The organism is Streptomyces sp. RG80, from assembly GCF_040446465.1.
Taxonomy (GTDB): Bacteria; Actinomycetota; Actinomycetes; order Streptomycetales; family Streptomycetaceae; genus Streptomyces.
Genome location: NZ_JBEAAJ010000006.1, coordinates 625,191 through 674,591, shown reverse-complemented (window position 1 = coordinate 674,591; position 49,401 = coordinate 625,191). Strand labels below are relative to the sequence as shown.

The window sequence follows — 49,401 nt, the reverse complement described above, 5'->3', positions numbered from 1 at the left end:
CATCGAGGCCCTGCGCGCCTTCGACCTGGTCTTCGTCTTCAACAAGGGCGCCGAGGGCACCGAGTTGCTGTCCATCCTGGTGACCAACAACATCATCGGTGAGTCCAGCCGTATCGGATACGGCTCCGCGATCGCGGTCGTCCTCCTGCTGATCTCGCTCGTCGTGATCATTCCTTACCTGGTGTCCACCTTCCGGAAGGAGCGACGAGCATGAGCACCACCGTCATGACCAAGGTCCGTACGCCCGTGCGCCCCGCCCGGGTCCTGCTGCACCTCTTCCTCACGGGCGCGGCGCTGGCCTGGCTCGCCCCGCTGCTGTGGGCGCTGTACTCGGCGATGCGGCCGTACGCGGAGACCAGCGAGAAGGGCTACGTGTCCTGGCCCGACAAACTGAGCTTCGACAACTTCACCAACGCGTTCACGCATTCGGACATGGGGCACTACTTCGTCAACACGATGATCATCGCTGTGCCGGCGGTACTGGTGACGCTGTTCCTGTCGTCGATGGTGGCGTTCTACGTCAGCCGCTTCGACTTCCGCCTCAACCTCGCCCTGCTGCTGGTCTTCACGGCCGGCAACCTGCTCCCCCAGCAGGTCATCATCACCCCGCTGTACCGCCTCTACCTGCTCGTCGACCTGCCCGGCATCACCATGTCCGGCAAGCTGTACGACTCCGCGCTCGGCCTGGTCCTCATCCATGTGGCGTTCCAGTCCGGCTTCTGCGCCTTCGTACTCGCCAACTACATGCGCTCGCTGCCGCACGAACTGACCGAAGCCGCCCTGGTCGACGGCGCCTCGGTATGGCGCATGTACTGGCAGATCGTGCTGCCGCTGTGCCGTCCGGCGATGGCGGCCCTGGGCACGTTGCTGTCCATCTGGATCTACAACGACTTCTTCTGGGCCCTGGTCCTCATCTCCACCGGCGAGAACATGCCGATCACCTCCGCGCTGAACAACCTGACCGGGGCGTACTTCACCGACCCCAACCTGGTCGCCGCCGGCGCCCTGCTCACCGCGATCCCCACCCTGATCGTCTACTTCGTGCTGCAACGGCAGTTCGTCGGCGGCCTCACGCTGGGCGCCAACAAGGGCTGACACGTCCCCACTTGCCCCTCCCCTACACCCCTCCCGGAGCACCACCAGTGAGTACCGCACGCCGTCTTCGCATTCCCGGCATCGCCTACGGAGGTGACTACAACCCCGAGCAGTGGCCCGAAGAGGTCTGGGCCGAGGACATGCGCCTGATGCGTGAGGCCGGGGTGACCATGGTCAGCGTCGGTATCTTCTCCTGGGCGCTGCTGGAGCCGGCCGAGGGCGTCTACGACTTCGCCCGCATGGACAAGATCCTCGACCTGCTCCACGCCAACGGCATCGCCGCCGATCTGGCGACACCGACGGCGGCACCGCCGGCCTGGTTCTTCCGCAAGCACCCGGAGGCGCTGCCGGTCGACAAGGACGGCCGCACCCTGTCGTACGGCAGCCGCCAGACCTTCTGCCCGTCCAGCCCCGCCTACCGCCGAGCGGCACTACGCATCACCGAAGCCCTCGCCGAGCGCTACGCCACCCACCCGGCCGTCGCCATGTGGCACATCCACAACGAGTACGGCTGCCACAACGACGCCTGCTACTGCGACATGAGCGCCGCCGCCTTCCGCACCTGGCTGCGCGCCCGCTACGGCGACGACCTGGACGCCCTCAACCACGCCTGGGGCACCACCTTCTGGAGTCAGTGGTACTACTCGTGGGACCAGATCCAGCCGCCCCGAACCACCGCGGCGCCCCCGAACCCCACCCACCGGCTCGACTGGCGCCGCTTCTGCTCCGACGAGCTGCTCTCCCTGTGCACCGCCGAACGCGAGGTACTGCGCCGGGCCGCTCCGGACACCCCCGCCACCACCAACTTCCTGATCCTGCGCACCATCGACGCTCTCGACTACTGGCGTTGGGCACCCGAACTGGACATCCTCTCCAACGACCACTATCTGCTGTCCGACGACCCGGAGTCCGAGGTCGACATCGCCCTCCACGGCGACCTGATGCGGTCACTCGCGGGCGGCCCGTGGTTCCTCATGGAGCACTCGACCGGCGCCGTCAACTGGCAGCCCGTCAACCGCGCCAAGCTCCCCGGGGAAATGCGCCGCAACGCGCTCGCGCACGTGGCCCACGGCGCTGACGGCATCGCGTTCTTCCAGTGGCGGGCGGCGAAAGCCGGCGCCGAGCAGTGGCACTCGGCGATGCTCCCGCACGCCGGCACCGACAGCCAGATCTGGCGCGACGTCGTCCAACTCGGCGCCGACCTCAAGGCGTTGGCCGAAGTGCGGGACTCCGCGGTCACGGCCGAGGTGGCCATCGTGTGGGACTGGGACGCCCGTTGGGCACTGGAACTGCCCTCCCAGCCCAGCGGCGAGCTGCGCTACCAGGACCTGGTGCGGGACTGGTACACCCCGCTGTGGCGGGCCGGAGTGTCCGTCGACTTCGTACGAGCCGACGACCCCCGACTCGACCGCTACAAACTCGTTCTGGCGCCGTCGCTGTACCTGGTGACCGAGACGGCCGCGGCGAACCTCACCCGGTTCGCCGAGCGCGGGGGCACCCTGGCCGTCGGTTTCCACAGCGGCATGGTCGACGAGAACGCCCATGTGTACCTGGGCGGTTACCCCGGCGCGTTCCGCGATGTGCTCGGCGTGATCACCGACGAGCTCTTCCCCCTGCTGCCGGGGACGACGACCGGCCTGGCCGGCGACGTCCCTGCCGGGGCGATGGCCGATCTGTGGTCGGAACGCGTTCGGCTCACGGGCGCGCAGTCCGTGGTCACGTACGCCGACGGCCCTTTGGCGGGCCACCCTGCCGTCACTCGCCACCGGCACGGCGACGGCATCGCCTGGTATGTGGCCACCCGGCCCGACCAGGACACGCTCGCCGCCCTGCTCGACCGTATCCGTCAGGACGCCGGCGTCACACCGGAGCAGGACATACCCGTCGGGGTCGAGGTCGTCCGGCGCCGGGGTGCGGAGGCCGACTATCTGTTCCTCATCGACCACACCGGAAAGGGCGCCGAAGTGCTCGCCGAAGGCGTCGAACTCCTTACCGGCAAGCCGGTCTCCGGCACCGTCAGCGTCCCACCGGGAGGCGTTGCCGTCGTCCGTGAGCCACGCTGACCGGGCGCGGGTGTGTCGCGCGGGTGACCTGCTCAGCCGACGAGGTGCGCGACGGCTTTGGGTGAAGGGCCGTACTGGTTGGCGCCCGGGGCACCGTCCCGCGTCATGCCCACGAGGTAGATGATCGGACCGGCGGCCGGGATCAGGGCGATGAGCATCCTCCGGCCGGACTTTCCGGTGTCGTGCAGCCGTCGGACCGAGACGGTCAGCATGGGCGCGACGAAGGGAAGCAGGAGGATGTTCAGCAGCGGGACCTCGATCGCGAGGCTGGTTCCGGCGATCACAAGGGTGGCGATCACGTACACCACCGAGAACCACCAGTACTCCGCGCGCCGGGCGCGACCCGAGAAGGTGGCGTACTTGGTGAGGCACGTGCGTACCGCATCGGTGAACGACATGCTGGTCACGGCGGATCCTTTCGCAGAAATTGGATAGCACTATCCACTTCACGATCCGGATAGGTCACTCCGGTTCGACGGGGCGAGCGTAGCACCAGAAATGGATAAGGCAATCCGATTGCTAGACTCGCCGCCATGAACACTGGCGCCCACCACTCCGACGGTCACGCCGCTCAGCAGCCGCCTCTGCGCAGTGACGCCGAGCGCAACCGGGAGCGGATCATCGCCGCCGCGCGCACGGTGTTCGCGAGGGACGGACTGAACGCCTCCATGGCCTCCGTGGCCCGCGAGGCGGGGGTCGGCATCGCCACCATGTTCCGCCGCTTCCCCACCAAGGAAGAACTGGTCGACGCCGTCTTCTCCGACCGCATGGGGGCCTACGCCGACGCGGTCGCCGTCGCCCTGGACGACCCCGACCCCTGGAACGGCTTCGTCGGCTACATCGAGGCCGCCTGCGCCATGCAGGCCGCCGACAACGGCTTCGCCGACGTCCTGACCATGACCTTCCCCACCGCCAAGGTCCTGGAGCAACGCCGAAGCGAGGCCTACGAGGCCATGCTGAGCCTCATCGAGCGCGCCAAGGCCACCGGGCGTCTGCGTGAGGACTTCGACCCCTCGGACCTGGTACTGATCCACATGGCCAACGCCGGCATCGTCAACGCCACCGGCGACTCCGCCCCCGACGCCTGGCGACGCGTCGTCGCCCTGCTCATCCAGTCCCTGGAGACCCCGGCGCGCGGCCCCCTGCCCGCCTCACCCGGGCACGAACCCCTCTACAAGGCCATGCTCCGCGCCGGCCAGGCCACCTCCACGCCACCGCCGGGCAAGAGCAACTGACCTCGAGGGCCGGGCCGAGACACGCCCCGCTCCCCACATAGCCGTCGAGTGACGCACATCACATCTCCTACGAGAAATAAATGGACCGACCGGCCCACTTAATTCGATCAACGGCAGACACAGTCGGCACGCCCCAGACGACGCGCCGCTGACCGATCAGGAGGCCCCCATGCCCCAATCCGTGTCGCCTCGGACCGGCCCATCCCTGACGCCCCACAGGACAAAGCAGAAGACAGCGCGCGTCATGCCGCTGTGGGAAGCGGCCAAGACGCAGCGTCTGAGCAGCTTGGCGCACGATGCCGGGGCGATCGGGTGAGTTGCCTGGCCGCGTGTTCCGGCCTCCTCCTCGTGTCCGTCCGTAAGGAGACCTACGTCGAGACCGGCTGGACACCCCCCGCGTTGTTCGCGGTGGCTACCGGGGCGTCGACCGGGGGCCGCCTGTGGCTCGCGGCGCTGCCATCCATCGCCGTACCCCTTCTGGCGTGGTACGCCGCAGGACACCTTCCGTACGAGAAGGCGAAGCAGCCACGCGGGCCCGCGAACGCCTTGCACGCCGGGGATTCGCGGGGACGGGTGTTGCCGTTCCGGCCGCGCGCCCAGGCGCCTGAACCGACGCGCACCCCGGAACCCGCCCCGCTGCGAGAGGCGGGCTGACAGCCATGGACATCGGGTCCTGGATCGAGGCCGCCGGATGGTGGTCGTACCTCGTCGTGTTCGTCCTCACGGCCGGCGAGACCAGCGCCTTCATCGGTGTACTGCTGCCCGGCGAGACCGTCATCCTCCTCGCGTCCGCGATCGCGGGCCGAGGCGACCTCAACCCCGTGCTCCTCGCCGTCCTTGTCGTGGCCGGTGGTATGACCGGCGACAGTCTCGGCTACGCCCTGGGGCACTGGTACGGGCGACGGCCGAACGCCCGGCTGATGCACCGGGCACGGCCCGGCAGCCGGATCGGACAGGCCCATGACTTCCTGATGCGGCACGGCGGGGCGGCGGTCGTCGGGGGCCGGTTCATCGGGTTCGTACGTACTTTCCTGCCGTTCGCCGCCGGGGCGTCCGGCATGCCGTATCACCGCTTCTTCCTCTTCAGCACCGTCGCCTCGCTGATCTGGGGAATCGGAAATGTGCTCCTGGGCTACTTCGCCGGCGCCGCCGCCACCGACCTCCTGCACGCGGCCAGACCGATCGGCGCGGCCGTGTTCGCCGCCGTGGCTGTGGCGCTGTTCGGTCTCGTGTGGTTGCTCAGGCGTCGCCGCGGCGGCGCGCAGGTGTCGGCCGTCGTGGTGGCCTCCGGCGCGGCCGTTCGGCGCGCTGAACAGGAACCGAGCCACCTCATCACCTCTTCGAAGGAGTAGTGGCCCATGGGATTCAAGGGTGCGGAACTGGCGGTCGTACCGCTGGACGCGGAACGTGCCAAGGACGCGACCGTCACCGGCGCCAGGGCCTCGAACCTGGCCCGTGCCGCCTTGGCGGGGCTGCCCGTGCTGCCGGGGTTCGTGCTGGTGCCCACCGATCAGGCACCGGGGGCGGCCACCGGGGAGGACGCGGTGCGCTCCGCGTGGCGGGCACTGGCCGGCCCCGAGGAGCGGGCGTTGGTCGTGCGTTCGTCCTCCGCCCACGAGGACACCGAGGACTCCTCCATGGCGGGGCGGTTCGAGTCGGTGCTGGATGTGCGGGGCTGGGAGGAGTTCACCATCGCGGTGCAGATCGTCCTCGACTCGGCCGGACGAGTCAGGCCGCTGCGCCCACCGGCGGAGGACCCGGACGGGGACGGAATGGCGGTGCTGGTGCAGCCGATGCTCCGGTCCACCGTCGGCGGCGTGATGTTCGGCGCCGACCCGGTCGAGGGCCGCACCGACCGGATCCTCGTCAGCGCGGTGCCCGGCGGGCCGCACCAACTCGTCGACGGCAGCACCCAGGGCGTGCGCTATCAACTGACCCGCCTCGCCCGGCTTGTGCGCACCGACCCGGCCGAGGCACGCGGTCACCGGCTCCTGTCCCACCGGCGGCGAGTGGGGCTGGTGGACCTGGCCAAGAGGACCGAGCGGGCGTTCGGCGGACCCCAGGACATGGAGTTCGGCTTCGACGCCGACGGAAAGCTGTGGCTGTTCCAGGCCCGGCCCATCACCGCGATGGCGGCCCGACCGCTGCGCGGAGCACGTCTGTTGGGCCCCGGTCCGGTCGCCGAGACCCTGCCCGGGGTGCTCCAGCCACTCGAGGAGGACCTGTGGGTGGCCCCGATGTCCCACGGCCTCACCCTCGCCCTCGACATCGCCGGCGCCGCGCCCCGGCGACAACTGCGCAGGCTGCCGGTGGTGACCAGCGTGGAGGGACGGGCCGCCGCCGATCTGCGACTGCTGGGCGCCGTCCCGTCCGCCCGTCCCGTCCTGGACTTCATCAACCCGGCGCCGGGGGCCCGCCGGGCGGGCGCGGCCTGGCGGATCGGGCGGCTGCGGTCGGCGCTGCCGCTGCTGGCCGTCGACCTGACAGCGGACGTGGACCGGCAGCTGTCCGACTTCCCCCCGCCCCGGGAAATGCTCAGCGGCCAGCTGCTGGACGCCGTCGCCTGGGGCCGGCACGTCCTGTCGTCCCTGCACGCCCAGGAGTCCCTGGCAGGCGCGCTCCTCGGCGCGGGCAGCGGCGCCACCGCGGCAGGCGAAGCCCTCGCGGAACTGACAGAAGGCCGCAGGCGGGGCCTGAGCGACGAGCAGCTCCTGGAACGCCACCCCGTTCTGCTGGCCCTGCTCCCACCGACCCTCGGCGACCGCCCACCGCTGCCCGAACAGACCGGATGGACCACGGCACCGCGCGGTGTGGGCGCCCTGCCCGTACGGGAGGCGCTGAGGCTACGCATCCGTTGGGTGCAGGAAATGCAGGCGCAGATGGTGCGGGAACTCGCGCAGCGCGTGGACGTCGGTGAGTGCGGGTTCGGGTCCTCCCGTCTGGTGCTGCTGCGCTGGGAGGAACTGGTCGAGGCGGCGGACGGCAAGGGGTTGCCGGCCGATCTCGCCGAGCGACTGCCCCGCGAGGACACCGGTCCGCTGCCGGCAGCCTTCCGTCTGGCCGACGGCCACCCCGTGGCCCAACTCCCGCCCGGACACCGGACCTCGGGCGAGGGCCAGGGGGCCGGCGGCGGCTTCGGCACCGGAACGGCCTGGGACGGCCACGGCCACCGCCCCGAGCACCCCGTGCTCGTGGTCCGCTCCCTCGACCCCGCCCTGGCCCCACTGCTGCCGGGCCTGACCGGGCTCGTCGCGGAGACCGGCAGCGCCCTGTCCCACCTCGCGGTGCTGGCCCGCGAATACCGGGTGCCCACCGCGGTCGGCGTCCCGGCGGCCGTCGACCGCTTCCCCGCCGGAACACCACTGACCGTCGACGGCGGGACAGGAGAAGTGACCGTGGGCGACACCGCCGGTGCGGCACCGGAATCTGCTTCGACACGTGAGGAGTCCGCGGCATGAAGGCCATCAGACTGGTCGGCTACACCTTCGGCGGCCTGTCCGCCGCCTACGCCGGCTACTACACCGTCCTGTACCTGACCCGTTGGGAATGGCAGCGGGCCCTGATCTCCGCCGCCCTGCTCATCATCGTCGAGGTCTTCCTCGCCACCGTCCTGCTCCTCACTCGCCTGAGCCGCCTGGAAGGACGGCTGGAGCAGTCCGACGCCCGCGTCGAGGAGGTCCGCAAGCGTCTCGAACAGACCCGTGACCCGGTGCCGAACCGCTTCAACTGGCTGGCCTCCGTGGACCGGACGGAGCTGAACGGCACGCATCGCACGTTCGTCTTCGTCCCCGTCCTCATGGTGGCCGGCGCGGCCCTGTCCGGGATCGCCATGGTCATCCAGAAGGTGGCCGGAGCCACCGCTCGGCCAGGCGCCGAGCGCCGCCTGGCCGGACGCCTGGCGGCGCTGACCGCCCCGCCGCTCACCGCGACCGCACCTCTGGAGAGCCGCCCGGCGGTACCGCCGACCCGCACCGGCCGCAAGCTGCTCACCCTCACGGCGGCCGTGGGTGGCCTGCTCCTGGTGCCCGTTCTGTGGTCCGCCCTGGCGGACGCGACCCAGACCCGGGCCGAGGAGGCCCCCGCCTCGGCGAGCACCACGATGGTCTTCCGCGTCGAGACGTACGGCGACCGCAGCGAGAGGGCCGTCCAACTGGCCGCGCAGGACCTGTGGGAGACCTGCCGCCGGTCCACCGCGGCCGCGAACGACAGCGCCACGCTGAACCGTATGAACGACGGCGTCTACACCGGCGTCATCCGCCCCGCCCTGCCACCGCACGACGTGATGCGCCTGCGCGGCTGCCTCCAGGACGCCAACACCAATCGCACCACCGCCGTCGTCCTGGGCGAAGGACAGGCGGAACACCGGAGCTGAAGGTCTACCAAGAAGCACGGGAGAGGTCGATGGGCAACCGGTACGCCCTATCCATTTCATGGTGTACGGTGGCAACAGTGAACCGGAAAGGCCTATCCGGTTGCGATACGGATAGACCTTTCCGAATGCATCTTCCTTCGACTGAGCTTGGGAAAGGATCATTGTGACCAGCATCGCCATCATCGGAGCCGGACCCCAGCTGGGCCTGGCCATCGCCCGCACCTTCGGCTCCCAGGGCTACGACGTCGCCCTGATCTCCCGCAATCCCGAGAAGCTCGACGGTCTCGTCGGCACGCTCACCGCCGAGGGCATCACCGCCGCCGCCTTCCCCGCGGACGTACTCGACCGCGACGCACTCACCCAGGCCCTCAAGGACGCCGCCGCCCGGTTCGGTCGCATCGACGTCCTGGAGTACTCCCCGGTCGCGGCCCTGACCACGACGCTGGTCACCCCCACCGAGGCGGAACCGGCCCACGTTCAGCACGAGATCGAGTTCCAGCTCTACGGTGCCATCACCGCCACCAAGGCGGTGTTGCCAGCGATGCGGGAGGCCGGCGCGGGCACTCTGCTCTACACCACCGGCGCCGGCTCGATCGACCCGGTCCCACAGGTCGGCAACGTCAACGCCGCCGCAGCGGCACTGCGCAACTGGGTGATCAACCTGCACAAGGAGCTGGACGGCACCGGCGTCCAGGCCGCCCACGTCGGCATCGACGTGTCGATCGGCACCCCGGCCGTCCCGGGCTTCCCGACGGCCCAACCCGAGGAGATCTCCCCCGTCTACTGGGACCTGCACACCACCAAGCGCGACCAGGCCGAACTCGTCTTCAGCCTCTGAGACGGCACCCCGGCCCGCCCCCCAACCGACTTGACGTATTCCTATATGGGAATACGATGGCTTGCATGGCACGAGCAGCGACGACGTCGGACGCGTTCAACGCGATCGCCGAGCCGCAGCGCCGGGAGATTCTGGTGCTGCTGCGGGCTGGAGAGCGGCCGGTGGGCGATGTGGCCCGGGAGCTGGGGATGAGCCAGCCGGGCGCGTCCAAGCATCTGCGGGTGCTCCGGGAAGTGGGGCTGGTGCGGGTCCGCGGGGAAGGCAAGCAGCGGCTCTACGGCCTGGACGCCCGAGGGCTGCGGCCGGTCCACGAGTGGGTCGGCGGATTCGAGCAGTTCTGGAACGAGAGCTTCGGCCGGCTCGACACCTACGTTCAGGAGCTCAAGCAGACACGTCAGGAGGGTTGACCGATGGCAGAGGCGAGGCGAGACACGCGGGCGGAGTCGACGACGGCCGATCGGGAGATCGTGATCTCTCGGGTCATCGACGCCCCACGGGAGCTGGTGTTCGAGGCGTTCACCGAGGTGCGGCACCTGTCACGGTGGTGGGGGCCGGAGGGGTTCACCACCACCACGCGGTCCTTCGAGTTCCGCGAAGGCGGGGAGTGGGTCTTCGTGCTGCACGGGCCGGACGGGACCGACTACTCCGAGTGGATCCGCTGGCTGCGGATCGTCCCCGCGGAGCGGATCGAGCTGCTGCATGGAGAGTTCCGCGACGACCCGAACGCCTTCGAGTCGGTCCTGGCCTTCACGCCCGACGGCGCGGCGACCCGGATCGTGATGCGCACTGTGTTCCTCACGAGGGAACTGCGCGACGAGGCGGTCGAGAAGTACCGCGCGGTCGAGGGCGGTCGGCAGACGCTGAGCAACCTGGCGGCCTACGTCACCGAGATCGTTCGGAAGGGGGCGGAGGGCTGATGGCCGGGAAGGTGTTCTTCAGCGTGTCGATGTCGCTGGACGGGTTCATCGCGCCCGCGTCCCTCGGGGACTTGATGGGGCGGCAGTGGATGGAACTGCAGCAATGGGTCTTTCCGCTGCGGTTCTTCCGGGAGAACCTGCAGCTGGGCGAGGGCGGCGAGGAGGGCCGCGACAACGACATCGCGCGGGAGACGTTCGAGCGCACAGGTGCGAGCGTGATGGGCAAGCGCATGTTCGACGCCGGCGAGAAGATGTGGCCGGACAAGGCGCCGTTCCACACGCCGGTCTTCGTCGTGACGCACGAGAAGCGTGACCCTTGGGAGCGGCCGGGCGGAACCACCTTCCACTTCGTCAACGACGGCATCGAGACAGCGCTCGGCCAGGCCCGCGAGGCCGCCGGCGACCGCGACGTCCGCATCGCCGGCGGCGGCGCGACGATCCTGGAGTACGTGAACGCGGGCCTGATCGACGAGTTCTCGATCGCGCTGTCACCCGTGCTGTTCGGCTCCGGAATCCGCCTGTTCGAGGGCGTGGACGCGTCCAAGGTCGCGCTGGAGCCGGTCCGTTCGGAGCCGTCGTCGCGAGTGACGCACCTGACCTACACCGTGCACCCACGGTAGCCGCGCCACCACTCCACCTCAGCGACCCGAGCACCGACGTCGCACACGCTTGGATCAGCAGGCCACTACGGCCACCGTGAACAGCTGCGTAACTGGCAGCCCCCCAGCGGTAGTTCAGTCTGGTACGCCGCTGCCGGCAGTCCTGCCTGGTCCTGCCGGACCCAGGTAACAGCGGGCCTTCCTCGTGGCCCGTCGGTGGACGAACGTCGGATCCGCGCCGTCCACACGGGAGGCGCGGAGAGGAAGAGGAGTTCTCCATGGCACTTCAGGATCAGTCGGTCCCCGTGATCGAGCGGGATCTGTTCATCGGCAACGAGTGGCGCCCGAGCACGGACGGCCGCTCGCAGTCGTTGATCAATCCGGCGACGGAAGAGCCGTTCGGCAGGGTCGCACTGGCATCGAGTACCAACGTGGATGCCGCGGTGCAGGCCGCACGGACCGCGTTCGACGAGGGACCCTGGCCCCAGCTGTCCGTGAAGGAACGAGCCGGCTACCTGCTCGCGCTCGCCGACGAGATCGAGCAGCACGCGGACGCCGTCGCCGAGGTGGTGACGGCCGAGACCGGGCTGGTCCTCGGTGCCGCCCGCGGCAACCCGCTGGCCTTCGCCGGTATGTTGCGCTACTACGCGAGCCTCGCCGATGCGACCGACCTCCACGAGGTCCGTACCGGACTGAGCGGCGTCACCGCGCGTATCGAGAAGCGGCCCGTCGGCGTCGTAGCTGCGATCGTGCCGTGGAACGCTCCGCTCGGTCTTGCCGCCTTCAAGCTTCCCCCGGCGCTCCTGGCCGGCTGCACGATCATCATGAAGCCGTCCGACTTCTCGCCGCTGAGCGCCGGATACGTCGCGGACGCCGCACTCAAGGTCGGCCTGCCGGCGGGTGTGATCAACGTCCTCACCGCCGGTCCCGAGCAGAGCCAGGAACTCGTCAGCCACCCGGGCGTGGACAAGGTGACGTTCACCGGATCGACGGGCGTGGGGCGCGCGATCGCCGCGGCCGCGGCGCCCACGCTCAAGCAGGTCACGCTCGAACTCGGCGGGAAGTCCCCGGCGTTGATCCTGCCGGACGCGGATCTCGAGCGGATCGTCTACACGCTGACGATCAATGTCTGCAACAACAACGGGGCGGTGTGCACGAATCCGAGCCGGCTGATCGTTCCGGAGAGCCGCAAGGACGAGATCGTCGGGGCGCTGGCCGAGGCGTTCGCACAGGTCAAGGTCGGCGATCCGACCGACCCGGAAGCGACGGTCGGCCCGATGATCAACAAGGCGCACTACGACAAGGTCCTCGGCTTCTTCGAGACGGCCCGCCAGGAAGGCGCGTCGTTCGCCGTCGGCGGCGGCCGCGCGCCGGGGTTCGACAAGGGCTACTACGTCCAGCCGACCATCATCACCGACGTGACGCCCGATTCCCGTGTCGCACAGGAGGAGATCTTCGGCCCCGTGACCGCGGTGCTGACCTACCGCGACGAGGACGAGGCCGAGGCGATCCGGCTGGCCAACGACACCGAGTTCGGCCTCAACGCCGCCGTCTTCGGCAGGGACGAGCAGCATGCCCTCGAGGTCGCACGCAAGATCCGCAGCGGCACGGTCTCGATCAACAACGGCATCACCATCGATCTCGGGGTGCCGTTCGGTGGCGTCAAGCAATCGGGTTACGGGCGCGAACTCGGCCCCGAGGGGCTCGACGCTTTCTACAACACGCACGCGATCTTCCTCGACGGCGAGCCGCTCGTGACGCTCTAGCCGCCGCGTGGACGACCCGGGCCCACGGACTCGTCGTGCCGAGGCGAGGGATTCACGGAGCTGCACGCCTGCGGACGCGTGATGGTCACCCGCCCGCGGCGGAGCAGGTCGACCAACGCGCCGCCACGGCCGTCAGGGCGCGGTGGCGTCGTGAGCCCGGTGTTCGCGGATCTGGTCCTGATGGTCCGCGACCCAGCTGATCAGGGACGTGACGACGTGGTGGAGGCTGCGGCCGAGAGGGGTGAGGGCGTACTCCACGCGCGGCGGCACCTCCGCGTAGGCGGTTCGGGTCACGAGGCCGTCCTGCTGGAGCTGGCGCACGGTGACGGTGAGCATCCGCTGGGAGATGCCGGGAATTTCGCGCTGCAGGTCGGTGTAGCGCAGCGGGCCGGCCTCCAGGACGGCGATCACCAGCATGCTCCACTTGTCGCCGACCCGGTCCAGCACCTGCCGGACGAAGACCATCTGCTCGGCCGGGATGCCTGCGCACGGCCCCCGACCCGCGGCGAGTTCAGGACGGTCTGCGGTGCCCATGGCGCACATTCCCCTCCGGCACAGACATCGATGTGCCTTTTGTACGGCCTTCCATACTGGTCCATCATGACGCTACGCACAAAGAGTAGGAATTGGAGGTGCGTCATGAGAGTCGAGATCTGGTCCGAGATCACCTGCCCCTGGTGCGGCCTGGGAAGCCATCGCCTGGACCGCGCCGTGGAGCGGTTCGAGCACGGCGACGAGGTGGAGGTGATCCACCGCTCGTTCCCGATCAGCGACAGCTTCGCCGTCGGCAGCACGATCAGCGTGCGCGAGGCCACATCCCGCAAGTACGGCCTGGCCGGCGCCCACCTGGAGACGACGACCCGCCAGATCGAAGCGATGGCCGAGCAGGAGGGCCTGAGCCCCTACCGGGTGCTGGACAACCAGGTCGGCAACACGCGGCTCGCCCACGAGTTCCTCGCCCACGCCTCGACCGAGGGCAAGAACCGCGTCGCGTGGGACGTCGTCTTCCGGTCCTACTTCGGTCAGGCACAGCCCGTCTTCGGCCTCGACGACCTGCTCGACCTGGCCGACGAGATCGACCTGGAGCGCGAGAAAACCCGCCGTGTGCTCACTGAGGGCCGGTACCGGCAGCAGGTGCAGGACGACCTGGAACAGGCACAGCGACTGGGGGCCACCGGCGCACCGTTCATCGTGGTCGACGGCCGGTACGGCATCCCCGGGGCGCAGGACACCGACGCCCTGCTCGGGATCATGCGTCAGGCCTGGGGCGAGACCCACCCGACCGTGCTCGTCGCCGGGAGTGACGCGGCGGTCTGCGGCCCGGACGGTTGCGCGGTTCCGGCGGACCACGCCGCGCACGGCTGATCCACCCAGGCCAACAGGCTTCCTTCTCCGCCTCCCTTTTCACCACCAGGCTGATCAGCCACGCTCACACGGACGTCTTGATCGCCTTCTCGCCGCGCTCACCGACGGCAGGACCACCGCCTCTCGAGCACAGGCAGCGGCCTGCCAGCGCGCCTTGGCACCGGCCCTCTCCCCCGCCTGCCCATAGGCACCACCGCCCTCATCTGCGCGGGCGCAGCCGGCCGAAGGCTCCACTTCCCCGGGTCCACCACGAGCACATCCATACCCTGCTGCGATCCGGGACCTCACCCCACTGAAAGGCAGCCCCCATGTCCTACCTGCTCCACATCGACTCCTCCTCCCTGGGCTCCGGCTCGGTCTCCCGCCAGGTCGCCGAATCCCTCCGCGCAGCGTGGGACGGCCCGGTCGTGCACCGTGACCTCGCGATCTCGCCCGCACCCCACCTGACCGCAGCAGGCATCACCGCCCGCATCACCGACCCCGCCCAGCACACCCCGGAACAGACCAAGGCCTCCTCGATCCAGGACGAGCTCATCGAGGAGTTCCTCGGTGCCGACGCCTATCTGTTCACCGTGCCGATGTACAACTTCTCGATGCCCTCCGTGTTCAAGGCATGGCTGGACCAGATCATGGTCGCGGACCGCACCCTGGACTTCGTCAACGGCTCCCCCGTCGCCGGCCGTCCGGCCGTCGTGATCTCCGCGCGCGGCGGCGGCTACGGCCCCGGCGCCCCCAACCACGGCCTGGACCACGTCGTGCCCGCCCTAGAGGTGATCCTGGGCCACTCACACACACTCGGACTCGACCTGACCACAGTGACCCCAGAGCTCACCCTGGCTCCCCACACCCCGGCGATGACCCCCCTCATCCCACTGCACGAAGCATCCCTGGCCGACGCCCACGACCAGGCCCGACGCTGGGCCCGAACAGTCGGCGAACCCACAGCGGCCTGACCGGAGACGACCACCGTGCGCCCCTCGAATCACCTCATCGCGACCAGGCTCCTGTCACCCATGGTCCGGGACCAGGACGATCCGGCCTCGCAGCCCGCCCGAGGCGAGGGCCTTGTGGGCTTCCGCGATCTGCTCCAGCGGATAGGTCTTCGCCACCCGCAGGCTGATCAGGCCGGCGCCCGCATAGGCCGCCAGCTTGGCCAGTCGCTCGGCGTCGGTGTGCCAGGCCATGTCGGTCATCCGTACTTCGCGGCGCGACTGGGGCGCGGAGTTGAGCAGCGACACGAACGCACCGCCGTGCCGTACGGCGTCCGCCGCCCCGGCGGCCAGGTTGGCCGCGTCGACCGCGCCGTCCACACCGCCGGGCACCAGCCGGCGCACCGTGGGCACCAGGTCGTCGTCGCGTGAGACGAAAAGCCGCGCACCGGCCTCCAGGACGAGCTTCTCGTCGCCCGGTCCCGCCTGGGCGACGACGTTCAGCCCCCGCAGTCGCGCAAGCTCGACCGTGAAGAGCCCGACCCCGCCGGCGGCGCCCGACACCAGCAGCCACTGCCCGGGCTCCAGGGCCAGCTCGTCCAGCGCCTGGTCGGCGGTGGTCGCGTTCAGCCCGACCGTGGCCAGGCCCACCAGGTCTGTTCCACTCGGCACGGGTGCGAGTTCCCAGTCTTCGAGTACGACGTACTCGGCCTGCGTGCCCAACGGCCGGTCCAGTCGCTCCTGGGTGCCGAGGACGGCGTCACCCACGGCGAATTTGGTGACGCCCTGGCCCAGCGCGGCGACCGTGCCCGCCACATCCGTGCCGAGGCCGAACTGCGGGCGTGCCGCGGTCGCGCCGTACTGGACGGTGAGCCCCGTGCGCACCATGACGTCGGCGAAGTTGACCGTGGCGCCGGCCACCTTGACCAGTACCTCTCCGGGCCCCGGCACGGGCGTCGCCACCTCGACGACCTCGATCGCCTCGGGGCCGCCGAACTCCCTCACTACTGCTGCACGCATCTGTCCTGACTTCCTCTCCGCGCGTCCCGTGTGGAAGGCGCGGGTCCGACGTTCGTCCACGGGTGACCTGCGAGGAAGGTCCACTTCTACCTGGGTCCAGCAGGGCCAGGCAGGGCTGCCGCCTGCGGCGTACCGTCGATGGGGTGGAGACGACCATCGGTGAGTTCCTGCGCACCCGACGCGAGCGCATCACGCCCGAACAGGCCGGGCTGCCCCCCAGCCTCACGCGGCGGCGGGTGCCGGGGCTGCGGCGCGAGGAGGTCGCCCTGCTCGCCGGTGTCAGCCCGGACTACTACCAACGCCTGGAGCAGGGGCGTACCCCCCAGGTCTCCGACCAGGTGCTGGACGCCGTGGCGCAGGCGCTCTCCCTCTCGGACGTGGAGACCGAGCACCTCCGCAACCTGGCTCGCCCGCGTCGAGCCGACGCCCAGGTGAGGGCCACGCCACGCGCATCGAGAGTGGTGCCCGACGAGCCGCTGGTCCGGCTGCTGGAAGCCATGGGGGACGCGCCCGCGTTGCTCCTCGACGCCCGCCTCGACATCGTCGCGGCCAACGCGGCGGCCGAGGCCGTGTTCGACGTGAGCGGCATGCCGCAGCCCCGCAACGCGGCACGCCAGCTGTTCCTGCACCCGGAGGCCCGAGCCCGGTACGCGAACTGGGAGGCGATGGCCGCGGAGTCGGTCGCCCAGCTGCGTCTGCTCACCGGGCGCCGACCCGACGACGCCGAGCTGGCAGCGCTGGTCGGTGAGTTGGCCATCCGCAGCGAGCCGTTTCGGCGGCTGTGGGCGACCGGCGACGTACGGGAGAAGCGGCTGGGCGTGACCCGTATCGTGCACCCGGTCGTCGGCACGCTCGAGTTCGACTACCACATGCTGACGGTGCCCGCACGCCCCGATCGCTCGCTGCTCACCTATCTGCCGCGGCCCGGCTCACCGACGGCTGAGGCCCTCGAGATGCTGCTGAGCTGGGTTGCCGACCGGCCCGACGCGGTCGTTCAGGAGGTCTCCGCCGCGGCACAGGAGTCCGACGGAGACGCGAGTCCGTCGACCCCCTGAGCGTCCTTGCAACGGACGCCGTCGTGACGGATGCGCACACCAGAGGTGAAATTGCCGCCACCTTGTCCGAGCGGGTGGCGGGGGCTTCGGCGTTCTATCCGCCTGTCTGAAGGCGGTTGCCCGCTGTCAGAGGCATTCGATCCACATGGTGGCGGTCCACCTGGTACCGCCCTGGTTCCCGACGAGGCTGCCCTGGCTGTCGTAGACGTAACTGACGCGACGGGTATGAGGGAGTCGGCCGTATGGCGCAGGGCGCAAGGCGTTGGCAGGTGCCGTCGCGGCGGAGACGGCTCCGGATCACGGGTTTGCCAGCTCGGCGCGGATCTGTGGGAGCACCTTCGTGCCGAGCAGTTCGATGGCGCGCAGGAAGTCGCGCTGGGGCATGCCGCCGACGTCCATCTGAAGGATCTGGCGGGTGTGACCGAGCAGTCCGTGCAGGTGGAGAATGCGGTCGGCGATCTCGTCGGGGCTGCCGACGAAGACCATGCCGCCGGGTTCGAGGGCCGCTGCGCGGTCGGCGCGAGAGGGGGCGGGGCGGCCCAGTTCGGCCATGCCCTCGGCCATCATGCGGTGCTCGTACTCCAGATACGTCGACCGGGCCTGGGCGCCGGACTCGGCGACGAATCCGTGCACGGCGACTGCGATGTCGGCGCGCTCGGCGGGATGGCCGGCCTGGGCCCACGCGGCGCGGTAGGCGCGCCCGTACCGCGCCCAGTGTTCGGGGGTGCCGCCGAGGATGCCGAGGAACATCGGCAGGCCCAACTCCACTGCTCGGCCCACCGAGTTGGGGCTGCCGCCGGTGCCCAGCCAGATCTTCAGCGGCTCGTCGGGGCGGGGGAAGACGGTGACGTCCTGCAGCGGGCGCCTGCGGTGGGGGCCGTGCCAGGTGACGTTCTCGGCGGCGTTGACCGCTATCAGCAGGTCGAGTTTTGACGCGTAGAGCATGTCGTAGTCGTGCTCATCGTGGTCGAACAGCGGGAACGTGATCGTCGACGAGCCGCGTCCGGCGACCAGTTCGACGCGTCCGGGAGCGAGGGACGCGGCGGTGGCGAGCTGCTGGAAGACCCGGATCGGGTCGTCGGTCGACAGGACGGTGACCGCGGTGCCGAGCCTGATCCGGTGCGTGACGGCCGCGGCGGCGTTGACCACGGAGGTGGGCGAGGACAGCGGCATCGCCCGCATGTGGTGCTCGCCGACTCCGAAGAAGTCCAGGCCCACGTCGTCGGCGAGCTTGATGGCCTCCAGTACGTCGCGGAGCGCCTGGGCGGTGGGGCCGTGGCTGCCGTCGGGCAGGCGCGGGGTGTTGCCGAAGGAGTAGACGCCGAGTTCGAAGGTCATGGCGGGCCGGTCCTGAGTCAGTTACTGATGGCGGGCATGGCCCGCCGGTAGCGGGCGTCGGTGAGCTGCGAGACGAGGAACGCGGCGATGTCCGCGCGGCTCATGGCTGAACCGACCTTGTCGTGGCCGAGGAACCCGGAGCGGACATGGCCGGTGGCGGGCTTGTTGGTGGGGTTGGTGATGCGGGCGATGGTGTAGTCGAGGCCGGAGCCGGTGACGGCCTCGGTCATGCCCTTCAGCTCGGCCAGCGCGTTGGGGAACAGCAGCCCGGCCGCGACGGGCAGCACCTTGTGCTTCCAGTGCGGCTTGTCCTGCGGATCGGCCAAGGACGGGGTGGCCAGGGCGATGATGCGGGCCACCCTCTGCGCCTCCATGGCCTGCACGATGGTACGGGTCCCGTCGGTGACCGCGGTGCCGGTCGTGGACCGCTTCAGGGACGGGCCGAGCGCGCTGATCACCGCGTCCGCGCCGCTGACGGCCTTCTCGATGGCCTCACGGTCGGACAACTGGCCGGTGACGACCGTGAGGTGGGAGTGGGCGAGGTCGAGCTTGGCCGGGGTGCGGACCAGGGCGGTGACCTGGTGGTCGGCGTCCAGGAGCTGCTGGACGACGAGCCGGCCGATGGCGCCGGTCGCGCCGAAGACAGTGACACGCATCAGGATGGTCCTCGCGGTGGCAGTCAGGGGCGGCGGGCTCAGAAGCTGTACGGGCCGAAGCGGCCCCAGGCCAGCAGGGCTGCCAGGATCAGCAGGACGGCGTTGAAGGCGATCGCGCCGGGTTCCTTGCGGCGGGCGTGGGTGGTCGCGGCCAGCGCCATCAGCACGGCCAGTCCGGTCGCGGCGAGCGGGGTCAGCACGGGAGCGATGTCAGTCGCCGCGGGCAGGATCAGACCGAGGGCAGCGGCGAACTCCACGATGCCGATGAGGCGGACGGTGCCCTGGGAGAAGTCGGCCGTCCAGGGCAGCTGGCCGACCAGCTTGTCCTTGGGCTGAGTGGACTTCATGACACCGGCCATGGCGAACATGGCGGCCAGCACGGCCTGGACTATCCACAAGAAGACGTTCACGTACGGGTTCCTTGAGAATGGGGGGACGGGGCGGGAGGGAGCGGATGCCCCCTCCCTGGAGCGGGGTGGTGGCCGGTCAGGCGTTGAAGACGGCCTCGGAGCGGTCGCGCTTTTCGTGAAGTTCCCAGTACAGCGGGGCGATTTCGTCGGACTCGGCCGTCGGGAAGCCCTCCGGGCCTCCCCCACCGATCCAGACGTTGATCGCCACATGTGCGGCGTGCACACCGGTGCCTGCCAGCTCCTTGTTCAGGTTGATGACCCAGTTGCGCAGCGCCGCACCGGCCGCGTTGACGTTGCCGAGCATCGGCACCGGGTCGACGGAACCGCCGCCGGAGGTGAACAGCAGGGTCCCGGCGCCGGCCTCCCGCATCGCGGGCAGGACCGCCTGAGCGGCCGTGACGGCGCCGTAGAGGACGTACTCGATCTGCGGCTGGAGGTTGTCCACCGTGACCTCGGAGGGAGCGGCCAGGACATGGCCGGGCACCGGGGAGTGCGGGGCGGGTGAGTACTCCAGTACGTCGATGCCGCCGAAGCGGGCCTTCACCGCGTCCAGGGCTGCGGTCAGGGAGGGCCGGTCCACGACATCGGCGGTGAACGCCTCCGCGGTGATGCCTTCCTGGCCGAGTTGGCCGACCAAGGTCTGGAGTTTCTCCTTGGTACGGGCGATCAGGGCGACGTCGAAGCCACGGCTGCCGAAGGTACGGGCGATGGCCAGCCCCATGCCGGGGCCGGCGCCGATGACGGCGATGGTGGGCATGCTGAACTCTCTTCGTAAGTGGGGGATCTCAGGAGCAGGAGACGGCGATCTTGCCCGGCGTACCGGAGGTGAAAGCGGCGAATGCCTCCGTGGCCCGTTCCAGTGGGTACGTGGCGGTGACGGGCACACGCAGCGCGCCGGAGGCTGCCTGTTCGGCCAGCGAGGTCAGGATCTGGGCGGTGGGGTTGGCCATGATCGTGTGGACGGTGACGTCATGCCCCTTGACGTCGTCCTGGGCCAGACCGGTGGCGGAGGCGAGCTGTCCGCCCGGCCGCAGCAGAGCGGCCAGCTGGGCGCCGTCGCCCGCCAGGTGCAGCACCGCGTCCACACCGACCGGGGCGATCGCGCGGACCTGTCCTTCCAGGTCACCGGTGAAGTCGACCACGTGGACGGTGGCGTCGGTCAGGCCGGTGACGAAGTCGGTCTGCGCGCCGGGACGGGCGGTCGCGATCACCTTCGCGCCACGGGCGGCGGCGAGCTGCACCGCCAGCCCACCCACCCCGCCGGCCGCCCCGGAGATCAGCAGCGTCTGGCCTTCGGCCAGGGCCACCGCGTCCAGGCTCCCCAGGGCGGTGGCCCCGGCCACGCCCAGCGCGCCCGCGTCCCCCGCCTCCAGGCCCGCGGGGATGCGGACGACTCCGTGGCCGGCGGGCACGGTGACGTACTGGGCCAGCGACCCGGCGCCCAGGTACGGCTTCATCACGACACCGAAGACCGCGTCGCCGACCGCGAATCCGTCCACGCCCACACCGAGCGCCTCGACGGTGCCCGCGAAGTCCCCGCCGAGAACCAGCGGGTAGCGGTGCTCCATGAACGCCTGCGTGTAGCCGGCGGCGGTGGCGATGTCGATGCCGTTCAACGAGGCGGCGGCCACCTTGATCAGCAGTTCCCCGGCCTGAGGACGAGGAGTGTCCACCTTGGTCACAGCAGGGGCCGAGGGAACGGATTCGAGCGTGAAAGCACGCATGACAGCACCACCCTTTCAAGTAAGTGGGCCGGTCGTCCCACTTTCATGGTCACTCACCGTACAGCAGAAACGGTCCACCCGTTCCACTTGGGTAGAGTGGGGGCATGACCACGTCCTCTTCCGGCCAGACGCCGTGCCAGGAGCCCGGCAAGGGACTGCGCGCCGACGCCGAACGCAACCGCTGCCTCATCCTGGCCGCCGCCCGCCGCCTCTACGCCACCAAGGGCCTCGGCGTCTCCATGGCCTCCGTCGCCCGCGAGGCAGGTGTCGGCAAAGCCACGCTCGGCCGTCGCTTCGCCACCCGGGAGGAACTCGTCAACGCGGTCTTCGCCGACCGCATGGACGCCTACGCCGACGCCGTCGCCGAGGCACTGGCCGACCCCGACCCCTGGCACGGCTTCATCGGATACCTCCACGCCGTGTGCGCCATGCAGGCCGCCGACCGCGGCTTCGCCGACGTCCTGGCCATGACCTTCCCCTCCGCCAAGGCGCTCGAGGCCCGCCGCGCCGAGGCCTACGACCGGCTGCTCGAACTCATCACCCGCGCCAAGGACACCGGGCACCTGCGCGATGACTTCACCCACCAGGACGTCGTCATCCTGCTCATCGCCAACGCCGGAGTCGTCACCGCGACCGGCGAGGCAGCCCCCGACACCTGGCGCCGCCTCGTCGGCCACATGATCCGCTCCTACGCCGCCCCCGGCGCCCCGATCCCCCCACTGCCCGAAGCCCCAGCGCCCACCGCCCTCTACCGCGCCATGGTCCGCCTCTCACAAACAGGACCGGGCACCGCCTAGGGAGCAGCCTCTTGGACCTGCGGAGGACGGGGCGGTACGCGGTACTTGGTGGCTGTGCGCACTCAATGCAACGTCGGAAGCAGGTCGGCATTTCGGCCGATCAAAGACGGCCGACGGCTGTAGGTGAGCCGCGAGTGCGACGCCGTACGGTTCGGCGAACATCGCAGCCTGGCCCGGAGGACGCCGGTCCGGTGCGCTTGCAGGGCCACTGGTCCATGCCGGAGCCCGCAGGGCCGGCGCCTCAGGACGATGAGTTTGCCGGTTGTCTGAAGTCTCCCCTGTGACATTCCCGCCCCGTCGGCGGATCAGTAAACGCCGGAGCCCGGTGTCATGGAGGAGAGAGGGAGGCACGGATGAACCATCCGATCCGGCTGTACATGTCGATGTCGCTCGACGGCTATATCGCCGGCCCGGACGATCGGCCAGGGCAGGAGCTCGGACGCAACGGTGGACGGCTCTTCAACTGGCTCGACGACCGGGAGTCCGACGGCCCCAGCGGCCAGGTCTACCGCGAAGCGACGGCAACCGGTGCGGTGATCTCCGGCCGCCGGACCTTCGAACTCGCCGGACGCTGGCAGGGCGACCACCACGACGGCGTACCGATCTTCGTCCTCACCCACCAGGTGGACGACGGGGACGTACCACCCGGCCAAGCGCGTTTCGTCACCGATGTCGAGGAATGCGCCCGTCAGGCTCGGGCAGCCGCAGCCGCAGCGGACCGGCCGGTCATGGTCCACGGGGCGGGAGCGGCCCAGGCACTTCTGCGAGCCGGGCAGCTGGACGAGATGGAGATCCACCTGGTTCCGGTCCTCCTCGGGGACGGCCGACGGCTGTTCGACCACCTGGGTGGCGAGCACATCGAACTCGACCTAGTCCGGCGGCTCGAGGATCGGGACGTCACACATCTGCGCTACCGGGTACGTCACCCCGAGGAGGCCGTGTGAAGACGCTCTTCGTCTCCTACCGCGTCACCGACCTGGACCGCTCGCTCGATTTCTACACCACCCTGGGCTACGCCGAACTGGGCAGGGTCGAGGCCGGCGACGGGGCGCACCTCGTGATCCTCAAATTCCCCGACGAACCGGCAGCCTCGCTCGAACTGGTCCACCGCCCCGGTGACCCACCGGTCGACGTGGGCAGCGGTTTCGACCACCTCGCGATCCAAGTGGACGGGCTCGCCACCACTTTGAAGACTCTGACCGAAGCCGGCCTGAGGCCCGAACCCGTCCAGTACCCGGGCGGCCCACACGGCCCGAAGACATCCTGGCTCACGGATCCGGACGGTTACCGGATCGAGTTGGTGGAGTGGCCGTCCGGACATCCCGCCGGCATCACCGCAGCGGACTTCGCCTGAGACAGCCATGCTCTGGGAAGTGACCCGCTTTCAGCCTTACCTGGAGGCTGCGGGCGTACCCGAATCGCAGCTCTCAGCTGCGGCGACGTTGGCCGCCGGCGGTGAGTGTGGCGTGGCTGGCCGCGCGGGTCAGTTCGGGTCGGCTGAGGACGTCGGTGCTGTCGACGAACTGGTCGACGGCACCGATCGTCGGCAGGGCGCGGATGGCCGGGTCGGTGATCCGGCTGGTCAGAGCGGTGGTGAGGCGTTCGGCACGCAGGACTTGGTACGGGCGGCTGTGGTAGGGGCGTGTGGCCGGGTCGACCGGGTCGGTGAGGGCGAGCTGGTTGTGCCAGGTGGCGATGCTCTCGTAGGCGTGGGCGAGGTGTTGTTCGCGCAAGTGCCAGTCGGGGGCGGCCAGGGCAGCGGTGAAGAGGGAGGTCAGGGCGGTGGCTTGAGGGGTGAGGGCGAAGGCGGATCCGAGCCACTTGCTGTAGGGCGGGTAACGACGGTCCATCAGCAGGCACAGCCGCATCAGATCGCGCACCAGCCGAGCAGCGACGACGGCGGAGCCCAGTTCGTCGCCCACCTCGCCGCACCGGCCCACGAAGGCTTCTTCCTGGGCGATGCGCTGCCACTGGCAGGCCAGTACGTACAGCCACAGATCGTCGGGATACCAGGCCAGGCGGGCCCGGGCCGGGGCGAGTTGTCCGAGCCCGTCGTGGAAGACGGCGCCGCCGGTGACCTCGGCGAGGCGCTGCGTGGGAGTGGCCAGCCAGTTGGCCAAGGTGACGTCGCGACGCGGGTCGAAGCCCAAGTGCGCGGTGAACCAGGCGCCCGTGGACGTGACTTCGACGCGGTGCTGGACTGGCCCGTCAGTCACCCGCATGACTCCGATACCCGCCTCACCGGTGGCGGCGAAGTGCGTCGGGTAACCGCAGAAGAACTTCGGCAGCCGGTCGGCGAGCGCTTCAGTGATCCGTGTGCCGTGGCGGGCGGTGTCCTCACGGCTCAGGAAGATCTGCAGGCGCGGGCCCCACTCGTGGTCGGCAGAGCGGGCGGTGTCGAATCCGAGGACTTCCGAGCCGCTGCCCAGACGCGCTGCGGAGTGCACGATCCCGGGGACCGCTTGGTCCAGCACGGGGCGTACGGCTTCGAGGTAGAAACGGCGCGACAGTTCCAGACCGGGGATGAAAGCGGGCGTGGTCATGTCGCGGAGCGTGCCTGACAGACATGTGCTTGGTCGAAGGGTTTTCCTTGCGCCGCGCGCGCCCGCTCGGTCTGAACCGCCGCAACCACCCCGATGCGCCGGAAGGATCCCGGCCGACGCACCGGATGGAGACATGCGCGAGGCAATTGCGTATCAGGTCATCAGAGGAAGCGAGAGCTGGACACGGGACCCGCGGACGACAGACCTGCCCGGTCGCCCCGCAGCCAGGTGTCGCGGACAGCGGACACGAAGTCGGTGAGCTTCTCGATCGGATCGGCGGGCGTCGCGCCGTCCCCCTCGTCGGGTGTGGCGTCGGCGGTCAGGATGTCCGCGGCGATGTCCTCCTCCGGCCTGTCGTCGGGCGCGCCGCGTTCCGCGATGCCGTCCTCTCCGGCGCTCAGTTGCCCTTCCCAGGGCGCCGTCGCCGACTGGTGCAGCAGGGTGATGCTGTCGGCACTGACCACCGGTGGGTCGGTCCAGTTGCTCGCGTGTTCGTGCAGGATCTGGCCGGGCGTCCGTTCGAAGAGCTGACCGAGGATCTCGGGGCCCTGCTCGGCGCCGGCCACCTCGTTCAGGTCGTAGGCGATGACGACCGTGTCCTCGCGGTCGGACGCGAAGGGCTTCGCCGGCAGTTCCAGCAGTTGGGCCGCCGCGAGGCCGAGAATGCGGCTGCTCCGGTCGGGCAGCAGGGATACCGATGTGGGACGCGCCCCGGCGGCGCCGAGGATCGCCTTCAGCCGCAGCAGTCCGCTCAGGCACTGACCGTGGGTGTCCTGAAGCCACGCGAACCGACCGGTCATCCCCGCGTCGAACCCGTAAGGGGACAGGGCGGTGAGCACGGTGCCGCCGATGACGTACTGCCAGCCCCGCAGATCGGTGGCGTCCAATGGGCTCACCGCCTCGGCCCCGGCGGCCCTCTCCAGCATCGCGCGCTGACGGGCCTGCGCGGGCAGCCACATCTCGTCCTGCGGATCGGGCAGTCGTGCGTGATGACGGCGGGCCAGGGCGAGGTCACCGGCCATGACGGCGTTGAAGACCAGCAGATAGCGGTCCGGCCAGTCGACGAGAATGCTTTCGTGCGCGGTCAGAGTGTCGACGGCCTCGCGGTGCCGGCCCTCGCGCTCGCAGGCCGAGACCAGTTCCCGCAGGATCCCCGCGGAGTCCGGCGCCTGCCGCAGCGCCTCGCGCAACGCGGGTATCGCCAGATACGGCACGCCGCGCTCGATGCATGCGTATCCGAAGTCGTAGAGGGCGCGGGGCTTTCCGGGGCGGGCGGCCAGGGCGTCGGCGGCGGTGCTCAGGTCGTCGAAGCCGGCACTCCTGGCGGCCCGGGCGACCACGAGTGCCAGCTCGTCGATCGGCAGCTCGTCGGTGCCGTGCCGCAACTGGCGCAGGGCACCCGGGATGTCCCCCTCATCGAGGGCCTGCCAGGCCTGGAGGAGTTCAGGGGTCTTGGGGCGGCGATTCCTGCGCGAGAACATGCCGAGGATCTTCTCCGATGATCACTCCCTCCTCAACTGCATTACGCGCGCGGGAAACAGGCCGCCAGAACACCGAGAGCCCGGCCGAGTGCCTCTGCCCCACCCCACAAAGGCGGGCGCAGCCAAGGAATTCGTGAACATGGGACGGCTTTGAGGGGGAAATCGGACACGGAAGCCAACAGTGCGAAGCCGCGCGGTCCATCCAGTCCGCGCAAGCGACAACTGGGAGTGTCCAATGACGAGTTACGGCGGGTCTTCTGCTGCGTCTACAGGTTCGCGCACCAATGGCCTGGCGATCGCGAGCCTGTGCTGCGGCATCGTCGGTCTGTTCATACTGAACATCATTCTGGGCCCCTTGGCCATCGTCTTCGGCGCTGTCGCTCGTCGTCAGTCGGCGGGGAAGACGGGCGGCGGAATGGCGAAGGCCGGAATCATCCTCGGTGTCGTCGACGTGGTCTTGTGGATAGTGCTCCTCATCGTGGCCGCCAACAACGGTGGTTTCGGCTGGTACGTGGGCGGCTAATTCTCTGCCCTCACGAATCCGACTCGCGATCTCTCACGACCCCGTCCGGAACATTCCAACTCCACGTGCCCTACGCCGTTGCAGGGCCGCGGCAGGACCCACCGTGGAACGGGGTCGTCAGTCGGCGGCCGACTGTCGGGCCGCCTCGAGCAGGCGGTCGAGGTTGCCGAAAGCGGCAGCGCTGCCAAGGGGGTTGGCGTAGTCGCGGGAGTGGACGATGAGGCCGTCTCGGATGCGCATGACCATGATGTAGCGGTTGGTGAACGACCGTCCGGTGGGGACTGCTGTGGCGTGGTAGTCGTACTCGGCGATCACGACTTCCGGGTCGGCCGTCTCGTGCAGGGCGACGGGGTCGATCCGTTCCACACGTATGGACGGTGCGAAGCTTTTGAACCGCGCGCGGTGACCCTCGCGGCCCTCGAAGCGCAGCGGGACGCCGGGTTGCGGTCCGAACGGCATCTCGATCACGGAGTTCTCGGCGTACAGGTCGGCGAGTTCGTCGGGGGTGCCCTCGGCGGCGACCCGCAGGAAACGTTCGGCGATCTCACGCGGGCTGGGTGCGCTGACTTCGGTCACGGTGGACTCCAGAGCTTAGAATCGGAACGCACAGCCCGATTGAAGTTACGGAACGCTCGCCCCGGTTGTCAATCGAGGGTCGCGGGAGAAGAGAGGCCGACCCGCCATGACGGACGCGGACACTCAGACCGGTCGGCACGCGCGCGCCGACGCCCGTCGCAATCGGGCGCGGGTGCTGCGGGCCGCCGAGGCCGCGTTCGCCGCTGAAGGGGCTGATGTCCCGCTGGACGAGGTGGCCCGTCGGGCCGGGGTCGGCGCGGGGACCGTCTACCGCCATTTCCCCAGTAAGGACGCCCTGTTCGAGGCCGTCATCGTGGACCGCATCGCGCGGATGGCCGAGGACACCCGCATGATGACCGCGGCTGACGATCCTGGCGCGGCGTTCTTCACGTTCTTCGCCGAGATGGTCGAGCGGGTGACGTTCAACAAGGCCCTGGTTGCGGCGCTGGACGGCCGAGCTCAGATCCGCCCCGCGGTGGCCTCCGGCGTGAAACGGGAGTTTCGCGAGGCGGTCGCCGCACTGCTGCTGCGGGCCCAACAGGCTGGGGCGGTACGTGCGGACGTGGACGACGCCGACGTGGTCGCGCTGGCGACCGGCTGTATCGCCATGGAAGCCGCCCGGGGACCCCGGGGTTCCGCCGGACGCATGGTGGCCCTGGCCTGCGACGCCCTGCGCCCGGCAGCCGCGACCACCGAACTGCCGGCCGCCATAGCGGAACCCGTGCCGGAAACCGAGTCGGCATCGACGACGCCCCACCGTTACGAAAGAGCCACGCCAGATCGTAACGAAACTACCGAGGGATTCTGCCCTGTGTGCGGCAACCCCGTGCCGGTTGCCGCAACCGGCCGTCCCCGCAGGTACTGCAGCGCTGCCTGCCGTCAGAAGGCCCATCGGCAGCGCGCCCGCTAGGAGAGGTCCGATGCCGCGCCATCCCGAAGCACGGGCTTCGCATCGTGCGGTGCGTGAGCAAGCGGGGAGATGCCACTGGCTTCCTGCGTGAACTCGGCGAGCTAGTGGTCGGCCGATCAGAGCTGGCCTGCATCGAAGAGGCCCTCGAGCGCCTCGCCTTCGTATCCGACGACGCAGGCCTCGGCCAGCGGCCCTCGTGAGAGCTCCACGAGCCGGGCCAGGACCGTCGCCTCCGATGGCAGGCCGACCAGGTCCATACCGAGTGCCCGAGCCGCACGGTCGCGCCGCTGGTCGAGGTCGGGTATGTCATCGCGGTACTCGGCGGCGACCGCCTTGAGGGCGTCGGCCGTGCGCCCCGGAGCGTCCCGCCACCACGGCGCCGCCAGACACAGCCGGACCAACTCCGGTAGTCCCAGCGCGATCAGGCCTGCCTGACCATCGAGGCTCAGGTACACGACGGGACGCTCCTCGCCGCCCTCGCCCACGAAGCAGTACGCGTCCCCGGAGCCCGCCCGCGCGAACTGCTCCAGCCGCGCCCCGGAAGCCAGCCGCACCCCGTCCTCCAGATCGTGGGAAGCGGGGTCCGTCACATCTAGGTCCGCCACACCGGCAAAGAACCCGACAGCCGCCTCGTCACTTCCCAGCAGGGGCAGCAACGCCGCCGGCCCGACGAGGTGGCGGGCGCGTGCTGCCGACCCCGCGGGGGTGTTCGATGCGTTCACCCGGCCACCGTACAAGCCGTGTTCCGCATCGGGCCAACGATCGACAGCGGGCCGACTGCGCAGGCGCCAGCGCAAGCAGAGGCCCTCCGCGTCCGGCCCCGGTGACGGTCTCCGTCGTCCAACCGCACCTCGCCCAGAAGTTGCCAGGCACCGTCCGGGCCCCAATGCTCATCTGCTGCTCAGTCCAGGGCCACGAAGCTCAGACCGGAACATCAACGACCCCGAGGCGCAGGTCTACCGGAGCGGCCACGTCCCGCCCGCAGCGCGGCGGCCGACTGCCCGCTGACTTCCCCGAACCACCCTCGCGAACCCCTTTTCGGCTATAGCTGAAACGTCTGGTGGCCCCAGGCCCCCGGTCCCAGTCTTGGCGTGCGAGACACGACCACCAAGACCCACGGGGGAACGAGATGAAGTCGCTCAGGACGGTTCTGGCCACCATGCTCTGCGCGGGCGCCCTGGTCACCGCGACCGGCGGCTCCGCCGAGGCCGGACAGCAGTCCCAGGACGGTGGCAGCACCGTCCTGGTCGTGAACACCTTCCAGAGCCTGGGCACGCTGCGCTGCATGGACGACAGCAGGGAGTACGGGTTCCGCACCTTCCCCTGCAACGGCGGCGACTGGCAGAAGTGGGACGTGCACGTCTTCAACGACGGCACCCGCCGCTTCCAGAACAAGGTCACCGGCGAGTGCCTCTACGACGGGCCCGCCGGCTTCAGCACGCAGCGCTGCGACAGCTCGGAGAACGTGAGCTGGTACATCAGCCGCCACCACGAGGTCCGCCTCACCTTCCGCAACCAGTACACCGACCGCTGCATCGACGACAGCGACGACAGCGGATTCCGCACCACCCGTTGCAACGGCGGCCTGTACCAGGACTGGGTCTGATCCATGGCAGACGAGATGGTGGAGCCGGCACAGCGGTTCATCAACTCCTACAACGTGCCCGGCATCCCGAAGGTGGAGGTCAACGGGAAGACGAGCTGGACGGTGATGTACGCGCTGACCCGAGCTCTGCAGCACGAGCTCGGCATCACCACCCTGTCCGACAGCTTCGGCCCCACCACGCTGAGCACGCTCCAGTCCCGGTTCGGACCCCAGATCGACGACGTGACCCGGCACGGCAACGTCTACCGGATCGTGCAGTCCGCCCTGTACTGCAAGGGTTACGACGGCGGCGGAATGGACGGCACGTACAACGACCGTGTCGCCGAGTCCGTCGCCGAGCTCAAGTCGAACATGGGCGTCGGCGGGGCCTCTCCGGACAGCGGACTCCCGCCGAAGGTGTTCAAGGCGCTGCTCACCATGGATCCCTACGTCCGGGTCGGAGACGGCACCGAACGGGAGGTCGAGGAGATGGCCCGTCATGAACTCGCCGGACACCGCCCGGCCACCGGAGTGACCGGACACACCACCGACTACGCCTCCGGCACGGCCGTCGCGATCCGCCCCGACGCCTACCCGCCGGGCGCGACCGGTGTGCGCTTCCCCCATCAGGTCGCCGTGGTGCGGGACATCCTCAAAGAGTGCGAGGGAGTGGTCTCCTGGGGCGGTCGGCTGCGGCGACCGCACGCGGCGCACTTCCAGATCGCCGTACGCCCCGGTGATCCCCGGCTGCGCCGACTCGCGCTGCGGATCGACGGCTGGACCCAGGCGCCGGGGCGAGGCGCCGGACTGTTCCCTCTGGGCGCATGATCGGCCCCGGGTCACCGAGACGCGGTCGGCGGGATGCCGCGGCGGCCGTCCACCAGCGCCTCCCCGAGCGGGGTCGCCATGTGGTGGACGCCGGGCCCGCGACGCCGGGTGACGATCAGGCCGGAGTCACGCAGGGCAGCAGTGTGTTGCGACACCGAGGCGGGAGACACCACGAGCCGCTGGGCGAGCTCGCCGGTCGACCCGCCCCCGGCGGTCAGCGCGGTCAGCAGGTCGGCGCGGGTCCGGCCCAGGAGGGTGCGCAAGGCCTCGCGCGGGTCACGCAGGGTCTCGGCGTCCGGCTGGGCCCAGCCCAGGTCGTGGGCTATCGGGTGGACGAGCACCGGAGGCAGGTCCGGATCGCGCAGGGTGATCGGGGCGCGCCAGCAGAAGAACGACGGCAGCAGAAGCAGCCCCCGTCCGTCGAGGTGGATCTCACGGTCGTAGGCGCTCGCCATGGTGAGCAGACCGGACCGCCATTGCAGGTCCGGGTGCAGGGTGGCGAGCATGCCCTCGACACCTCCGTCCGTCACCGCTCGCATCCGCAGCTCACGGTCCCGGTCGAAGGCCGCGCGCACCTGGGCCCAGTGCGGCCGCAGGGCGACGGCGAAGTACCCGCGCAGCGTCCTGCCGAGGCGGCCCAGGGTTCCTGTGTCGCCCTCGGCCAGGGAGCGGATCCACGTGCCGGGACGCTGGGCGGCGGCGAGCCCGGCGACGTCGTGGCACAGCCGCCGGCGCGGAGTGGACAGGACGGTGTCGATGCCCGTCTCCAGCCCCGCCCCGTCGGGAGCGGGAGTGAGGAAGTCGGCCGAGTAACCGCGGGGCGGGGCGAGGTCGAAGAGCATGCGCACGGGCCCGGAGAGCCGCGACCGCACCTGCTTCCGCCACGGGCCGAAGACGACCGCACCGTCCTCTCCCCCGGCCAGATGCAGACTGAGCAACAACTCCCACAGAGGGTCCGGTCTACTCGCCACCCGCACCCGGGCGATGTCCGCCCCCGTGAAATGGAACGTCAACATAGAGCTCCCCATATACGAGTCACGCTGTGGTCAGCAGCCCGACTTGGCTCGCAGGAGATAAGAGCCCTCGGCTGGGGCGAGAGTTGCGCGGGTGACCGATACCGGGGGGTGAATTGGCCGGTTCCCTCGCGGGCCCGAGCCCCACCTGCCGAACGTGGCCGCCCGGGCAGTGCGAGTGGCGCGCCGAGGAGTACAGCGCACCGCTGCGCACATGCGCACATGCACCCATGCACCCATGCGCCCCGTCCGGCATGCCGGACGCGGTGATCGTCCAGCCCTGTCCCGCTTCGCTTCTACTGGGGGTAACCCAACATGCGCTCCAAACGCTCCATCCTCACCACCGTCAGTACCTCGTCGGTTCTGCTGACGGCGATGTTCGCCACCGGTGGGCCGGCATTGGCCACCGTCCCCTCCGCCGATGGGCCCGCCGCTCGCGTCATCACTCTTCCCCCGGCGCCCGAGGGAGCCGGGCCCGCGGTGGCGGCCAAAGCCGAGGCCGCGGCCGCGGTTTCACCGACGACGTCCCCGGCAGTGCGAACCGAGCACGGCCCTCCCGGGGAGACGTACGAGTGTGAGGCGGGCACTCTCTGCACCAACGTCTGGGATCCGACGACGAACGACTGGAAGACGTTCTTCTTCTACGACTGCAACCGTTACTACGTCTCCAACTGGAACGGCAACGGCAACTACTGGAACAGCCAGACCGGCAACGTGACGTCGTACTTCTACGGTCAGAGCGGCAACGTGCTGACGTCCTTCCAGGACGTTGGCAAGAACGTCGACTACAACTGGGACCCGGTCTGGTCCATCCGCAACTGCTGACCTCCCCTCGACACGTGGGCAGCGATCACGGCAAGGAAGCCGGCCGACGTCCATGAGGGGGCAACCCCCCGGCACCGCCCTGAGGACAGCACATGGGTGTGTCGGGGGGAAGGCCGGATGGGGCGATTGCTCCTCTGCTGGTGGGATGGTCGTTGACCGCCGGCTCCGGGACGACACGGTCACGGGCACTTCCCGAGCGGTCCTTCAACTCGCGCGCAACTGAGCAGAGAAGGGGCCGCCATGCATGGGTCAAGAAGGCGCCGGCGAGGCTTGTTCGTCCTGACCGGTCTGGCTACCGCCGTCCTAGCCGCGTCGACCGCGCCCCTGGCGGCGGCAAAGCCGCGGCCGGCCGATCCGCTCCAACGGTACGTGGAGGCGATCCACGACACTGGGGCGGTCGGTGTGCACGCCGAGGTGACGTCACCGAATGCACACGACAGCGCGTACGCCGGCACGGCCGCGATGAACACGAGCAAGCCGATGCCGCGGGACGGCAGGTTCCGGATCGGCAGTGCCACCAAGACCTTGACCGCCACGGTTGTGCTGCAACTCGTGGGCGAGGGGCGGATGTCCCTGGACGACACCGTCGACAGGTGGCTGCCGGGAGTGGTCCGGGGCAACGGCAACGACGGCCGCCGGATCACCGTGCGGCAGTTGTTGCAGCACACGAGCGGCATCCCTGATGTCGGGTCGAAGATATCCGCGTTGAACAGCGCGGACGGCTATCGGGCCGAGCGGTTCCGCACGTACACCCCTGAGGAATTGGTGGGGTTGGCGATGCAGCAGCCTCACTCGGATGCCGCCTGGTCGTACTCCAACACCAACTACATCCTCGCCGCGATGATCATCCACAAGGTGACGGGCCGGAGTTGGGCACAGGAGGTGAGGGACCGGATCATCCGCCCCCTGGACCTGAGGGACACCAGTACGCCCGGTCTCTTCCCGTTCATCCTGGGCCCGCACGCCCAGGGCTACGCCGTGTTCGGCACCGACACCGGCATCGACGTCACGGTCCTCAACTCGAGTATGGCCGTCGGCTCCGGCTCGGTCATCAGCTCCGTGCACGACATGAACCGGTTCTACGCCGCGCTGCTCGGGGGCCGTCTGCTGGCTCCCAAGCAGCTCGACGAGATGACGACCACGCAGGACGCGCCCGGGCTGGGCGTGAAGTACGGACTCGGTCTGGCCGAGATCCCGTTGCCCTGCGGCGGCAGCTACTTCGGCCACCGGGGTGAACTCCTCGGCTATGTCGCCTGGGGCGGCGCCACCCGGGACGGCACCCGGACCGCCGTGGTGTACGTCACCAGTCACGGCGGCCAGGCTACCGAGCAGGCCATGACCACACTCGTGGGTCAGGAACTGTGCCGGACCCGTTCTTAATACTCCGGCTTAGCACTCCGGCCTAGCACTCCGGCTTAGCACTCCGGCCTAGCACTCCGGCTTAGCACTCCGGCTTAGCACTCCGGTTGTAGGCGCTGCTCTTGAACTCCGTGCGGACAACGCATGGAGCCCCCACACAGGTCTACAGGTCAGGGCTTGGCCGGCTTGACCTTCGTGTCGACGCCGTTCACGCGCACGGTGACCTTCGCGCGGTCTCGCGCGCGGTCGGCCACGATCCTGTACGACGTGACCTTGCCGTCCTGCCACGCGCAACTGACCTCGTAGCCGCCGCGGGCGCGGAACCCGGTGAAGGAGCCCTTGGTCTTCCAGCCGTCGGGCAGCGCGGGCAGCAGATGGATGACGCCGTCGTGACTCTGGAGAAGCATCTCCACCACGGCGCCCGAGATCCCGAAGTTGCCGTCCATCTGGAAGGGAGGGTGGTTGCAGAACAGGTTCGGCAGCGTGTTGTACGTCAGTAGTCCGCGCAGCATGATCTGGGCGCGGTGCCCGTCACCGAGGCGGGCGAAGAGGGCGGCCCGCCAGGGCCAGGTCCAGGAGCGGCGGCTGTCGCCCGACACCGTCGCGGCGGTGAAGGGGACTCCTTCCTTCTCACCGCACCGCGCCTTGAGTGAGACGAGGGCGGCGGCCGCGAAGTCCGTTGTCCTCGGGGTGATTTGGCGGCCGGGGTAGACGGCGAACAGGTGCGAGGTGTGGCGGTGGATGTCCGTGGGGCTGTCGATGTCCTCCTGCCATTCCTGCAACTGCCCCCATTTCCCGACCTTGTTCGGCGCGAGGCGTGCCTGCATGTCCGCGACCTTCGCCCGGTAGGCGGGGTCGGCCTTGAGCACCGCCTCGCAGTCGAGGTAGTTCTGGAACAGGTCCCAGATGATCTGCTGGTCGTACATGACGCCGTCCTCGCGCGGCCCGTGTTCGGGGGACCAGCCGTTGGGCGCGACGAGGAGTCCGTCCTCGCGCTCCTTGAGGTGGTCCTCCCAGAACTCGCAGATCTCCTTGATCATCGGGTGCGCGACGGTGCGGAGGTAGTCCAGGTCCTGGGTGAAGGCCCAGTGTTCGTAGAGGTGTTGGGCGTACCAGGCGCTCGCTACGGTGTTCCACTCCCAGGCGTTGCCGCCGTAGATGCTCTGGCTGGTGCGGGCCGTCCAGCCGCGGGTGTCCTTGCCGAAGGCGTTGCGGGTGGCCACGCGGCTGGGCACGGCGACCTGCTTGACGAACTCGACGAGTGCCGCGTGGCACTCCGACAGGTTCGTGGTCTCGGCTCCCCAGTAGTTCATCTGGATGTTGATGTTGGTGTGGTAGTCGGACGCCCAGGCCGGCGAGTTGCTGTCGTTCCACAAGCCCTGGAGGTTGGCGGGCAGGCCGTCCGGGCGGGAGGAACTGATCAGCAGGTACCGGCCGTAGTCGAACATCGTCTGCTCGAGGGTCGGATCGGCGCCGCCCGCCGCGTATCGCGCCAGCCGGGTGTGGGTCGGCAGGGCGATGACGGCGTCCTCGGAGGTGCCCCAGTCGACGGAGACCCGGTTCATGAGGACGCGTATCCGGTCGGTGTGCTCGTGGCGCAGCGCCCGGTACGACCTCTTGGCCGCCCGGTCGAGCGCCCTGTCGAGGGCCGCCCGCGGATCGCTTCCGCGCCATCCGGCGGCGGCGTCGAGCTTGTAGTCGGTGCGGGCGTCGAGCAGCAGGGTGAGCGTGGTGCACCCGGTGAACCTGAGTGTCGAGCCGTCGGCGCTCACAGTGCCGTCGGTGTGCGCGACCCGTACGGCGCAGGCGTGCTTGAGGCCGTTGCCCATGGTCCCGTGGAAGGCGATCCGCCGGGCGCCGACGTCGACACTCGTGGGCGCCCCGTCCTGTGCGGACGTCAGGGCGATCGTCCCGGAGAGTCCCCCCGTGCGCTCCGACGTGTACCGGAAGACCATCACATCCGCGGAGCGGCTGGCGAAGGCCTCCCGCCGGAAACGCTGCCCCGGCGCCCCGAAGCGGGTGGCGTGGACCCCGTCGGTGAAGTCCAGGGCGCGCTGGTAGTCGACGAAGGTGCTCAGTGTCCGGGTGTCGAACTCGGCGCCTTCCAGGGCCACTTCCGCGATCTGGAAGCCGGTGGCCGACTCGCCGGGAGTGAACGTGAGCCGATAGGCGCGGTACGCGGTGGCGTTGGCGACCCGGAAGGTACGGGTCTCACCGCGCCCGGCGAAGGGCGCCTCGGAAGTCTGCGTGTCGAGGGTCACCCACTCCTGCCCGTCCTGCGAGGCCTGGAGCGTCCACCGTCGGGGATCGTCCCGCGGCCGGTCCGGGGCCGCCGTCAGCGCGTACGAGGTGACGGCGAGCGCGCGGGACAGGTCCGCCTGCCAGACGACCTCCTTCGCCGCGCCGCCGACTCGCCAGACTGTGGTCGGATCGCGGTCCACCGAACGGGAGATGCCCGTGTTCCGGGATCCGCTCCCGGCGCCGGATCCCCCGGAGTGCCCGCTCGGCGAGGAAAGGTACACCGAGTCGCGCACGCCGAGTTGGACGCCCGACAGACCGATCTCGCCCACCTGGAAGTGACTGACGCCCGCCTTGGGGACGAAGTCGAAGCGGTAGAAGCGGTACGACCCGCTGTCCGCGCAGGTGAACTGCTTTGTCTGGAAACGGCTTTCGAAGGGGGCCGTCAGTGTGCGGTCGTCCAGCGTGGTCCAGGTGGTGCCGTCGGCGGAACCGGACAGCGTCCATTGCTGAGGGTCGCGCTGTGGCACGTCGTTGGCACTGGTCAGCCGGTAGGACGTGATCGCGACGGGCTCGGGCAGCTCGACCTGCCACTGCACCTTCGAAGGGGGGCCCTCGATGCACCACTTGGTGCTCGACGTGCCGTCGTAGGACTTGTCGACCCCCTCCGACGAGGAGGAGCTGTACGGGCCTCCCGGGGCCGTGACCTTCGGCCGGGACCCGTGGGGCCCGAAGGCGACGACCATGTCACCGAAGTTCCGGTACGAGCCGAAGCCGGTCATGCCGGTGTCGAACGCGCTGTCCGGCTGGCCGGCGAGGGCGTTGTCGTAGTTGTTGACTCCGCCCCACAGACTCTGCTCGTTGAACTGGATGCGGTCCTCGTAGGGGTCGGCGAAGAGCATGGCGCCGAGTCGGCCGTTGCCGATCGGCAGCGCCTGTGACTGCCAGTCAGCGGCGGGGACGGAGTACTTCAGCGACTTGCGCGACAGGGCGGGCCAGGCGACCGCCGCCGAGCCCGCACCGTCGGCAGCGGCGGCGGCCGGTGCTGCGAGAGGTCCGCCGGCCAGCTGACCGGCCAGCGGAGCGAGAGCGAGGGCACCGCCGAACTTGAGAACGCTTCTTCGCTGCGGCGGGGACGCATGAGTCACGAAAGATCTCCCAGGCAGTGGTCGGTTCTTCTTACGGGGGGAAGCTCGGCTTCATCAGCATCCGCCGAGGGCAGCGCCATCATCGCCAGCCAATAGGTAGGATGTCTAGAGGGCTGCAGCGCTGTAACTCCCTGTCCGTTCTTCAGATCCGGCACAGAGGGACAAAATAGATAGGAGGTATTAGCAGATCGACCGGTTGGTCCAGGACCACGGCCATCGGAGTGTCAGCGTGCGCCTGCCGTATCGGATCCCGGCGCGGACGGCTTCACCAGGCCGCTCTGGTAGGCGACGACCACGAGTTGGGCACGGTCGCGGGCGTCGAGCTTGGTCATGGCGCGTTGGATGTGGCTGCGTACGGTCAGCGGGCTCAGGACGAGCCGGTCGGCGATCTGGGTGTTGGATCTGCCGTGCGCGGCCAGGGTCACGACCTCGCGTTCGCGGTCGGTCAGGGTCTTGACCGCCTCGGGGAGGGCGAGCAGGTCGTCGGTGTCCGGGGTGGCCAGGAAGCGGGTGATGAGGGCCCGGGTCGCGGTGGGCGAGAGGAGGGCCTCACCGGCCGCGACGGTGCGGATGCTCGACAGCAGGACATCGGGGGTGACGCCCTTGCCGAGGAAGCCGCTCGCGCCGGCGCGCAACGCCTTGGCGACGTTCTCGTCGTTCTCGAACGTGGTGAGGACCAGGATGTGGGTGTCCGTCAGCTCCGTCCGGGAGCAGATCGCGGCGGTGGCCGTCACGCCGTCGGTGCCCGGCATCCGGATGTCCATGAGGACCACGTCGGGCCGGTGCTGCTCGGCCAGTTCGACGGCCTCCCGCCCGTCGGCGGCCTCCGCGACCACCGTCAGATCGTCGGCCGAGTCGATGAGGATGCGGAAGGTGGCCCGGAGCAGGGCCTGGTCGTCGGCGAGCAGGACGCGGATGGTCATGGCGCGGGGCTTTCGTCGCGGCGGTCGGGGGACGGGTCGAGCGGCAGGGCGCAGACCACCTGGAAGCCGCCCCCGCTGCGGTGGCCCGCGTGGCAGGTGCCGCCCGCGGAGGAGGCGCGCTCGCGCATGCTGATCAGGCCGAACCCGCCGCCGGGACCGGGCGGTGCCGGGGTGCGGCCGGGGGCGGTGTCGTTGGCGACGGTCAGGGTCAGCCGCCGGGGTGTGAAGGCGAGCCGTACCTCGGCGGTGCGGCCGGCGCCGTGCTTGGTGACGTTGGTGAGTGCTTCCTGGAGGATCCGGTAGGCCGTCAGGTCGAGTACGGGGGTGAGTGGCCACCGCTCCCCCTCGACCGTGACGGTGACCTGGAGGCCGGCCGCCGCGCAGGAGTCGACCAGATCGGGCAGCCGGTCCAATCCCGGCGCGGGTGCCAGGTCGTCGGCGGGGTCGGTGTCCTGCCGCAGGAGCCCCACGGTGGCCTTGAGTTCGCGCAGGGCGGCGGCCGTCGCCTCCGGAAGCCGGTCGATGATCTCGTGGGCCTTGTCGGGTTGTGTCCGCAGGAGGTGCTTGACGGCTCCGGCCTGGGCGTCGGCCAGGGTCAGGTGATGGGCGACCACGTCGTGCAGTTCGCGCGCGATGCGCATGCGCTCCTGGACCACCCGGTGGCGTGCCTCCTCCTCGCGCTGCCGGTCGGCGTGCTCGGCGCGGGCCACGGCGTAATCACGGCGTACCCGCTGATAGCTGCCCAGGGCGGCGCAGAGCAGGATCCACGCCGTGGGGTTGACGACGGCGAAGACCAGGGAGTGGAGGAAGGAGGGAAAGACCAGGCCGCTCACCACCACACATCCGGTGACGATCAGGGCGCTGTTCCACCCCGTGCGCCGACGGGTGCGCAGGCTCGTGGCGTACTGCGCGACCAGCAGCGGTCCCATCAGCAACGGGGTCAGGAGGTAGCCCGTCGCACCCACGGCCATCACGGACAGCGCGGTGACGGCGAGGACGGGCAGAGGGTGGCTCCGGCGCCAGTACAACGCGGCGCAGGCGAGCGCGGACAGGACCATGCCAGGCCACAGGGCCAGGGGGCCGGAGGCCAGTGCCCGGGTGGCCAGGACGCCGGAGACGGTGACGGCGAACAGCAGCACCAGCAACGCGAGGTCCAGGGCTTTCGGACGGGTCGCCGCCCGGTGCCGCCAACTCGTACTCATCACACTCCGAGGAACTCCATGGAACGGCCATGCTCACACATCGCGGATCGCGGCGCCGTGGTGCTCGGCGCCGCGATCACTGGTGCGAACGTCAGACGCGGGCCGGCTCCCGCGGTGCGGGCTCGCCGCCCGCTGCCGGCGCGGGTGCGGTGAGCCCGGCGCCCTCGACATCCACGCGGGGCAGCAGCCGGTCGAGCCACGCCGGCAGCCACCACGCCTTGTCGCCGAGCAGGGCCAGGACCGCGGGCACCAGCGCCATCCGTACGACGAAAGCGTCGAAGAGCACCGCGACGGCGAGCCCGAAGCCGATCGTCTTGACCATCGACTCGCCGGAGCCGACGAACCCGGAGAACACCGCGATCATGATCACCGCCGCGGCGACGACCACCCGGGCGCTGTGCCGGAACCCCGAGACCACCGCGTCGGGGGCCCGGTCGCCGTGGACGTACGCCTCCCGCATGCGGGCGACCAGGAACACCTCGTAGTCCATCGCCAGGCCGAACACGATGCCCACCAGGAAGATCGGCATCAGGCTCATGATCGGCCCGGACTGCTCCACGCCCAGCAGCTGCGCGCCCCAGCCCCACTGGAAGACCGCCACGACCGAGCCGAGGGCGGCCAGTACCGACAGCAGGAACCCGAACGCGGCCTTGACCGGTACGAGCACGGAGCGGAAGACGACCAGCAGCAGAAGCAGCGCCAGGACGACGATCACGGCGAGGTAGGGGACCAGCGCGGACTGGAGGGCGTTCGCTATGTCGATGTTCATCGCGGTGCTGCCCGTGACCTCGAAGGTCGCCCCCGTCTCGCGCTCCAGGGCGCCGCGTTCCGCACGGATGCTCTGGACCAGCTCCTTGGTCTTCTCGTCGTTCGGGCCGGTGGCCGGGACCGCCGAGACGAGCGCGGTGTCACCGGCTGGGTTGAACCGTGCCGAGGAGACGGACACGACCCCGTCGGTGGTGGCGATCTGCTGGGCGATCTCGGTGACGGCCGCCTTGGCGTCGGCCGCGTCCCTGGCATCGACGACGATCGTCAGCGGACCGTTGAAGCCCGGGCCGAAACCGTCCGCGAGGGCGTCGTAGGCACGCCGTTCCGTCGAGGAGACCGGCTTGGACTCGGCCCCCGGCATGCCCATCTCCAGGCTCGCGGCGGGCAGCGCCAGCACGCCCAGGCCCGCGACGCACGCGACCAGCACGGCCACCGGGCGGCGCAGCACGAACCGCGCCCAGCGGGTGCCGCCGTTGTCGGCCGCCGCAGGGAGCGTCCGGCCCTTGCGGGTACGGCGGGACAGCACCGCGTTCGGCCACATGCCCAGCAGCGCCGGGACGAGAGTGAGGGCGACCAGCACGGCGACGATCACCGCACCCGCCGCGCACAGGCCCATCTTGGTCAGCATCGGCACGCCGACCACGGTCAGCCCTGCCAGTGCGATGACGACCGTCAGGCCCGCGAAGACCACCGCGGAGCCCGCAGTTCCGGCGGCGAGTCCGGCAGCCTCGTGCGGCGCGTGGCCGTTCGCCCGCTCCTCCCGGTAGCGGGACACCACGAAGAGGGCGTAGTCGATACCGACCGCCAGTCCCAGCATCGAGGCGAGTGTGCCGGTGGTCAGGGAGAGTCCGAAGACGCTGCCCAGAGCCATGATCGCGGCCATGCTGGTGCCGACGCCGATCACGGCGGTGAGCAGCGGAAGGCCGGCGGCGGCGAGGGAGCCGAAGGTGATCAGCAGGATCACCGCGGCGAGACCGATACCGATGGCCTCGGCGCTGCCGCCCGCCGCGGGCTGCTCGGCGAGGGCGGTGCCGCCGACCTCGACCGTGAGGCCGGAAGCCCGCGCCTCGTCGATGACCTTCTCCAGGGCGGCCTTGTCGGCCTCGGTGAGGTCCTCGGCCCTCACCTTGTAGTTCACGGTGACATAGGCGGTCGAACCGTCCTCGCTCACCGCGCCCGCCTTGAACGGGCTCACCGCGCTCACGACTTGCGGCTCGTCGGCCGCGTCCATCACGAGTGCGTCGATGGCGGCCCGGTTGCCGGCGGCGGTCACCTTCTCGCCGTCGGGTGCCACGAACACGATGCGCGCGTTGGCCCCGTTGGCTTCCGTGCCGGGGAAGCGCTCGCCGATCAGGTCGAACGCCTTCTGCGCCTCGATGCCGGGCATGAACGACGTGCCGTCGTCGGACGAGGCCGGAGCCGTGGCGGCGCCGACTCCGGCGCCGCCGAGGATCACCGCCCACAACAGCACCACGAGCCAGCGACGCCGGAAGGCGGTCCGGCCCAGACGGTAGAGCAAGGTAGCCACAGGAAACGGGTCTCCAGGTCAGGTTTCGGGTGAGTGGCCAGCCTGACGGGAGAGGGTGCGCCGGGGCATCGTGCGGGTGCCCGCAATCCCGCTTGGTGTCACCGCACGAGCGCGGCGCACGTGTGTCCTCCTCAGGGAGGAGCCGCGGCTACGGCCGCCGGACCTTCCTTGCGTACCGCGGTTGTCCTGAAATCGCTCCGGCCCGACAGCGGCCCGAACACCGTGATCGACCGGATCCCTGTGTGCTCAGTCCGCGTCGGCGACGATGGAGCCGACGCGTTCGGCCAGGGTCGGGTCGCGGCGGACGAGGAGGGTCGCGTAGGCGACGGCGGCGAGCAGGGCGGCGATGGCGGCGTAGGGGAACCAGTTGTAGGGCGGGGGCTGGCCGGGCTTGGCGAGGTAGTACAGCGGGACGAGGATGGCCACCGCGCCGAGGGCCGGCAGGAGCAGATGCCGGACCAGGCGGAACTCCTGCGGCCGGTACCTGCGGTAGTACAGCGGCAGGGCGACGTTGGAGGCGAGGTAGACCAGCAGGATCAGGATGGCGCCGAGGGTGGAGGCCTCGGTGAAGAAGACCACCGGGTTCATCGAACCGCTCTTGGAGCCCAGCAGGTGGCCCAGGCCCCAGCCGCCGATGATCAGCAGGGCGGCGGCGGTGAAGGTGACGATCGCGTTGTTCGGTGTGCGGCGGGTGGGGTGCACGTAGCCGAAGAACGAGGGGAGCAGACCCTCGCGTCCGGCGTTGAACACCAGGCGGGCCTGTGAGTTGATGCCGGCGATCAGCACGCCCAGGGTGGAGGTCAGGCCGCCGAGGTAGGCGAGGAACGCCAGCGCGCCGAGGGTGTCGTGGGCCACCTCGATGAAGGGGATCCGGGACGCCCCGAGGCGGGTCACGTCGTAGCCGAAGCCGGTGACCGTGGCGTAGGCGAAGAGGACGTAGCTCACCGTCATGATCGCGACGGAGGAGAACACCGCGCGGCCCACGTTGCGTCGCGGGTTCTCCGTCTCCTCGGCGAGTGCCGCCGAGTTCTCCCAGCCGATGAGCAGGTACACCGCCAGCGGGAACCCCGCCGCCAGCCCGCTGAAGCCATGACTGATGTGGCCGGGCAGGAACGGATCGAGGGAGAGGTCGCCGCGGTGTTCCACGAGTGCCGCGATCGAGACCACGAGCAGGACCAGCATCTCCGCGCCGAAGAAGTAGCCGGCCCACTTGGTGGAGACGACCACTCCGCGCAGCATCAGGACCACCGCGAGACCGGTGAGCAGCAGTGTCCAGATGATCCAGGGGAGGTCCACGCCGGTGTAGTGGTGCAGGGTGATCTGCACGAACCCGCCGGAGATCGAGATGACGCCGGCCATGGCGATGATGTAGCCCAGCGCCGCCAGCAGGGCCGTGGTCACCGCGCTGACCGGTCCGAAGGTCTTGCCGACGAAGGTGATGAAGCTGCCCGCCGAGGGGTGCGCGCGGGAGAACTCCGCCAGCGTGTTGCCGAGGAGCGCGACCGCGACACCCGCGGCCAGGATGGTCAGCGGGGATGCCACGCCCGCGGTGGTGGCCAGGAAGGCGAAGCCGAAGAAGAAGCTCATGGCCGGGCCGACGTTGGCCATGGTGGCGGCGGCGATGTCCGCCATTCCGAGGACGCCGCCGCGCAGTCGCTGCGGCGCGCCGCCGACGGGGCCCGGCGGGGACAGCGGACCGGCTCCGGGGTGGGGCATGGCGGCAACTCCTCGTGCGGTGTGGCGGCGTGATGGGTGCGCGGGTGTCATCGACGGTCGGGCCGGCGGCGCGAAGGGGCGTCAGCGGTGCCGGGAGCGGTGGTGTGCCTTCACCGCCTGCACGGCCGGATCGGTCGCCCCCCGCCCGAGTTCGGCGAGCAGTTCGGCGTGCCGGCGGTTCTGCTCCCGTACCTCTTCGGGCTGCGGTACGGGCAGCAGCAGGCACTGCCGGCCGACCAGATCTGCGGCGAACTCGCGGATTCCGGGCCCGCCGAGCGCCTCCGCGAGGTCCAGGTGGAAGCGGGCCTCCAGCTCGGCGAGGTGTGCCTGGTCGTCGGTCCGTTCCATCTCTTCCACCAGCGCCCGGAGCCCGTCCAGCCGCTCGGTCGGGACCTCTCCGGAGCCGTGTGCCACGAGACCGCATTCGAGCAGCAGATGAAAGGCGTCCACCGATGCCGCTTCGTCGGCGTCGTGCATCGCGGCGACGACGGTGTCCCAGTCCTGCGCGACGAAGGTTCCGCCGGTCCGTCCGCGCCGGCGGTCGAGCAGGCCGTCCTGGCACATGCCTTCCAGCGCCCGGCGCACGGTGATCTCGCTGATCCCCAACTCCTCGGCGAGCACCCCGACGTCCGGCAGCCTGTCCCCCGGCCGCACGGATCGCAGGCGTACCCGCAGCGCGATCCGCGAGCGGACGAGATCGGATCCGCTCTGGCCTCCGAGGGGCAGCGCGCGGGCGTGTCCCATGCCGATGACCGGGGTCCGGGTCTGTCCCGGCTGGTCGTAGGGCCCGAACTTGCCCGCTGCGTTCACCACGGCGTCACCCTAACGGGCCGCTGTTCGCGGCCGCGGCCGGCGGTTCTCGTGACGAGGCCACGGTGTGTCGCAAGAGGGCTCCCAGGACGAGGGGAACGGCGGGAGGAGCGGGGCACGATGAAGAAAAATTAGAGCAAGGTGAACAATTAAACAAGACCCTGCTGCGGCTCGTCCGACAGTGGAGGAAGGGCCGGGGCTCGGCCGGTCGCCATAGGGCTGACCAGGGCTTTCACCTCTCGGCGGGAGCGCGAGGGCGAAGCGTGCGGGATGCACGCACCCTGCGACGGGCGGCGTGCGGACGTGTCAGGGCGGACGAACGACCCCTTGTTTTATTTGTTCGTCCTGAACTATTTTCCTCAACGCCACCGGACCGACCGGTCCAGCCGGCACCGCTCCCGGCTGCCGCGGTCCACCATGCCCTCCCCTCGACCGTGATCGCCACCCCACCGGCCCGGCACCCCTCACACCAGCCCGTCCCCTCCAGCCCCTGGATGTCGAGATGACGACAAAAGCCCCTCTCCCCGCTCCCGATTCGGTGACCACCACTCAAAACGCCGCAGAAGGATCCGGCCTGCAAGCCGGGCTGAAGAACCGCCACCTGTCGATGATCGCGATCGGTGGTGTCATCGGCGCCGGTCTGTTCGTCGGCTCCGGCTCCGGCATCGCCACCGCCGGCCCCGGCATCCTGATCTCCTATCTGCTCGTCGGCATCCTCGTCGTCCTCGTGATGCGGATGCTCGGCGAGATGGCCGCGGCCAATCCCAGCTCCGGCTCCTTCTCCGCCTACGCCGACCGCGCTCTGGGCCGCTGGGCCGGGTTCACCATCGGCTGGCTGTACTGGTTCTTCTGGGTCGTGGTGCTCGCAGTCGAGGCGACCGCCGGCGCCAAGATCCTCGCCGGATGGATACCCGGGGTCCCGCAGTGGGGCTGGGCCCTGATCGTCATGGTCGTCCTCACCGCCACCAACCTCGCCTCCGTCAGCTCCTACGGCGAGTTCGAGTTCTGGTTCGCCGGTATCAAGGTCGTCGCCATCGCCGCGTTCATCGTGATCGGCGGACTCGCGATCTTCGGCCTGCTGCCCGGCTCGGACCACCCGGCGTCCGGCTTCTCCAACCTGACCGCACACGGCGGGTTCCTGCCCAACGGCCCCGGCGCGATCCTGACCGGCATCCTGATGGTGGTCTTCTCCTTCATGGGCAGCGAGATCGTCACCCTGGCCGCCGGCGAGACCGCGGACCCGCAGGCCGCGGTCACGAAGGCCACCAACAGCGTGATCTGGCGGATCGCGGTCTTCTACCTGGGCTCGATCCTCATCGTGGTGTCGCTGCTGCGCTGGGACGATCCGGCGATCCTCAAGGACGGCAGTTACGTCGCCGCGCTGAGCTCCATCGGCATCCCGCACGCCGGCCAGATCATGAACGCCATCGTGCTCACCTCGGTGCTGTCCTGCCTCAACTCCGGCCTCTACACCGCCTCCCGGATGGCGTTCTCGCTCGGCCGCCGCAGCGACGCCCCGGCCGCCTTCTCCCGCACCACCGGACGCGGCGTCCCACAGGCCGCCATCCTCGCCTCGGTCGTGTTCGGCTTCGTCGCCGTCGCCTTCAACTACCTGTGGCCGGACACGGTCTTCCAGTTCCTGCTCAATTCCTCCGGCGCCATCGCCCTGTTCGTCTGGCTGGTGATCTGCTTCTCCCAGCTGCGGATGCGGAAGATCATCCAGCGCGAGACGCCGGAGAAGCTCGTCGTCAGGATGTGGCTCTACCCCTACCTGACCTGGGCCACCATCGCGATGATCACCTTCGTCCTGGTCTACATGCTGACCGACACCGCCGACGGCGGCGGCCGCGACCAGGTGGCCCTGTCCACCCTGGTGGCCGTGGGTGTGGCGGTCTTCGCCCTGATCCGCGAGCGGAGGGGACACAAGACCCCACAGGACGATGTCATCCCGTCGTAGGAGCCCCGGCTCGCGTACGACCGCCCCGACCCGCCGGTGACGCGGCCTCCCACCGCGTCACCGGCTCCACTGCTACCTGCCGGCGCTCTCTGTGATCAAGTGGCGTCATCGCCGCGCACGTCTGTCCTCGCCAGGCACAGCACGGCCGCACCCGCCACGACCGTCGATGCCGCCATCGCCACGGTCATCGGGACGACGGTCCGGTCACCACCCAGTCCGACCAACGGGGAGACGGCGGCGGCCAGTGCGAACTGCGTCGCTCCGAGCAACGCCGAGGCGCTGCCCGCCGCATGCGAGGCACGGGTGACCGCGAGAGCCGTGGCGTTGGCCGCGATCAGGCCCAGTGCGGAGACCGTCACGAAGATCAGAGGTACGGCGATGTCGCGGACGAGGAGTCCGGTGCCGGCGAGGAGGCACAGCGCGACCGAGGACGACGACATGGCGCCGAGGCCGATCCGCAGCAGCAGGCGCGCGCCGTGCCGTGGGACGAGCCGTCTGTTGAGGGCGCTGGTCGCGGTGAACCCGACGGCGTTGACGGCCAGGACCGCCGCGTACTGGCCGACGGAGTAGCCGTAGACCTTCTGGTAGACGAACGGCGATGCCGCGAGGTAGCCGAACAGCGCGCCGAACCCGAAGGCGAAGGCCATGACGTAGCCGAGGAACGGGCGGTCGGACAGGAGGGCCCCCGTTCTGTGCAGCGTGGTGGCAAGGCCCCCGCCGTGCCGGAGCCGTCGCGGCAGGGACTCGGGGACCAGGAGGAACGCCGCGAGGAACGTCAGCACCGACAGTGCCGACAGGGCGAGGAAGATGCCGCGCCAGCCGACGGCGCCGGTCAGTGCGCCGCCGATCAGCGGGGCGACGACCGGGGCCACGCCGGCGATCATCATGAGCAGCCCGTACGCCCGGGCCGCACCCGCTCCTCGCGCTCGGTCGCCGACCACGGCACGGGCGATGACGATCCCGGCGGCCGCGCCGAAGCCCTGGACGAACCTGGCTCCGCAGAGCAGACCGGCTGAGGGGGCCGCGGCGCAGAGGAGACCGGCGGCCGTGCTCACCGCCGTGCCGGCGAGAAGCGGTCGGCGTCGGCCCCATCGGTCCGACAGCGGCCCGACGACCAGTTGTCCAACGGCCAGGCCGACCATGAACGCGGTGAGGGTGAGCTGGGTGCCCGTGGCCGAGGTGTGCAGGTCACGCGCCATGCGCGGAAACGCCGACAGATACATGTCGATGGCCAGCGGGGAGACCCCGCAGGCCAGGGCCAGCGCCGACATCATCGGCGCCGGCAGGTCCGCCCCGTGCTCCGCAGGGGCCGACACGGTGTGCCGGTTGAGCCGTGCCCGGTGCCCCCACATGGCGCTCAGCCGGAGGCGCCGGGCGCGGACGGCCGGTCGCCGGACAGGGAGTCCAGCAACCGTGGCGAGGCCTGGAGCGCGGTGCGCTGCATCAGGTCCACGACACCGCGGATGCCCGCCATCTCCGATCCGCCGCCGGCCCGCCCGGGGCCACCGTGCCGCAGGGCGGGGAGCGGCGAGCCGTGCCCCGTGGTCTGCGCCAGGTTCGTCGAGTCGAGCAGGTGCAGTCGCCCGTGCCACGGTGCCGCCTCCCGGACGAAGGCGGTCGTCCAGGCGAGGTCGTCGCCCACCACGGAAGCGGCGAGACTGCCACGGCCGCGCGCCACCAGGTCCGTGGCGTGCGCGGTGTCGCGGTACGCCAGGACGGTCGCCGCCGGTCCGAACGGCTCGACCTCGTGCGGTGCGGCGGCGTCCGGGTCGGCCGAGATCAGGAGGGTGTCCAGGAACGCGCCCCGCTCGGCGTCCGCGTCCACCACCCGTACCTTGTCGGGGTCGCCGTGGACGAAGCGGCCGGACTCGGCGATCCGGCGTACCGCCTGTCGTATGTCGTCGCGCTGGGCCAGGCTGACGACGGCGCCCATCCGGACGCCCTCCGCGGTGGGGTTGCCGATGGTCACGCCGGCCAGTTCGGTCGAGATCGCGTCCAGGGCGGCAGGTTCGTGCTCGCGCGGGACGAGGACGCGGCGGATGGCGGTGCACTTCTGGCCCGCCTTGACCGTCATCTCGGTCACCACTTCGCGGACGAACGCCTCGAACAGGGGGGAGCCGGGGTCGACGTCCGGTGCCAGGACGATGGCGTTGACGGAGTCGGCCTCCGCGTTGAAGCGGACCGAGCGGGTCACGACGTTGGGGTGGGTGCGCAGGGTCGCGGCGGTGGTGGCCGAGCCGGTGAAGGAGAGGACGTCCTGTTCCCGCAGCAGGTCGAGAGCCGGGCGTACCGAACCCACGACCATCTGGAGCGCTCCGGGCGGCAGGACCCCGGCCTCGACGGCGATCCGCACCAGGTGGGCGGTGAGGTAAGCCGTGGGGGTGGCGGGCTTCACGACGCTGGGCATCGCGGCCAACAGCGCCTGGGCCAGCTTCTCCAGCGGGGCCCAGACGGGGAAGTTGAAGGCGTTCACCTGGAGCATCAGGCCCGGGGAGGGGGCACACAGGTGGACGCCGAGGAAATCGTCGCCGCGGGCGAGGCGTTCGGCCGGTCCCTCGATGAGGACGGGTGCGTCGGGCAGTTCGGCCCGGGCCCGGGTGGCGTAGTCGCGCAGGACGCGGATGCCGCCGTCTACGTCGTACCGGGCGTCGTTGAGGGTGGCTCCGGCTCGGGCGGACAGGGCGTACAGCTCCTCGCGGCGGGCTCGGACGGCCGCGGCGAGCGCGTCGAGGAGGTCGGCTCGCTGGTGGAAGGTGAGCGCGCGCAGGGCCGGTCCGCCGACGCTTCGTGCGTGGGTGAACGCCGCGTCGAGGTCGAGGCCTTCGGAGGAGACGTGGCAGACCAGGTCACCGGTGACCGCGTCGTGCACCTCGGCTGCCGACGCGGGTGTGGCCGTGGGGGTGGTCCAGGTGTCCTGCAGATAGCTCTGGAGCATGGCGAACAGACCGCTTTCGTCGGAGGGGAGACTTGCCTGGCAGACGCGCGGAACGTCACGTGACCGGGTGATGGCCCCAGATGTCGGCGGTGTAGACGCGGCTCACCCAGCTGGCCTCGTCGACCTGCACGCCGCCCGCGCCGATCTCGATGCCGAAGCCGGCCGGCGAGGTCATGTAGAAGGAGAACATCCCGTCGTTGGCGTGCTTGCCGAGTGTCGCCATGAGCTTGACGTCGTGCTCGCGCGTCCGGTCGAGCGCGCGGCCGACCTCCTCGGGGCTGGTGACCTCGCACAGGATGTGGTGGGTGCCCTCGTTCTTGTACGACCGGATGAAGGCGATGCTGTGGTGGCGGG

General features: G+C 70.1%; 46 protein-coding genes and 1 pseudogene (1 of these 47 cut by a window edge). 25 read left to right on the top strand and 22 right to left on the bottom strand.

All coding sequences use genetic code 11. The annotated features are described in order from the left end of the window. The 3 genes and pseudogenes from ABKA17_RS23830 to ABKA17_RS23820 all read left to right on the top strand — a co-directional run. A pseudogene (locus tag ABKA17_RS23830) lies at positions 1–214 on the top strand (sugar ABC transporter permease); the annotation flags it as partial. After that, a complete protein-coding gene (locus ABKA17_RS23825) occupies positions 211–1,095 on the top strand; it encodes a carbohydrate ABC transporter permease (RefSeq protein ID WP_353694218.1) in 885 nt (294 codons plus the stop codon). The pseudogene ABKA17_RS23830 and the gene ABKA17_RS23825, both read left to right, overlap by 4 nt. Positions 1,096–1,142: 47 nt before the next feature. Next, on the top strand, positions 1,143–3,158 hold the full coding sequence (locus ABKA17_RS23820) for a beta-galactosidase (protein WP_353694217.1): 2,016 nt from the start codon (positions 1,143–1,145) through the stop codon (positions 3,156–3,158). A gap of 32 nt (positions 3,159–3,190) precedes the next feature. On the opposite strand, the gene ABKA17_RS23815 is transcribed toward ABKA17_RS23820, so the two are convergent. Then, the gene (locus tag ABKA17_RS23815; RefSeq protein ID WP_353694240.1) at positions 3,191–3,556 is read right to left on the bottom strand and encodes a DUF805 domain-containing protein; all 366 of its coding nucleotides are present in this window, start codon (positions 3,554–3,556) and stop codon (positions 3,191–3,193) included. A 135-nt stretch (positions 3,557–3,691) separates the two neighbouring features. Between ABKA17_RS23815 and ABKA17_RS23810 the strand changes: the two genes are divergently transcribed. From ABKA17_RS23810 to ABKA17_RS23770, 9 genes are all read left to right on the top strand, one after another. Further along, positions 3,692–4,393 carry a TetR/AcrR family transcriptional regulator gene (locus ABKA17_RS23810; RefSeq protein WP_353694216.1) on the top strand — a complete coding sequence of 234 codons (702 nt, stop codon included), beginning with the start codon at positions 3,692–3,694 and terminating at the stop codon, positions 4,391–4,393. A gap of 659 nt (positions 4,394–5,052) precedes the next feature. Next, positions 5,053–5,745 (top strand): DedA family protein, encoded by a 693-nt coding sequence (locus tag ABKA17_RS23805; RefSeq protein WP_353694215.1) that lies wholly within the window; start codon positions 5,053–5,055, stop codon positions 5,743–5,745. A 6-nt stretch (positions 5,746–5,751) separates the two neighbouring features. After that, a complete protein-coding gene (locus tag ABKA17_RS23800; RefSeq protein ID WP_353694214.1) occupies positions 5,752–7,851 on the top strand; it encodes a PEP/pyruvate-binding domain-containing protein in 2,100 nt (699 codons plus the stop codon). Further along, positions 7,848–8,765 carry a hypothetical protein gene (locus ABKA17_RS23795; RefSeq protein ID WP_353694213.1) on the top strand — a complete coding sequence of 306 codons (918 nt, stop codon included), beginning with the start codon at positions 7,848–7,850 and terminating at the stop codon, positions 8,763–8,765. The genes ABKA17_RS23800 and ABKA17_RS23795 overlap by 4 nt, the downstream gene beginning before the upstream one ends. A gap of 163 nt (positions 8,766–8,928) precedes the next feature. Continuing rightward, positions 8,929–9,603 carry an SDR family NAD(P)-dependent oxidoreductase gene (locus ABKA17_RS23790; protein ID WP_353694212.1) on the top strand — a complete coding sequence of 225 codons (675 nt, stop codon included), beginning with the start codon at positions 8,929–8,931 and terminating at the stop codon, positions 9,601–9,603. Positions 9,604–9,668: 65 nt separating this feature from the next. Then, entirely contained in the window at positions 9,669–10,010 is a 342-nt protein-coding gene (locus ABKA17_RS23785; RefSeq protein ID WP_353694211.1) for an ArsR/SmtB family transcription factor, read from the top strand. Between the two features lie 3 nt (positions 10,011–10,013). Continuing rightward, on the top strand, positions 10,014–10,520 hold the full coding sequence (locus tag ABKA17_RS23780; protein ID WP_353694210.1) for an SRPBCC family protein: 507 nt from the start codon (positions 10,014–10,016) through the stop codon (positions 10,518–10,520). Further along, the gene (locus tag ABKA17_RS23775; RefSeq protein WP_353694209.1) at positions 10,520–11,140 is read left to right on the top strand and encodes a dihydrofolate reductase family protein; all 621 of its coding nucleotides are present in this window, start codon (positions 10,520–10,522) and stop codon (positions 11,138–11,140) included. Before ABKA17_RS23780 ends, ABKA17_RS23775 begins: the two co-directional genes overlap by 1 nt. A gap of 257 nt (positions 11,141–11,397) precedes the next feature. Continuing rightward, on the top strand, positions 11,398–12,885 hold the full coding sequence (locus ABKA17_RS23770) for an aldehyde dehydrogenase (protein ID WP_353694208.1): 1,488 nt from the start codon (positions 11,398–11,400) through the stop codon (positions 12,883–12,885). A gap of 132 nt (positions 12,886–13,017) precedes the next feature. Here the strand turns inward: ABKA17_RS23770 and ABKA17_RS23765 are convergent, their stop codons facing one another. Further along, positions 13,018–13,419 (bottom strand): winged helix-turn-helix transcriptional regulator, encoded by a 402-nt coding sequence (locus ABKA17_RS23765; RefSeq protein WP_353694207.1) that lies wholly within the window; start codon positions 13,417–13,419, stop codon positions 13,018–13,020. A 105-nt stretch (positions 13,420–13,524) separates the two neighbouring features. On the opposite strand from ABKA17_RS23765, the gene ABKA17_RS23760 reads away from it, so the two are divergent. Both ABKA17_RS23760 and ABKA17_RS23755 read left to right on the top strand, forming a co-directional pair. Further along, entirely contained in the window at positions 13,525–14,250 is a 726-nt protein-coding gene (locus ABKA17_RS23760; protein ID WP_353694206.1) for a DsbA family oxidoreductase, read from the top strand. Positions 14,251–14,558: 308 nt separating this feature from the next. Beyond that, positions 14,559–15,203, top strand: coding sequence for an FMN-dependent NADH-azoreductase (locus ABKA17_RS23755; RefSeq protein ID WP_353694205.1), 645 nt, complete (start codon positions 14,559–14,561; stop codon positions 15,201–15,203). A gap of 54 nt (positions 15,204–15,257) precedes the next feature. On the opposite strand, the gene ABKA17_RS23750 is transcribed toward ABKA17_RS23755, so the two are convergent. Beyond that, entirely contained in the window at positions 15,258–16,199 is a 942-nt protein-coding gene (locus tag ABKA17_RS23750; protein ID WP_353694204.1) for an NADP-dependent oxidoreductase, read from the bottom strand. 143 nt (positions 16,200–16,342) lie between these two features. On the opposite strand from ABKA17_RS23750, the gene ABKA17_RS23745 reads away from it, so the two are divergent. Beyond that, on the top strand, positions 16,343–17,254 hold the full coding sequence (locus ABKA17_RS23745) for a helix-turn-helix transcriptional regulator (RefSeq protein WP_353694203.1): 912 nt from the start codon (positions 16,343–16,345) through the stop codon (positions 17,252–17,254). 297 nt (positions 17,255–17,551) lie between these two features. On the opposite strand, the gene ABKA17_RS23740 is transcribed toward ABKA17_RS23745, so the two are convergent. The 5 genes from ABKA17_RS23740 to ABKA17_RS23720 all read right to left on the bottom strand — a co-directional run bounded on the left by ABKA17_RS23740 (position 17,552) and on the right by ABKA17_RS23720 (position 21,382). Further along, positions 17,552–18,592, bottom strand: coding sequence for an LLM class flavin-dependent oxidoreductase (locus ABKA17_RS23740; protein WP_353694202.1), 1,041 nt, complete (start codon positions 18,590–18,592; stop codon positions 17,552–17,554). A 17-nt stretch (positions 18,593–18,609) separates the two neighbouring features. Beyond that, positions 18,610–19,248, bottom strand: a complete 639-nt coding sequence (locus ABKA17_RS23735) for an NAD(P)-dependent oxidoreductase (RefSeq protein ID WP_353694201.1) — start codon at positions 19,246–19,248, stop codon at positions 18,610–18,612. Between the two features lie 38 nt (positions 19,249–19,286). Further along, a complete protein-coding gene (locus ABKA17_RS23730) occupies positions 19,287–19,658 on the bottom strand; it encodes a DoxX family protein (protein WP_353694200.1) in 372 nt (123 codons plus the stop codon). A 76-nt stretch (positions 19,659–19,734) separates the two neighbouring features. Further along, positions 19,735–20,415: an SDR family NAD(P)-dependent oxidoreductase gene (locus ABKA17_RS23725; protein WP_353694199.1), complete on the bottom strand. Its 681-nt coding sequence runs from the start codon at positions 20,413–20,415 to the stop codon at positions 19,735–19,737. A 28-nt stretch (positions 20,416–20,443) separates the two neighbouring features. Continuing rightward, positions 20,444–21,382 carry an NADP-dependent oxidoreductase gene (locus ABKA17_RS23720; protein ID WP_353694198.1) on the bottom strand — a complete coding sequence of 313 codons (939 nt, stop codon included), beginning with the start codon at positions 21,380–21,382 and terminating at the stop codon, positions 20,444–20,446. Positions 21,383–21,486: 104 nt separating this feature from the next. Between ABKA17_RS23720 and ABKA17_RS23715 the strand changes: the two genes are divergently transcribed. From ABKA17_RS23715 to ABKA17_RS23705, 3 genes are all read left to right on the top strand, one after another. Then, positions 21,487–22,179, top strand: coding sequence for a TetR/AcrR family transcriptional regulator (locus ABKA17_RS23715; protein ID WP_353694197.1), 693 nt, complete (start codon positions 21,487–21,489; stop codon positions 22,177–22,179). Positions 22,180–22,532: 353 nt separating this feature from the next. Then, entirely contained in the window at positions 22,533–23,123 is a 591-nt protein-coding gene (locus ABKA17_RS23710) for a dihydrofolate reductase family protein (RefSeq protein ID WP_353694196.1), read from the top strand. Next, a complete protein-coding gene (locus ABKA17_RS23705) occupies positions 23,120–23,533 on the top strand; it encodes a VOC family protein (RefSeq protein WP_353694195.1) in 414 nt (137 codons plus the stop codon). Before ABKA17_RS23710 ends, ABKA17_RS23705 begins: the two co-directional genes overlap by 4 nt. Positions 23,534–23,606: 73 nt before the next feature. Here ABKA17_RS23705 and ABKA17_RS23700 read toward each other — a convergent pair whose 3' ends face one another. Beyond that, complete coding sequence (locus ABKA17_RS23700; protein WP_353694194.1) at positions 23,607–24,722, bottom strand: DUF4037 domain-containing protein; 1,116 nt, start codon at positions 24,720–24,722, stop codon at positions 23,607–23,609. Between the two features lie 161 nt (positions 24,723–24,883). Beyond that, on the bottom strand, positions 24,884–26,203 hold the full coding sequence (locus ABKA17_RS23695; RefSeq protein WP_353694193.1) for a tetratricopeptide repeat protein: 1,320 nt from the start codon (positions 26,201–26,203) through the stop codon (positions 24,884–24,886). Positions 26,204–26,438: 235 nt separating this feature from the next. Here ABKA17_RS23695 and ABKA17_RS23690 point away from each other — a divergent pair, with 235 nt between their 5' ends. Continuing rightward, complete coding sequence (locus ABKA17_RS23690; RefSeq protein WP_353694192.1) at positions 26,439–26,726, top strand: DUF4190 domain-containing protein; 288 nt, start codon at positions 26,439–26,441, stop codon at positions 26,724–26,726. A 117-nt stretch (positions 26,727–26,843) separates the two neighbouring features. On the opposite strand, the gene ABKA17_RS23685 is transcribed toward ABKA17_RS23690, so the two are convergent. Beyond that, positions 26,844–27,302 (bottom strand): nuclear transport factor 2 family protein, encoded by a 459-nt coding sequence (locus ABKA17_RS23685; RefSeq protein WP_353694191.1) that lies wholly within the window; start codon positions 27,300–27,302, stop codon positions 26,844–26,846. Positions 27,303–27,408: 106 nt separating this feature from the next. Between ABKA17_RS23685 and ABKA17_RS23680 the strand changes: the two genes are divergently transcribed. Continuing rightward, positions 27,409–28,212 (top strand): TetR/AcrR family transcriptional regulator, encoded by an 804-nt coding sequence (locus ABKA17_RS23680; protein WP_353694190.1) that lies wholly within the window; start codon positions 27,409–27,411, stop codon positions 28,210–28,212. A 116-nt stretch (positions 28,213–28,328) separates the two neighbouring features. Here the strand turns inward: ABKA17_RS23680 and ABKA17_RS23675 are convergent, their stop codons facing one another. Next, a complete protein-coding gene (locus tag ABKA17_RS23675) occupies positions 28,329–28,934 on the bottom strand; it encodes a hypothetical protein (protein ID WP_353694189.1) in 606 nt (201 codons plus the stop codon). Positions 28,935–29,341: 407 nt separating this feature from the next. Here ABKA17_RS23675 and ABKA17_RS23670 point away from each other — a divergent pair, with 407 nt between their 5' ends. Together ABKA17_RS23670 and ABKA17_RS23665 are read left to right on the top strand one after the other, a co-directional pair. Beyond that, positions 29,342–29,818 carry an RICIN domain-containing protein gene (locus tag ABKA17_RS23670; RefSeq protein ID WP_353694188.1) on the top strand — a complete coding sequence of 159 codons (477 nt, stop codon included), beginning with the start codon at positions 29,342–29,344 and terminating at the stop codon, positions 29,816–29,818. A gap of 3 nt (positions 29,819–29,821) precedes the next feature. Beyond that, a complete protein-coding gene (locus ABKA17_RS23665) occupies positions 29,822–30,625 on the top strand; it encodes a hypothetical protein (RefSeq protein ID WP_353694187.1) in 804 nt (267 codons plus the stop codon). 11 nt (positions 30,626–30,636) lie between these two features. Here the strand turns inward: ABKA17_RS23665 and ABKA17_RS23660 are convergent, their stop codons facing one another. Beyond that, positions 30,637–31,641 carry a winged helix-turn-helix domain-containing protein gene (locus tag ABKA17_RS23660; protein ID WP_353694186.1) on the bottom strand — a complete coding sequence of 335 codons (1,005 nt, stop codon included), beginning with the start codon at positions 31,639–31,641 and terminating at the stop codon, positions 30,637–30,639. Between the two features lie 312 nt (positions 31,642–31,953). On the opposite strand from ABKA17_RS23660, the gene ABKA17_RS23655 reads away from it, so the two are divergent. After that, on the top strand, positions 31,954–32,463 hold the full coding sequence (locus tag ABKA17_RS23655) for a hypothetical protein (protein ID WP_353694185.1): 510 nt from the start codon (positions 31,954–31,956) through the stop codon (positions 32,461–32,463). A gap of 240 nt (positions 32,464–32,703) precedes the next feature. Continuing rightward, complete coding sequence (locus tag ABKA17_RS23650) at positions 32,704–33,843, top strand: serine hydrolase domain-containing protein (protein ID WP_353694184.1); 1,140 nt, start codon at positions 32,704–32,706, stop codon at positions 33,841–33,843. A 149-nt stretch (positions 33,844–33,992) separates the two neighbouring features. On the opposite strand, the gene ABKA17_RS23645 is transcribed toward ABKA17_RS23650, so the two are convergent. The 6 genes from ABKA17_RS23645 to ABKA17_RS23620 all read right to left on the bottom strand — a co-directional run bounded on the left by ABKA17_RS23645 (position 33,993) and on the right by ABKA17_RS23620 (position 44,158). Further along, positions 33,993–37,208: a glycosyl hydrolase family 95 catalytic domain-containing protein gene (locus ABKA17_RS23645; protein ID WP_353694183.1), complete on the bottom strand. Its 3,216-nt coding sequence runs from the start codon at positions 37,206–37,208 to the stop codon at positions 33,993–33,995. A gap of 224 nt (positions 37,209–37,432) precedes the next feature. Continuing rightward, positions 37,433–38,131: a response regulator gene (locus tag ABKA17_RS23640; protein ID WP_353694182.1), complete on the bottom strand. Its 699-nt coding sequence runs from the start codon at positions 38,129–38,131 to the stop codon at positions 37,433–37,435. After that, positions 38,128–39,333: a sensor histidine kinase gene (locus ABKA17_RS23635; protein WP_353694181.1), complete on the bottom strand. Its 1,206-nt coding sequence runs from the start codon at positions 39,331–39,333 to the stop codon at positions 38,128–38,130. Before ABKA17_RS23635 ends, ABKA17_RS23640 begins: the two co-directional genes overlap by 4 nt. A 91-nt stretch (positions 39,334–39,424) precedes the next feature. Further along, positions 39,425–41,629, bottom strand: coding sequence for an MMPL family transporter (locus ABKA17_RS23630; RefSeq protein WP_353694180.1), 2,205 nt, complete (start codon positions 41,627–41,629; stop codon positions 39,425–39,427). A gap of 246 nt (positions 41,630–41,875) precedes the next feature. Beyond that, on the bottom strand, positions 41,876–43,345 hold the full coding sequence (locus ABKA17_RS23625; RefSeq protein WP_353694179.1) for an APC family permease: 1,470 nt from the start codon (positions 43,343–43,345) through the stop codon (positions 41,876–41,878). A gap of 81 nt (positions 43,346–43,426) precedes the next feature. Then, on the bottom strand, positions 43,427–44,158 hold the full coding sequence (locus tag ABKA17_RS23620; protein WP_353694178.1) for a FadR/GntR family transcriptional regulator: 732 nt from the start codon (positions 44,156–44,158) through the stop codon (positions 43,427–43,429). A gap of 499 nt (positions 44,159–44,657) precedes the next feature. Here ABKA17_RS23620 and ABKA17_RS23615 point away from each other — a divergent pair, with 499 nt between their 5' ends. Further along, positions 44,658–46,112, top strand: a complete 1,455-nt coding sequence (locus ABKA17_RS23615) for an amino acid permease (RefSeq protein WP_353694177.1) — start codon at positions 44,658–44,660, stop codon at positions 46,110–46,112. 95 nt (positions 46,113–46,207) lie between these two features. On the opposite strand, the gene ABKA17_RS23610 is transcribed toward ABKA17_RS23615, so the two are convergent. The 3 genes in view from ABKA17_RS23610 to ABKA17_RS23600 are tightly spaced (at most 55 nt apart) and all read right to left on the bottom strand, a layout consistent with a single transcriptional unit that may run on beyond the window. Next, positions 46,208–47,428, bottom strand: a complete 1,221-nt coding sequence (locus ABKA17_RS23610) for a multidrug effflux MFS transporter (protein ID WP_353694176.1) — start codon at positions 47,426–47,428, stop codon at positions 46,208–46,210. Positions 47,429–47,469: 41 nt separating this feature from the next. Further along, positions 47,470–49,047, bottom strand: a complete 1,578-nt coding sequence (paaZ, locus tag ABKA17_RS23605) for a phenylacetic acid degradation bifunctional protein PaaZ (RefSeq protein ID WP_353694175.1) — start codon at positions 49,045–49,047, stop codon at positions 47,470–47,472. Between the two features lie 55 nt (positions 49,048–49,102). After that, positions 49,103–49,401: the end of a VOC family protein gene (locus ABKA17_RS23600; RefSeq protein WP_353694174.1), read on the bottom strand. It continues 562 nt past the right edge of the window; 299 of the gene's 861 nt are visible here — the last part of the coding sequence; its start codon lies beyond the right edge, outside the window; its stop codon occupies positions 49,103–49,105.

Bases quoted from the DNA above. Each gene is read 5' to 3' on its own strand.
- ABKA17_RS23650 (WP_353694184.1), top strand. From the start codon at position 32,704: ATGCATGGGTCAAGAAGGCGCCGGCGAGGCTTGTTCGTCCTGACCGGT.
- ABKA17_RS23805 (WP_353694215.1), top strand. From the start codon at position 5,053: ATGGACATCGGGTCCTGGATCGAGGCCGCCGGATGGTGGTCGTACCTC.
- ABKA17_RS23670 (WP_353694188.1), top strand. From the start codon at position 29,342: ATGAAGTCGCTCAGGACGGTTCTGGCCACCATGCTCTGCGCGGGCGCC.
- ABKA17_RS23775 (WP_353694209.1), top strand. From the start codon at position 10,520: ATGGCCGGGAAGGTGTTCTTCAGCGTGTCGATGTCGCTGGACGGGTTC.
- ABKA17_RS23785 (WP_353694211.1), top strand. From the start codon at position 9,669: ATGGCACGAGCAGCGACGACGTCGGACGCGTTCAACGCGATCGCCGAG.
- ABKA17_RS23695 (WP_353694193.1), bottom strand. From the start codon at position 26,203: ATGTTCTCGCGCAGGAATCGCCGCCCCAAGACCCCTGAACTCCTCCAG.
- ABKA17_RS23740 (WP_353694202.1), bottom strand. From the start codon at position 18,592: ATGACCTTCGAACTCGGCGTCTACTCCTTCGGCAACACCCCGCGCCTG.
- ABKA17_RS23825 (WP_353694218.1), top strand. From the start codon at position 211: ATGAGCACCACCGTCATGACCAAGGTCCGTACGCCCGTGCGCCCCGCC.
- ABKA17_RS23750 (WP_353694204.1), bottom strand. From the start codon at position 16,199: ATGCGTGCAGCAGTAGTGAGGGAGTTCGGCGGCCCCGAGGCGATCGAG.
- ABKA17_RS23720 (WP_353694198.1), bottom strand. From the start codon at position 21,382: ATGCGTGCTTTCACGCTCGAATCCGTTCCCTCGGCCCCTGCTGTGACC.
- ABKA17_RS23800 (WP_353694214.1), top strand. From the start codon at position 5,752: ATGGGATTCAAGGGTGCGGAACTGGCGGTCGTACCGCTGGACGCGGAA.
- ABKA17_RS23700 (WP_353694194.1), bottom strand. From the start codon at position 24,722: ATGACCACGCCCGCTTTCATCCCCGGTCTGGAACTGTCGCGCCGTTTC.
- ABKA17_RS23725 (WP_353694199.1), bottom strand. From the start codon at position 20,415: ATGCCCACCATCGCCGTCATCGGCGCCGGCCCCGGCATGGGGCTGGCC.
- ABKA17_RS23660 (WP_353694186.1), bottom strand. From the start codon at position 31,641: ATGTTGACGTTCCATTTCACGGGGGCGGACATCGCCCGGGTGCGGGTG.
- ABKA17_RS23690 (WP_353694192.1), top strand. From the start codon at position 26,439: ATGACGAGTTACGGCGGGTCTTCTGCTGCGTCTACAGGTTCGCGCACC.
- ABKA17_RS23625 (WP_353694179.1), bottom strand. From the start codon at position 43,345: ATGCCCCACCCCGGAGCCGGTCCGCTGTCCCCGCCGGGCCCCGTCGGC.
- ABKA17_RS23765 (WP_353694207.1), bottom strand. From the start codon at position 13,419: ATGGGCACCGCAGACCGTCCTGAACTCGCCGCGGGTCGGGGGCCGTGC.
- ABKA17_RS23715 (WP_353694197.1), top strand. From the start codon at position 21,487: ATGACCACGTCCTCTTCCGGCCAGACGCCGTGCCAGGAGCCCGGCAAG.
- paaZ (WP_353694175.1), bottom strand. From the start codon at position 49,047: ATGCTCCAGAGCTATCTGCAGGACACCTGGACCACCCCCACGGCCACA.
- ABKA17_RS23640 (WP_353694182.1), bottom strand. From the start codon at position 38,131: ATGACCATCCGCGTCCTGCTCGCCGACGACCAGGCCCTGCTCCGGGCC.
- ABKA17_RS23635 (WP_353694181.1), bottom strand. From the start codon at position 39,333: ATGAGTACGAGTTGGCGGCACCGGGCGGCGACCCGTCCGAAAGCCCTG.
- ABKA17_RS23735 (WP_353694201.1), bottom strand. From the start codon at position 19,248: ATGCGTGTCACTGTCTTCGGCGCGACCGGCGCCATCGGCCGGCTCGTC.
- ABKA17_RS23755 (WP_353694205.1), top strand. From the start codon at position 14,559: ATGTCCTACCTGCTCCACATCGACTCCTCCTCCCTGGGCTCCGGCTCG.
- ABKA17_RS23780 (WP_353694210.1), top strand. From the start codon at position 10,014: ATGGCAGAGGCGAGGCGAGACACGCGGGCGGAGTCGACGACGGCCGAT.
- ABKA17_RS23655 (WP_353694185.1), top strand. From the start codon at position 31,954: ATGCGCTCCAAACGCTCCATCCTCACCACCGTCAGTACCTCGTCGGTT.
- ABKA17_RS23770 (WP_353694208.1), top strand. From the start codon at position 11,398: ATGGCACTTCAGGATCAGTCGGTCCCCGTGATCGAGCGGGATCTGTTC.
- ABKA17_RS23795 (WP_353694213.1), top strand. From the start codon at position 7,848: ATGAAGGCCATCAGACTGGTCGGCTACACCTTCGGCGGCCTGTCCGCC.
- ABKA17_RS23680 (WP_353694190.1), top strand. From the start codon at position 27,409: ATGACGGACGCGGACACTCAGACCGGTCGGCACGCGCGCGCCGACGCC.
- ABKA17_RS23665 (WP_353694187.1), top strand. From the start codon at position 29,822: ATGGCAGACGAGATGGTGGAGCCGGCACAGCGGTTCATCAACTCCTAC.
- ABKA17_RS23615 (WP_353694177.1), top strand. From the start codon at position 44,658: ATGACGACAAAAGCCCCTCTCCCCGCTCCCGATTCGGTGACCACCACT.
- ABKA17_RS23760 (WP_353694206.1), top strand. From the start codon at position 13,525: ATGAGAGTCGAGATCTGGTCCGAGATCACCTGCCCCTGGTGCGGCCTG.
- ABKA17_RS23810 (WP_353694216.1), top strand. From the start codon at position 3,692: ATGAACACTGGCGCCCACCACTCCGACGGTCACGCCGCTCAGCAGCCG.
- ABKA17_RS23815 (WP_353694240.1), bottom strand. From the start codon at position 3,556: ATGTCGTTCACCGATGCGGTACGCACGTGCCTCACCAAGTACGCCACC.
- ABKA17_RS23710 (WP_353694196.1), top strand. From the start codon at position 22,533: ATGAACCATCCGATCCGGCTGTACATGTCGATGTCGCTCGACGGCTAT.